Here is a 57671-nt window from a genome sequence, read left to right as displayed (position 1 = left end):
GTATTGATTTTGTTCAAGCTTCTCGTTATTTATCTGGAGGCATTGCGGTTAATACGCCAAAATCAAGAGATTTTGCTATCCGTTGTATTCATGCACCTTTACTAAGTTTAGCCTCAGGATTTAAATGGACTGATACAACACAAGGCTTTAGAGCTTATAGTGCTAAAATGTTATTAGATGAAAAAGTATCACCATTCAGAGATATTTTTGTGTCTTATGAATTATTAGCTTATCTATCTTATATAGTACCTAAGCTAGGCTACAAATGTATAGAACTACCAACATCAAGAATTTATCCTGAGGGTGAAGTACCAACAAAAATCAGCTCATTTAGAGGTAATTTATCTGTGTTGATAGTTCTATTTAAGGCGTGTTTAGGCCTATATAACGTTAAATAGGATGAATAATGGGCTTTTTTGCATTATAAAAACACCAGATTTGTAAAAATAATAGGGTTATTGATAGTAATGCTTTTGCTCATTTTTTCTTTTATTTTAAGAAAAAATGATTTTAACAATGTAGTAGGCTCCGCAAATATAGAGGCAACTTATCATACCCTCTTGACTGTTCAAGCTTTACAAAAAAATACAGCAGATCACCATTATTTTTTACCTACGGTCAGTTTGGGAAAGGAGAGAGATAAGCACATAGCTTGGGGAGCGACTGTTCCTACAGAAAAAGGTGATTATATTTATACTAGTTTTACATCTCCAGGTTTTCTTGCACCGTATGCTATCTTTTCTTTTTTCTCTATTGAACCTACGGAGAAAAACCTTGCCTATTTGAATTTTGCGATTGGTGCATTTGTGTCAGTCGTATTATATTTACTTCTATTTCGTAGTCTAATAGTATTAGGTTATAAAAATAGTCAAGCCATAGGCGGAGCGATTATTGGTTGTATCATCTCTATTTTCAGCAAAGAAGTCTTGCAATCCCATGGGGTTATATATTGGGTTCATAGTTTTTATCAACTTATTTTTATTTTGGGATTGTATTTTCTTTTCTTATATTTAACAGCCTCGGATGATAAAAAGAGTTCTATATATGAAAAGCTCTTAATTGTTTTTGTTGGGATTGGGGCACTTACTGAGTGGACAGGGTATATTTTTAGTCTTGGTTTGATCTTGCTCTTTTGGTTTGGTAAAGCACTAAATTGTGAAAATAGAAAATTGGCAATCAAATTATTAATTACAACGTTGATGGCTGGTTTTTTAACAATTGCTCATTATAGCTTTGCAGTTGGAGTAGAACCTACAATTAAAGCCTTTATTGCTAGCTTTTTTATATAGCTCATTTAATCTCTTGTCTTATAATAAGAATGAAACAAAATCAGCTTATCAAAAAATCTCTTTTTTGTTTTTGGCTGCGCTAATCCCTCTCCTTGAGAATATTATTATGTTGCAGCATGCAACTCAATTTTCATTTGATAGATTAAAAGCCTTGTTTGTATTAGCAATGATATTAGCTATTTCTTTTGCTAGAGCAGAGCATTTTATCAAATTGCTATTTGGTATTCTTGTTTGTGCTGCGAGTATCCAAGGATATTCAAGTTATCGTACGGATTTGAATAGGTATTCAGTATGGAGTGAAATACATTACAAAAATAAATTATTAGTACAGGCTGTGAAACATTCGATAGCTCTAGAATGCTCAGTATTACATTCAAATAGTAAGGTTAGAGGATACCTAAATCTTTTATGGGGTCGAGGGATTATTGAGGGGAGTAGGTTAGACAAGTCATTATCTTTGATGAAAGATTTGAACGCCTGTGGTTCAGTTCATATTCAACAAACTGAACCTTTTATTGATTTACATTATGTTCATAGGGCTATTGTGACAAGATCTGATAATCCTCAAGTTTGGTTTGAACAATTAGTTATCGGAAATACAAATAATAATTTCTTTTTAACAGATATAAATTGGAAGAATGGAGTAGCTAGGGGGAGGGCTGGTTTTTTCGTGCCTAATACAAATTCTCTAAGAACACAATTATTACCAGGAAGGGAATTAGTGTTTAAGGACGGAGATGTAAGAACTATTCTTGAAGCTGTAGATGCGGGGGGATATTTGAATATCTATCTTAATGGTCCACCTCTAGATTCTGATTCAGTAGGGATTCCTACGCATTATATTTTACGTTATACCAAGTAAGTTTTTGCAGTTAATATTGAATATTACTTTACAAGAGGATTTTTCTTTACTATAATTTCGAGCCTTAATTTATGGTATATCCATAAAACTGATGGTGCTTGCCTCATCAAGCCCCGTCGAAGACCGTAGGAGAAAACGCGGTTAAATTTAACTGAGTTTTCTTAATTGCCTACGTAGATGGTGAACAGAAAAAGAATTTTCTGCTTCTGTACACCGAAGTCGTCCTAATATGTTGTTTATATTAGGTAATTTAATTCCGAGTTATCGGAGTGTATTCAGGAGCTAAAAGCCAATGGCATTAAATCTTCAAGATAAACAAGCAATTGTTGCTGAAGTAAATGAAGCAGCCAAAGGTGCCCTTTCAGCTGTTATCGCGGATTCTCGTGGTGTAACAGTTGAGAAAATGACTGAATTACGCAAATCAGCTCGCGAAGCTGGCGTTTCAATGCGTGTTGTTCGTAATACATTATTACGTCGCGCAGTAGAAGGCACAGATTTCGAGTGCTTGAAAGATGCGTTTACAGGTCCAACTCTTATTGCATTCTCTAATGAACACCCAGGTGCAGCAGCACGTTTGTTCAGCGAGTTCGCAAAAGCAAACAAAGAGTTCGAACTTAAAGGTGCAGCCTTTGAAGGTAAAATCCAAGATGTTAACTTCTTGGCAACATTACCAACTTACGAAGAAGCGATTGCACGTTTAATGGGTACAATGAAAGAAGCTGCGGCAGGCAAACTTGTTCGCACTTTTGCAGCATTACGCGACAAATTACAAGAAGCGGCTTAATTTTTATAGCCTTTCTTAAATCGTTTACAAACTTATTTACTTTAGGAATTGATTGTTATGTCATTAACTAACGAACAACTAATCGAAGCGATTGCTTCAAAATCAGTATCAGAAATCGTTGAATTAATCGCAGCGATGGAAGAAAAATTCGGTGTTTCAGCAGCAGCAGTAGCAGCAGCGGCGCCAGCAGCAGGTGCAGCAGCAGCGGCAGAAGAAAAAACTGAATTCGATGTAGTTCTTGCTGAAGCAGGTGCAAACAAAGTTGCTGTAATCAAAGCAGTACGTGGTGCAACTGGTTTAGGCTTAAAAGAAGCTAAAGACTTAGTTGAATCTGCACCAGCAGCATTAAAAGAAGGCATCTCTAAAGCAGAAGCTGAAGCACTTAAGAAAGAATTAGAAGAAGCAGGCGCTAAAGTAGAAATCAAATAATTTTGATTGATACTTTCCCTCTTCGGGTCCAGTGAATTCTGGATAAAGTGGCTGGCGGATCTCCGTCAGCCATTTTGTGCCTAATAATATGCACAAAAAAATTCACCGTTTAATTACCGATAAATTAAGTTAAATCAAGCTGTTAGCTTAATGGTAATCCGCTCATCAGAAGTAAGGTTCAGAGTGCGGTATCTAGTGAACGGGTTCAAAAATATTGCAATGATTCAATAAAAAAGTGTTATTTTTTTCACCGCACTTTTATTCATTGTAAACGGCCACACTAAGAAATTACAGAGGAACCCCAATGGTTTACTCCTATACCGAGAAAAAGCGTATTCGTAAAAACTTCGGCAAACGTCCGCAAGTTTTAAATGTACCTTATTTATTAACTATTCAATTAGACTCCTTTGATAAATTCATTCAAAGAGATCCAGAAGGTCAACAAGGCTTGGAAGCTGCGTTCCGTTCTGTTTTCCCTATCGTAAGCAATAATGGCAGCACTGAATTACAATATGTCAGCTATAAATTAGGCGAGCCTGTATTTGATGTTCGTGAATGTCAAATTCGTGGTACAACTTATGCTGCGCCATTACGTGTAAATTTACGTTTAGTTAGCTACGATAAAGATGCGGCGCCAGGCACAATTAAAGATATTAAAGAACAAGATGTGTATATGGGCGAAATCCCATTAATGACTGAAAATGGTACTTTCGTTATTAATGGTACTGAGCGTGTTATCGTATCCCAATTACACCGCAGTCCAGGCGTGTTCTTTGATAGTGATAAGGGTAAAACTCACTCTTCAGGTAAAGTATTATATAACGCAAGAATTATTCCTTATCGTGGTTCTTGGTTAGATTTTGAATTTGATCCGAAAGATAATTTATTTGCACGTATTGACCGTCGCCGTAAATTACCAGCAACCATTATTTTACGAGCTTTAGGCTATACAACAGAAGAAATTTTAGATTTATTCTTTGAGAAAATCAGCTATGAAGTTCAGGACAATAAGCTATTAATGGAACTTGTTCCTGAACGTTTACGTGGTGAAACTGCGACATTTGATATTGAAGCAAATGGTAAAGTGTATGTTGAACGCGGTCGTCGTATTACAGCTCGCCATATTCGCGCATTAGAAAAAGATAATGTGACTTTAGTTACTGTTCCTACTGAATATATTGTGGGTAAAGTTGTCGCGAAAGATTATGTTGATTTGGAAACTGGCGAGTTAGTTTGTCCTGCGAATACGGAATTAACCTTAGAATTATTAGCAAAATTAGTACAAGCAGGTTACAACAAGATCGAAACGCTATTCACTAACGATTTAGATTTCGGTCCTTATATGTCTGAAACATTACGTGTAGATCCATCTTATGATCGCTTAAGTGCATTAGTTGAAATCTACCGTATGATGCGTCCAGGTGAACCACCAACAAAAGAAGCAGCGGAAGGTTTATTTGATAACTTATTCTTCTCAACTGAACGTTATGATCTTTCTGCAGTTGGTCGCATGAAATTCAATCGTTCCTTAGGCATTGAAGAAGAAGCGGGTAGCGGTGTATTAAGCAAAGAAGACATTGTGAATGTGATGAAAAAACTTATCGACATTCGTAATGGTCGTGGTGAAGTAGACGATATTGACCACTTAGGTAACCGTCGTATCCGTTCTGTTGGTGAAATGGCTGAGAACCAATTCCGTATTGGTTTAGTTCGTGTTGAGCGTGCTGTTCGTGAACGTTTATCTTTAGGCGATTTAGATAATGTTACGCCACAAGATTTAATCAATGCGAAACCAATTTCTGCAGCAGTGAAAGAATTCTTTGGTTCATCTCAATTATCTCAATTTATGGACCAAAATAACCCACTTTCAGAAGTGACACATAAACGTCGTATTTCTGCATTAGGTCCAGGTGGTTTAACGCGTGAACGAGCAGGCTTCGAAGTGCGTGACGTACATACCACTCACTATGGTCGTGTTTGTCCAATCGAAACTCCTGAAGGTCCAAATATCGGTTTGATTAACTCGCTTTCTGTATATGCTCGTACCAACGACTATGGTTTCTTAGAAACACCATACCGTAAAGTAATCAATGGTCAAGTAACAGAAGAAATCGAATATTTGTCAGCAATTGAAGAAGGCAAATATGTGATTGCGCAGGCGAACTCAAACTTAGATGAAGATTTCCGTTTTACTGATGCTTTTGTAACCTGTCGTGGTGAGCATGGTGAGTCTGGTTTATATCGTCCAGATGAAATTCATTATATGGACGTTTCAACACAGCAAGTTGTTTCTGTTGCTGCAGCGTTAATTCCGTTCCTTGAGCATGATGATGCGAACCGTGCCTTAATGGGCGCGAACATGCAACGTCAAGCCGTACCAACATTACGTGCGGATAAACCGTTAGTCGGTACAGGTATGGAAAAACCTATCGCACTTGACTCCGGTGTAGCTGTTGTTGCTAAACGTGGTGGTACAATTCAATATGTAGATGCTTCACGTATTGTTGTGAAAGTCAACGAAGATGAAACTATCCCAGGCGAAGCGGGCATTGATATTTATAATTTAATCAAATATACCCGTTCAAACCAAAATACTTGTATCAACCAAATTCCTTGTGTGAATTTAGGTGAACCAGTGGGGCGTGGCGAAATCTTAGCAGATGGTCCATCAACAGATTTAGGTGAATTAGCATTAGGTCAAAACATTCGCGTGGCGTTCATGCCTTGGAATGGTTATAACTTCGAAGACTCAATGTTAGTGTCTGAGCGTGTTGTACAACAAGATCGTTTCACTACAATTCATATCCAAGAATTATCTTGTGTTGCACGTGATACCAAATTAGGTGCAGAAGAAATTACTGCAGATATTCCAAACGTAGGTGAAGCGGCATTAAGTAAATTAGACGAATCTGGTATTGTTTATGTCGGTGCTGAAGTCAAAGGTGGCGATATTCTTGTGGGTAAAGTGACACCTAAAGGTGAAACACAATTAACTCCAGAAGAAAAATTACTTCGTGCTATCTTTGGTGAAAAAGCGTCTGATGTGAAAGATTCTTCTTTACGTGTACCTAATGGGACTTCTGGTACAGTTATCGATGTTCAAGTCTTTACGCGTGATGGTGTAGAAAAAGACAAACGTGCACTTGAAATCGAAGAAATGCAGCTTAAAGAAGCGAAAAAAGATCTTGTTGAAGAGCTTGAAATTCTTGAAGCCGGTTTATTCTCTCGTGTACGCAACCTCTTAATTGAAGGTGGCATCGGTGAGAAAGAATTAGATAAATTAGACCGCACTCAATGGTTAGAACAAACATTAAGTGATGAAGCTAAACAAAATCAATTAGAGCAACTTGCTGAACAATACGAAGAATTACGCAAAGACTTTGAACTGAAATTAGAAGTTCAACGTGGCAAGATTATCCAAGGGGATGATTTAGCACCAGGCGTATTGAAAGTAGTTAAAGTGTATCTTGCTGTTAAACGCCAAATTCAACCTGGTGATAAAATGGCGGGTCGTCATGGTAACAAAGGGGTTATCTCGAAAATTAACCCAGTTGAAGATATGCCATACGATGAAAATGGTCAACCAGTTGAGATCGTATTGAACCCATTGGGTGTTCCTTCTCGTATGAATATTGGTCAGATCTTAGAAACACACTTAGGTTTAGCGGCACGCGGTATTGGTGATCAAATCAATGCAATGATCAAACAAAAACAAGATGTTGAGAAATTGCGTGGTTATATCCAAAAAGCCTACGATTTAGGTCATGGCTCACAAACTGTGGATCTAAGCACTTTCACTGATGAAGAAGTGATGCGTTTGGCAGAGAACTTGCGTAAAGGTCTACCTGTTGCAACCCCTGTATTTGATGGTGCAGCAGAGAAAGAAATCAAAGAGTTACTTCAATTAGGTGGTTTGCCAACTTCTGGTCAAATTACCCTGTATGATGGTCGTACGGGTGAAAAATTTGAGCGTCCAGTAACTGTAGGTTACATGTATATGCTCAAATTGAACCACTTAGTTGATGATAAAATGCACGCGCGTTCAACAGGTTCTTACAGCTTAGTAACACAACAACCATTAGGTGGTAAAGCACAGTTCGGTGGTCAACGTTTCGGTGAGATGGAGGTGTGGGCACTTGAAGCTTATGGTGCTGCTTATACCTTACAAGAAATGTTAACGGTGAAATCTGATGACGTGAATGGTCGTACGAAGATGTATAAAAACATCGTGAGTGGCAACCAACAAATGGATCCAGGTACACCAGAATCTTTCAATGTAATTATGAAAGAGATTCGTTCACTTGGTCTAAACATTGACTTGGATGAAGAGTAATTCACTGAGCTTGTTTATGATGTGTAATTTGAGCTTAGCGCTTTTGGGTTAGGCTCAAAAACAAAGTTTATCCGTGCAAAGTGCGGTGTAAAAATTGAGATTTTTTCAACCGCACTTTGAATAAGTTTAACTCCGACAGGAGCAAATCTGTGAAAGATTTAGTTAAATTTCTCAAAGCGCAATCAAAAACTGCTGAAGATTTTGATGTGATTAAAATTGGTTTAGCCTCACCAGACATGATTCGTTCATGGTCATTTGGTGAAGTGAAAAAACCGGAAACAATCAACTACCGTACGTTTAAACCAGAACGTGATGGTCTTTTCTGTGCGCGTATTTTTGGACCAGTAAAAGATTACGAATGTTTATGTGGTAAATATAAACGTTTAAAACACCGCGGTGTTATCTGTGAAAAATGTGGCGTTGAAGTGACACAAACCAAAGTGCGTCGTGAACGTATGGGGCATATTGAATTAGCTTCACCAGTTGCGCATATTTGGTTCTTAAAATCACTTCCATCCCGTATCGGCTTATTATTAGATATGCCATTACGTGATATTGAGCGTGTATTATATTTTGAATCTTATATTGTGATTGAGCCGGGTATGACTGATTTAGAAAAAGGTCAGCTATTAACGGAAGAACAATATTTAGATGCAGAAGAGCGTTGGGCAGATGAATTCGATGCAAAAATGGGTGCGGAAGCAATCCAAGCCATTTTACGCAATATGGATTTAGAGCATGAATGTGAAGTGTTACGTGAAGAATTACAAGAAACCAATTCTGAAACGAAACGTAAGAAAATCACTAAACGCTTGAAATTATTAGAAGCATTCATTCAGTCTGGTAATAAACCAGAATGGATGGTAATGACAGTTTTACCTGTATTACCACCAGATTTACGTCCATTAGTGCCACTTGATGGTGGTCGTTTTGCGACTTCAGATTTGAATGATTTATATCGTCGTGTGATTAATCGTAACAACCGTTTAAAACGTCTTTTAGACTTAATTGCGCCAGATATTATTGTGCGTAACGAAAAACGTATGTTACAAGAATCTGTGGATGCGTTATTAGATAATGGTCGTCGTGGTCGTGCGATTACCGGCTCTAACCGTCGTCCATTAAAATCACTTGCGGATATGATCAAAGGTAAACAAGGTCGTTTCCGTCAAAACCTATTAGGTAAACGTGTTGACTATTCAGGTCGTTCTGTAATCACCGTTGGTCCATACTTACATTTACATCAATGTGGTTTACCGAAAAAAATGGCATTGGAATTATTCCGTCCATTTATCTATGCGAAATTAGAAAGTCGTGGTCATGCTTCAACTATTAAAGCGGCGAAGAAAATGGTTGAGCGTGAAGATGCAATCGTATGGGATATTTTGGCAGAAGTGATTCGTGAGCATCCGATTTTATTAAACCGCGCTCCAACACTTCACCGTTTAGGTATTCAAGCATTTGAACCAATTTTGATCGAAGGTAAAGCAATTCAGTTACATCCACTTGTGTGTGCGGCGTTCAACGCGGACTTCGACGGTGACCAAATGGCGGTACACGTACCATTGACATTAGAAGCGCAGCTAGAAGCGCGTGCTTTAATGATGTCAACTAACAACATTTTATCACCTGCAAGTGGTGATCCTATTATCGTTCCATCACAAGACGTTGTATTAGGTCTTTACTATATGACGCGTGATAAAGTGAACGGTAAAGGCGAAGGCATGTTGTTGCAAGATCCACGTGAAGCAGAAAAAGCTTATCGTACAGGTCAAGCTGAGTTACATTCCCGCGTGAAAGTGCGTATCACTGAATATGTGAAGAATGAAGCAGGCGAATTTGAGCCAAAAACTAATTTAGTGGATACTACAATTGGTCGTGCGATTTTATGGATGATCGCACCAAAAGGTATGCCATTTAAGTTGTTTAACCAAACTTTAGGCAAAAAAGCGATTTCAAAATTAATCAATGAAAGCTATCGTCGCCTTGGTATGAAACCAAGCGTTATGTTCGCTGACCAAATTATGTATACAGGTTTTGCTTATGCGGCTCGTTCTGGTTCATCTGTTGGTATTGATGATATGGAAATTCCAGCGAAGAAATATGAAATCATTTCTGCTGCGGAAGAAGAAGTTGCAGAGATCCAAGAGCAATTCCAATCAGGTTTAGTGACTGCGGGTGAACGCTATAATAAAGTAATCGATATTTGGGCAGCTGCGAATGAACGTGTTGCAAAAGTGATGATGGAGAATCTTTCTACGGAAGAAGTAATCAACCGCGAAGGAAATCCAGAAAAACAAGCTTCATTTAACAGCATCTTTATGATGGCGGACTCAGGTGCGCGTGGTTCTGCCGCGCAGATTCGTCAGTTAGCAGGTATGCGTGGTTTGATGGCGCGTCCAGATGGCTCAATCATCGAAACACCAATTACAGCAAACTTCCGCGAAGGCTTGAACGTTCTTCAATACTTTATTTCAACCCATGGTGCGCGTAAAGGTTTGGCGGATACCGCATTAAAAACAGCGAACTCAGGTTACTTAACTCGTCGTTTAGTGGATGTAGCACAGGATTTAGTAATTACAGAAGAAGACTGTGGTACACATGAAGGTATCGTAATGTCACCATTAATTGAAGGTGGTGATGAAAAAGTACCATTACGCGAGCTTGTATTAGGTCGTGTGGCGGCAGAAGATATTTTAAAACCAGGTACGGAAGAAGTATTGATTCCACGCAATACTTTATTAGATGAGAAATTGTGTGATCTAATTGACGAAAATTCTGTTGATAGCATTAAAGTTCGCTCAGTTGTAACCTGTAATACTGATTTCGGTGTTTGTGCGAAATGTTATGGTCGCGATCTTGCTCGTGGTCACTTGATCAACCAAGGTGAAGCAGTAGGTGTTATTGCAGCACAATCTATCGGTGAACCAGGTACACAGTTAACCATGCGTACGTTCCATATCGGTGGTGCGGCGTCTGCGGCAGCGAAAGAGTCAAGTGTACAAGTACGTAATACAGGTACATTGCGTTTAGCTAATGCTAAATTCGTTACTAATAACGAAGGTAAATTAGTATTAACTTCACGTAACACAGAATTAACAGTAATTGATGTATTTGGTCGTACCAAAGAGCATTATAAATTACCTTATGGTGCAATTTTAAATAAAGCTGATGGTGCTGAAGTTGAAGCGGGTGAAACCGTAGCAAATTGGGATCCACATACAATGCCTGTTATTTCTGAAGTAGCTGGTTTTGTTAAATTTGTGGATATCATTGATGGTTTAAGTGTCAGCCGTCAAACCGATGAGCTTACAGGTTTATCTTCAATTTTAGTTCAGGATGTGGGTGAACGTGCAACAGCAGGTAAAGACTTACGTCCTGCAATTAAATTAGTTGATGCACAGGGTAATGATATTCTGATCCCAGGTACTGATGTTGCAGCGCAATACTTCTTACCAGGTAAAGCGATTGTGACATTAGATGATAATGCAGAAGTTCATATTGGTGATCCTTTAGCGCGTATTCCGCAAGAATCTGTGGGTACGAAAGATATTACCGGTGGTCTTCCACGCGTAGCAGACTTATTTGAAGCACGTAAACCGAAAGAGCCTGCAATTTTAGCTGAGATTTCAGGTATCGTATCATTTGGTAAAGAAACCAAAGGTAAACGTCGTCTATTAATCACCCCAACTGATGGTGGTGAAGCATACGAAGAAATGATTCCTAAATGGCGTCAATTGAACGTATTCGAAGGTGAGATGGTAGAACGTGGTGATTTGATTTCTGATGGTGCAGAAACACCACATGATATCTTACGTTTACGTGGAGTTCATGCGGTAACTGAATATATCGTTAATGAAGTACAAGAAGTTTACCGCTTACAAGGGGTAAAAATTAACGATAAACACATCGAAGTTATCGTACGCCAAATGTTACGTAAAGCAGTGATTACCAATGCTTACGATTCAGAGTTCTTAGAAGGCGAGCAAGTTGAAGTTGCACGTATTAAGATTGTGAACCGTAAACGTGAAGCAGAAGGCAAACCGTTAGTTGAATTTGAACGTGAATTGCTTGGTATTACCAAAGCATCACTTGCAACAGAGTCATTCATCTCTGCAGCATCGTTCCAAGAAACGACTCGCGTATTAACTGAAGCAGCGGTAGCGGGTAAACGTGATGAATTACGTGGCTTAAAAGAGAACGTAATCGTTGGTCGTTTAATCCCTGCTGGTACAGGTTTTGCATATCATCAAAACCGTATCAAAAACCGTCAGGCTGGCTTTGTAGCTCCAGAAGTAGAGGAAGTTAAATTCTCTGCGGATGATGAAGCGGAAATTGAAGCAGAATTTAATATTATTGCAGAAGATCCGACAGCAAGCTTAGCGGAAATGTTAAATATGGTGGATGAAGAGTAAATTTTATCCGAAATGAATGAAGCCCTTTACCTTGAGTAAAGGGCTTTTTTATTGCCTGATTTAGTTATTTGCTTTCATTTAAGTGAAATGTTAGAGTAAGCAAAATTTATTGCTAACAGTAGAGCGTACTTTTTGAAATACGACTTAGAATTTGCAAAAAAACAAGTATTGGATCTCGAAAAGTTCCGTATTATCAGAGCATTATCAGGGACTTCAACTGAGTTTCAATACGTATTTAAATTAATTCCTTTATTATTGCATATAAACCACCCAGATTTGCCAGGCTATATAGAAGATAGCCCGACGGGGATCTGTGGCTTCAATTTATCCGATTACCAACAGCAATATCTTGAACAATTTTTTTCTCATCTTTCTTTCCACGAAATTAATGCATTTTCTCACCGCACTTTTGATGCAATTTATGGTGTCTATGTGATGGGGAGTATTGCATCTGTTTCACAAACTTCCGCTTCTGATTTGGATATTTGGGTCTGTCATCGTGAAGATCTTAATTATCACGAAAGAGAAAAACTACAAGAAAAAATGAATGCATTGCAAGAATGGGCGAAGCAATTTGAAGTCGATATGAATCTGTTTTTGATTGAGCAAGATCGCTTCCGTAGTTTCCGTTATTCTGATGTACTTACTGCTGAAAATTGTGGTTCCGCGCAATATATGTTGTTACTAGATGAATTCTATCGTTCAGCAATACGTTTAGCGGGCAAACCATTACTTTGGCTGCATTTGTTAGTGGAAGATGAAAAAGAATATGAATCGGAAGTCGAACGTTTAATTTTAAATAAGGTGATTAATCCTCAAGATTGGGTTGATTTTGGCGGATTAAGTCAGTTTTCGGAAAATGAATATTTTGGTGCGAGTTTGTGGCAGTTGTATAAAGGCATAGATTCGCCTTATAAATCTTTAATCAAAATCTTATTGCTCGAAGCCTATTCTTGGGAATATCCAAACACCTATTTAATCTCGTCTGATTTTAAACAGCATTTATTGACGGATCGTACCGAAGACCAGCATTTTGATCCTTATTTAGCTATGCTTGAGCGGGTAACAGCTTATTTAACTTATCTAAAAGATTTCGAACGTTTAGATTTTGTAAGACGCTGTTTCTATATTAAAGCCACTGAAGATTTGTGGTACAGCAAGACGAAGAGTTGGCGTTTTGATTTATTAGATGATTTAACAAAACAATGGGGTTGGAAAGCGGATGTTGTTGATGAGTTGAACCAGCGACCATTTTGGCAGATTAAACGTGCGAAAAAATCGCATCATATTTTAGTCAACTTATTAATGCAAAGCTATCGCAAGCTTATTGGCTTTGCGCGCCAGCACAATCTTGATGACAATATCATGCCACAAGATATCAGTATATTATCTCGCAAACTATATAGTGCTTTTGAAGAAATTCCGGGCAAAGTGTCTTTATTAAATCCGTTGATTTCGACAAATCTGGCTGAACCGCATTTGACATTTATTGAAGTGAGCAAAACAGGTACAGCAATGAAACCTGGTTGGTATATGCTGAATCATGCTCCTAGCATATCAGCATTATCTTCGGAGCGTTATGTCGAATACAACCCTAATTTGCATAAATTAGTGGCTTGGGCTTACTTTAATGGTTTACTAACCCAACAAACCAAAGTGTATATTTCAAGTGAGCATGTGTCCTTGCAGAAATTAACCTCTTTTATTACGGATTTAGGAGAATTTTTTCCTGTTCATGTGCCTCCTGCAAGCAATGAAGATTTACATCATCCTTGTGAAATTCGTCATTTAGCGATATTAGTCAACTTGGTCACCGATCCAACTCGTGAAATTATCAAGCCGAAAAATCACATTCAGAAAGGGGACTTATTTAGCTTTGGTCCTAATGAAGAAAGCTTAGTAGGCAGTATTGATTTGGTTTACCGTAATTTATGGAATGAAATCAGAACCTTACATTTTGAAGGCCCGAATGCCATTTTATTAGCTTTAAAAGTGCTTTCTAAAAAGATTCACCGCGGTTCTGTGTCACCTCGTTCATTAGAAATATTTTGTTATAGTGAACATTACCAATCAGCTTTGCGTGATTTAGTGGCAAATTTAGTCAAAAAATGCATTAGTATCCAAACAGAGAACTTGCCTCAAACACAGAATTTATTACGAATTGCAGGGCGCAACTGGGAATTCTTCTTTGAAGAAAAAGGCATGAGTTGGCATGAAATGCCTGATATTGCTATTGCGAATGTGGATGAGTTAGCGAATACCGCAGAATTTGAGAAAAAAGCACCGCACTTTCAGCAAAAAGTGACCTCCTATACAAAACAAAAATATCCAGTTGAAATCGATGCTTTTGCTAGCGAGGGTTTCTTACAGTTTTTCTTTAAAGATAACACCAATGGCACTTTCAATGTCTATATTTTAGATGAAGATAACCATATTGAAATTTACCGCCAATGTGATGGTGATAAAGAACAAAAAGTGAAAGAAATTAACCGCATTTATAATCAAGCTGATCGTGAAGGAAATAATCCTTATGGTATAGTGCAGAGCGATTTTAATTATCCTCAGTTTTACCAACTAGCTTATGAGCGTGATGGCAGAAAGATCGTACCTTTTAATTGTGTTTCTCAAATGACATAAATCATCAGATTGATTATAATAGAGCCTAATATTAGGCAGATCGAGGACAGCGTATGATAGATAAAACCAAGATCGTGATTATTGATGATCATCCTTTAATGCGTCGTGGTATCAAACAACTTATTGAATTGGATGCTGGATTAGAAGTTGTAGGCGAGGCGAGTAATGGCAATGAAGGTGTATCTCTTGCATTACAGACAGATCCTGATTTAATTATTTTAGATTTAAATATGAAAGGGCTTTCAGGATTGGATACCTTGAAAGCTTTACGTAATGAAGGTGTTGATGCACGTATCGTTATTTTAACGGTGTCTGATGCCAAGAATGATATTTTTGCCTTAATTGATGCGGGGGCTGATGGTTATTTATTGAAAGATACCGAGCCAGATACCTTATTAGCGCAAATTAAGCAGATTGCACAAGGCGAAATTATTTTAAGTGATAGTATTAAAGATTTACTGTTAGAGCGCCATCCATCACAAGATCCGATTTATTCATTGACTGATCGTGAAATGGATGTATTGCAATTAATTGCCACCGGTTTGTCTAACAAGCAAATTGCGGGGAAATTATTTATTTCTGAAGAAACAGTAAAAGTCCATATTCGTAACTTATTGCGGAAGTTAAATGTTCATTCGCGGGTTGCGGCTACGGTATTATACCTAGAACATAAAGGTGGTTGATAATAAAGAAAATGGGCTGAACAATATTCAGCCCATTTTTTTACTTATTGATAATAATATCATCATTGGATGGCCACGCATTCACGACGGCTTTCACCAATGTCGCCAGTGGAATGGCGAAGAAAACGCCCCAAAATCCCCACAATCCTCCAAAAATGAGTACAGAAATAATAATGGTGAGAGGATGTAAGTTAACCACTTCTGAGAACAGGAAAGGAACCAAAATATTTCCATCCAATAGCTGACTAATCACAAAAGCAACCATGATGTACCAAAAAGTGGAGTGATCGCCAAATTGGAAAATGGCGACTAAAGCAACTGGGATGGTCACAATAACTGCGCCCACATAAGGAATTAAAACGGATATGCCAACCGCAACAGAAAGTAGTAGCGGATAATTTAAGCCAAAGGCGAGGAAAATAATGTAGGTTACCAACGTAACAATAATAATTTCGAGTAATTTACCTCGAATATAATTGGCAATTTGCAGCTGCATTTCTTGCCATACGGTAGTCGCTAAACGACGGTTTTTAGGTAAAAAACGCATAAATGAAATAATCAGTACGCGTTTATCTTTCAACATAAAGAACATCATCAATGGTACTAAAAAAGCATAAATGCCAATAGACACCAAGTTCACGATAGAAGTTAATGAAAATTTGACCGCACTTTCACCAAAAGAAAGGATTTTTTCTCTTGTTGAACTAAATAGACTATCCACCATTTGATAATCAATTAATTCGGGATAAGACTCGGGGAGTTGAGCTAACCATTCATGTAATTTATTAAACATAATTGGAAGGTCGCTTAATAAATTAACGGTTTGATTAATCAAATTAGGTAGTAAACCGAAGGTTAACGCGAGCACGAGAGTAATGAAGCTACCTAAAACCAGAATAATTGAAAGAATACGAGGAACGCGTAGTTTTTTGGAAATAAAGTTAATGGGAATTTCCAGCAAATAGGCTAAAACCACCGCAACAAGAAGAGGTGCAATGAGATCGCTAAAGAAATAAATTGCAATAAAGCCAAACAGCAAAATAGCAGCTAATCCCATGGCTTGTGGATCGCTAAAACGGCGAATATACCAACTTTTTAGCATCTCAATCATAAATTTTCCTTTTCTCATCTATCGTATTTTTGTTGATTATAAGTTAAAATCTTGAGGAATTACATATAATAATCGCCATTTGTAAATAAGTGAGGAAATTATGGCAAACAAAAAAGGCATTTTATCGGATGCAGATAAAATGCAAAGCGCAATCCCTTATCAGCATCATCGAGGGGTTATTCGAGATAATGCAATTCAGGCGTTATTGAGCGATCGATTATTCCGTCAACGGATTGAGAAAAAGTTAAAAGGCAAAGGCAGCTATCAGCGTAAAGCGAAGCATGCGGCAAAATGGTTTGAAAAGCCCGATCATAAAATTTCTGTTAATAGAGGTTTTATGATCGGGTTTTTCTTTAATAACAATAGATTACATTAAAAAGGAAATAAAATATGGCAGTAACAACAGAAGTACTATTTAACAATACATGGAATGTGCGAATTAGCGATCCGGGTGAGGAAGGCGCGAAAAGCCATTTTTTTGAAACCATTTATATTACGTTGGAAGCGCATATTGATAACGACAATGTGGTTTATGAATTTACCCGTAAAATTGAAAATGATGTGAAAATTGACCGCACTTTTTCTGATGTAAATGAATTATTTAAGTTCTTAGCGGAATATTTAGATCCTGTTGCATTGGGCAATCTTGGTGTGAAAATTGGTGCATTAGGCTTAGTAAAACCATAATAAAGTGCGGTGATTTCACCGCACTTTTTGTTATTCACTTTTTTGTGTAAATCTTGGCATTACGCTCGAGATAACCATCGATCCCACAATAATCCAAATCCCCAACCAAGAGAGAGTTGAGACTTGCTCATTAAGCAAAATAATGGCTGCAAATACCCCAAATATTGGTTCGAGAGCGGTTAATAATCCCGCCATATTGGCTTTTGTGTAATGCAATCCTTTATTCCATAACCAAAATGCAATCCAGCTACAAAATATCGCGAGATAGAGAAGAGAAATCACGCCTTCTTTATTCCAGTTAATTTGCCAGTTTTCTGTGAGTAGTAAAGTAAAAGGCAAGCAAGTGATGGTGCCAAGTACAATGGAAATAACGGTATAGCTTTGCGCACCAATTCGGTTAATCATCGCTTGTGTCCAGCGTAAACAAGCGGAGAAGCTAATGCCAGCTAACAAGACCAACGTACAACCTAATAAGGTGATTTCTCCTTCATCACTTCCACCAGCGATTAATACTGCAACGCCAGAAAAGGCGAGAATGCCGAATAACCAATGATACCAGCCGGCTTTATCTTTGAAAAAGAAATGGCCGATAAAGACAATTAATATAGGCTCTAAGCCAATAATGGTAATGGCGCTTGAGGCGGAAGTATATTTCAGTCCAAAAAATTGTAATAAAAAGATCACTGGGTAGTTAATAAACCCAAGCCACCAGAGTTGCGAACGCAGTGATTTATCCACTTTGCGCCAATGACGTAAAAAAAGTGGAAAAATGCATACAGAAATAATAAGCAAGCGCGCTTGAACTGTGAGCACAGGATCAAGCATAGTGAAGGCATATTTACCAGCGACTAAAGAGCTTGCCCAAATAGCAAGTGCAATAATTAAATAAATCATAGGTAGAAAAAGTGCGGTAAATTTCACCGCACTTTTATATCCTTAACGCATAGTTACAAATTCTTCAGAACCTGTTGGGTGAATAGCAACGGTATTATCAAAATCAGCTTTTGTTGCGCCCATTTTGATTGCTACCGCAAATCCTTGGATCATTTCATCGACACCGAAACCAATGCCATGTAAACCGACAATTTTTTCTTCTTTACCCACACAAACCAACTTCATACGACAAGGTTGGCGATGTTGAGTCACAGCGCTATACATTGGGGTGAAAGAAGATTTATAGACTTTCACATTTTCTGCACCATATTGCTCAATAGCTTTAGGTTCTGTTAAACCAACAGTACCAATCGGCGGATGGCTAAAAATAACCGTTGGTACAAGGTTGTAGTCCAAATGTTCGTTCGGTTTGTTGTTAAATAAACGTTCAGATAAACGACGACCCGCAGCAACAGCAACAGGCGTTAATTCAATTCCACCTTCAATAATATCACCAACAGCATAAATGCCTTCCACATTGGTATTTTGGAATTTATCTACTTTGATGAAACCACGTTCATTAGTTGCAACACCTACAGCTTCTAAATTAATCACATCTGTGGCTGGCTCACGACCAATTGCCCAAATGACGCAATCCACTTCTTGAGAGCGGCCATCCGCTAATTTCAAGGTTAAAGAACCATCAGCATTTTTCACGACTTCTTGTGGAATAGCTTGAGTATGTAACTGGATACCATCTTGAGCAAAAACTTCTAACAAGGTGTCAACCACTAATGGATCTTGACTGCGTAGTGGCGCATGTTGGCGAACAAATAAATGGGTTTCAACACCAAAACTATTGAACACTCCTGCAAGTTCAACAGCAATATAGCCTGCACCAACAATAGCAGCACGTTTTGGTAATTGACTGAGTTCAAATACACCGTCAGAGGTAATCCCATATTCAGCACCTTTTACATTAGGCACGCTTGGACGACCACCAGTGGCAATTAAAATATGATCCGCAGTCACTAATTCTTTTTTACCATCGGCATAGCTGACTTCTACGGTATGTTGATCAACAAAGCGCGCAAAACCATTGAGTACATCAACGTTATTTTTGCCTAATACATTGCCATAAGAGGTATGAATACGGCTGATATAAGCTTGACGGCTTTCAACAAGCTTCGCGTAGTCAAAGTTTTTTACGTCTAAATCAAAGCCATAGTCTGGTGCGTAACTATGAATTGCCTCAGCGATTTGTGCGCCATACCACATCACTTTTTTCGGTACACAGCCTGCGTTTACGCAAGTACCACCTAAATATTTCGCTTCTACAATTGCACATTTCTTGCCATAGCTTGCTGCACGATTAATGGACGCAATGCCACCGCTACCACCACCAATCGCTAAATAATCGTAATGTTTTGTCATTATTAGTTTCCTTTCTTCTCTTAAAACAGTGGCAATATTCTGCCTAAAAAGCGATTAAAGTGCAATCAAATGCAGGGATTATTTATGCGTAGGACGATAAAAGCGCGGTGCTTTTTTAGTAAGTTTTATAAGAATTAGTTTAATTCTGTGGTGAAATATTTTATGCTAGCAACCACTTGTTATCACAAGGAAAAAATAATGAAAAATAAAACACTTTATATCGGATTAATCTGGATTGCTTTCCTGACTTTTGTGGTAGATTTACTCGCGCATTCTCAATTTGCTATGCAGATGAAAGTGAGTTCATTAACTATCGCTATTTTATTAGGTATTTTGATCGGTAATACCTTTTATTCTAAAATCTCGGCTTATACCCAACAAGGAGTTTTGTTTGCCAAAGGCACCTTATTACGTTTAGGTATTATTCTTTATGGTTTTCGTTTGACCTTGCAGGATATTAGTAGTGTAGGTGTGAATGCCATTGCAACGGATGCCATTATGTTGACTTCCACATTCTTGCTAGCTATTTGGTTAGGCATTCGTTATCTCAATATGGATAAACAAACTGTCTTTCTAACGGCAGGGGGATGTAGTATTTGTGGTGCAGCAGCGGTAATGGCGATGGAACCTGTGACCAAGGCAGAATCTCATCAAGTGTCTGTTGCAGTTGCAGTGGTGGTCATTTTTGGCACCATTTCCATGTTTCTCTATCCGATAGCTTATCCCTATTTACAAGATTGGTTGACACCACATCAATTTGGCATTTATATTGGTTCAAGTGTGCATGAAGTGGCTCAGGTTTATGCCGCTGGTGGCAATATTAGTCCCGCTGTTGCGGATACTGCAGTGATCTCAAAGATGATCAGAGTGATGATGCTAGCGCCATTTTTACTGATTTTATCTTGGGCATTATCTAAGACGGATAATCAGGCAACACAAGGCAAAATCAATATTCCTTGGTTTGCATTTTTATTTATTTTAACCGCGGTATTAAATTCATTTTCTTTGTTACCACAAAGTGCGGTTAAATTTATTGTAGATTTAGATAGTCTGTTGTTAATTTCGGCAATGACTGCCTTAGGGTTAACGACACATATTAGTGCTATCAAGCAAGCGGGAGCGAAACCTCTTGTGCTTGGGGCAATGATTTATGTATGGCTGACCATTGGTGGATTTGTTGTCAATTTTAGTATGCAGCAACTTTTATAACTGTTATTCCAGTTAGTTATGAGAAATAATTTATAGTTATTGTGAAATTAGCAAAAAATTTTTTACAATCAAATCATATTCACTACGTTATTGGGGGAAAAATGAAATTTATTAAAGCAGCATTATTAGCCGGTTTAGCATTTGGCGTCGCAACACAGGCGAATGCAGGACCAATTGCAGATCGTGTAGAAAGTACAAAAACATTATTAGTGGGTACAGAAGGTACCTATGCACCTTTCACATTCCATGATGAAACAGGTAAATTAACGGGTTTTGATGTGGAAGTGATTGAAGCAGTTGCAAAACATCTTGATTTAAAAATTGAGTTTAAAGAAACACAATGGGACGCAATGTATGCGGGATTGAATGCACAACGTTTTGATTTAATTGCAAATCAAACCAATCCAAGCCCTGAGCGTTTGAAAAAATATATTTATACTGCGCCTTATAACTATTCTAATGCAGTGATTGTGACGCGTGCTGATGATGAAAGCTTAAAGCATTTTGCTGATTTAAAAGGTAAAAAGTCTGGACAATCTTTAACCAGCAACTTCACCAAAATAGCAAAAGCAAATGGTGCTGAATTGGTGACAGTAGATGGCTTAGCGCAAGCATTAGAATTAATCCGCCAAAAACGAGCTGACACAACAGTAAATGATAAATTAGCGGTATTAGATTATTTCCAAAAAATGCCTAAAGCTGGGTTAAAAATTGCAGCAGAAGGCGAGGAAAAAATTCCATCAGGTTTTGCAATCTTAAAAGGTGAAGAAGCACTTGTGGAGAAATTAAATAAAGCGATCGCTGAATTACACGCAGATGGCACATTAAAACAAATTTCAATTAAATGGTTTGGTGATGACATTACTAAATAACCTCTTCGCAAATTTGCCTTTTATGACCGAAGAACGAGCTGATCTAGTGATCAGCTCGTTTTGGCCTATGTTAGAGGCAACTATTCTGAGCACAATTCCACTTTCGGTGATTTCATTTTTCTGTGGGTTATTGATTGCTGTTGGTGTAGCCATTATTCGCACGACGCCTGCTCAATCCTTATTGCATAAATTGCTACACTGGATTTGTCGAGTGTATGTGTCTATTATTCGTGGCACGCCATTGCTTGTGCAAATTTTTATTATTTTCTATGGGTTGCCAGAAGTTGGAATTACCTTAGATCCTTTCCCAACAGCGATTATTGCTTTTTCGATTAATATTGGGGCTTATGCCTCGGAAACAGTGCGAGCGGCGATTTTATCTATTCCGAAAGGACAATGGGAAGCGTCTTATGCCATTGGGATGAATTATCCTCAAGCCTTTATTCGTACTATTATGCCGCAAGCAATGAGAGTATCTGTGCCACCATTAGCTAATACTTTTATTAGTACCATTAAAGATTCATCTTTGGCTTCTTTAGTATTGGTAACAGAATTATTCCGAATTGCTCAGAATGTGGCTGCGTCATCTTATGAATTTATTTTGGTTTATAGTGAAGCCGCATTAATTTATTGGATTGTTTGTTTTGTATTAGCGATTTTCCAACAAGGTTTAGAAAAACGTCTTTCTCAGCACTTATAGAGGTAAGCAATGTTAGAAATTAAAAATATTCATAAGCAATTCAATGGTAATGAAGTACTGAAAGGCGTAGATTTAAGCATTCAAAAAGGGGAAGTAGTGGCTATTTTAGGGCCTTCAGGGTCGGGGAAAACCACTTTTTTACGTTGCCTTAATTTATTGGAAAGAGCTGATGCTGGCACCTTACGTTTTACTGACGGATGCCTTTCCATTGATTTCGCACAAAAAATTCCTAAAGCCACAGAGTTAGCCTTGCGTCGCCATTCATCCATGGTTTTTCAGCAATATAATTTATTCCCTCATCGCACCGCACTTGAGAACGTGATGGAAGGTCCTGTGATTGTGCAAAAAGTACCAGCAGAGCAAGCGAAGCAACAAGCATTAGAATTGTTAGCTAAAGTAGGTCTAGCTGATAAAGTGAACCTTTATCCATCACAGCTTTCAGGTGGTCAGCAACAACGGGTTGGTATTGCTCGCGCTTTAGCTGTTCAACCTGATTTAATTTTATTAGATGAGCCGACCTCCGCTTTGGATCCTGAATTAGTTGGTGAAGTATTGCAAGTTTTACGTTTGCTTGCCAAAGAAGGTTGGACAATGATTATTGTTACTCATGAAATGAAATTTGCTCGTGAAGTGGCAGATAAAATTGTCTTTATGGATGGAGGAAAAGTGGTGGAGCAAAATAATGCACGAGATTTCTTCGCTTCGCCACAGCAAGAACGGACAAAACAATTTTTGTTACAAACAAAAATGAATGATTTTGAGACTGATTATGTGATTTAACCCTTAATAACAATAAACCGCGCTTTAAAAGTGCGGTTTATTTTTTATGAGTTTTATACCTTCAACCATTCAGCCACTAATTTGTCATTAATTTCTTCGTGGCTCCACATACTACTGATGTCTGGCATAGGGAATTTACTGCTGTTGTACCCCACTAAACGACGGAAATCAAAGGAAGCATGCGGATAGCCATTGACCAATAGAAAAGCTTGCATACCATCTTCTGACCAACAGATCTGGAATTGGCGGGGTTCATGTTTACCTTCAATATTATCCACACCATATACATACAAAGCATCCACGATGGGTTGTCCTTGGTTGTTCAAATCCATAGCATAAAAGTAGCCGGTTTCACCATCATCTTCAAACATGACGACCAAGTTCTCATGATGCGTTGAATGAGCACCAAAATGTTTTGCCTGACCAATTAAATGTTTATCTTCTAAAACTAAATTGAGCATTTTCAATCCCTTTCATTTTGTAGAAACTGAATAAAAAAACACCGCACTTTCTAAACTAAAAGTGCGGTGTTATTTTCATGAGTTTTAACTCAAACAGCGTGATTACGCTTGACCTTTAACCGCTTTTAAACCTAAGAACGGTGCTTTGTCGCCTAACGCTTCTTCGATACGGATTAATTGGTTGTATTTCGCAATGCGGTCAGAACGGCTCATAGAACCAGTTTTGATTTGACCTGCTGCTGTACCAACCGCTAAATCAGCGATAGTTGCATCTTCAGTTTCACCAGAACGGTGTGAAATCACAGCGGTGTAACCAGCATCTTTCGCCATTTTGATTGCCGCTAAGGTTTCAGTTAATGAACCAATTTGGTTGAATTTGATTAAGATTGAGTTCGCAATACCTTTTTCGATACCTTCTTTTAAGATTTTGGTGTTGGTTACGAATAAGTCGTCGCCCACTAATTGAACGTTGTTACCTAACACTTTAGTTTGGTATGCGAAACCTTCCCAGTCAGATTCGTCTTGACCATCTTCGATAGACACGATTGGGTATTCTTTGCATAAGCCTTCTAAGTAGTGAGTGAACTCTTGAGAAGTGAATGATTTACCTTCACCTTTCATTTCGTACATACCGTTTTCTTTGTTGTAGAACTCAGAAGATGCACAGTCCATAGCTAAAGTTACGTCTTTACCTAATACATAACCTGCTTTTTCAACTGCTTCTTTGATACAAGCAAGTGCTGCTGCGTTAGATTCTAAGTTAGGTGCGAAACCACCTTCGTCACCAACTGCTGTGCTTAAGCCTTTGCCTTTTAATACTTTAGCAAGGTTGTGGAAGACTTCAGCACCGATACGTAATGCTTCACGTAAAGTTTTTGCACCAACTGGTTGAATCATAAATTCTTGAATATCAACGTTGTTGTCTGCGTGCTCACCACCATTGATGATGTTCATCATTGGTAATGGCATAGAGTATTGACCTTCAGTACCGTTAAGGATTGAGATCCACTCATAAAGTGCTTTGCCTTTTGATGCAGCAGCTGCTTTTGCGTTTGCTAAAGATACTGCTAAGATTGCGTTTGCACCAAATTTAGATTTGTTTTCTGTACCATCTAAATCGATCATGATTTGGTCGATTTCAGCTTGGTTACTTGCATCTTTACCTAAAATTGCTTGAGCAATTGGACCATTTACGGCTTCAACAGCTTTTAATACGCCTTTGCCTAAGAAACGTGATTTGTCACCATCGCGTAATTCTAATGCTTCACGAGAACCAGTTGATGCACCAGATGGCGCAGCAGCTAAACCAACGAAACCGCCTTCTAAGTGAACTTCAGCTTCAACAGTTGGGTTACCACGTGAGTCGATGATTTCACGACCAAGTACTTTAACGATTTTTGCCATTTTGTTTTCCTCTTAAGTTAATAATCTAAATTAGGTATAACAATACTATGTTATCGATCTTTCGTGATTTTGTCTTGTAAAAAATCATATTTTTTTGATTTGGATCCATAAATAAGATATTTTTACTCCTGCTTTATTTGTAATTTTAATAAATTACAATAAAAGGTTGCTATTTGTAATTTTCATGGTTATTATATGTGCACAATGTAATTTTAAAAAGGCACAGTTTATTATGCTTTTGAGTGAGTTGGTGAAAATAAATAGTGGTCAGCCACAATTTCGTATCTCTGAAACAACTGATTTAGAGGCACCAAGTTATACCTATTATACGCAAGCAAATCTTGAACTTGACGCTCAATTTGCTGATATAGCGATCTCCCCTAATAAAGTAATAAGGACCTTTGATCCTATTACTAGCCTATTATCTGCAGGAGATGTTATTTTTAGTTTAATTTCGGGTAAAAGCGTCCGTATTAGTGATATGCATCAAGGGTTTTTATATACTCAGAATTATGTCAAATTAATCCCAACAGAACAAATTGATGCTAATTACTTGATTTATTTGTTGAATGAATCTCCCACGATTCAAAAACAGCTAGCGAACGGGTTACAGGGCACCCAGGTCTTAAAATACACAACGAAACAGCTGAAATCCCTCAAATTGCCAAAACTTCCAACTTTATCAAAGCAGTGTTTGATAGGTGATATTTATTGTAAACAACAAAAATTAGCTTATTTAAAACAGCGTGCTGCAAATTTAGAAAAATCACTTGTATTACATCAATTACAAAAAGCGAGCTCAAAATGACCAATAAAATGCCTGAAGTAGTCTTTGAAAAGAACTTAATTGAATATCTTTGTACTGGTGCTATCACACCAGAAAATAGTATTAATGAATCAAGTGCTGATTATATTGTGCGCACAAAGCTATGGCGTTATGAACCAACAATTAAAACAACAGAAGATTTGTGGGCAAATTTCAAACAGATTTTAGAAAAGCTAAATCAAAAAACGCTAGAACGTCCATTAAGCGCGGTGGAATTTGAGCAAGTTAAGCGCATTATTTCTAATCTTTCCACACCTTATGCCGCTGGTCAATTCCTTTATGGTACCAATGGTATTTCACAAATTGAAATTGATTTAGACGATGATCGCCACGTCTTTTTAACGGTTTTTGATCAAAAACAAATTGGTGCAGGCGACACTACTTACCAAATTGTCAATCAAATTCGACGTCCAGCTGTCATTGCAGGAAAAGAAAACCGCTGTTTTGATACAACCTTATTGATCAATGGATTACCTATTATTCAAATTGAAGAAAAAAAAGAAACACGCGATATTAATGAAGCGTTGAACCAAATGCACCAATATATTGCGGAACATCAGTATAGCGATATTTATTCTACCTTACAGATTTTGGTCGCCATTACGCCAAATAATGTGAAATACATGGCAAATACCACAGCGGATCGTTTTAATAAAGATTTTGCCTTTAACTGGCAACGTCAGTCCGACAACAAACCTATCTATAAATGGAAAGAATTTTCGGATTCTATGTTGAGTATTCCAATGGCACATCAAATGGCAACCAATTATATGATTTTAGACGGCACACCCAACAAACAAGCCTTAAAAGTGATGCGTCCTTATCAAGTGTATGCCACAAGAAATGTAATGAACAAGCTAAAAAAAGCTGATTTTTCGCAAGCGATAAATAAGCTTGGTTATATTTGGCATACAACGGGGTCTGGAAAAACCATTACGAGTTTTAAAACCGCTTGGTTAGCAAGTCGTGCTGCTAATGTGGATAAAGTGGTTTTCTTGGTGGATCGTATTGCATTAACGAAGCAAACTAATGATAACTATCGTGCCTATGATCCAGATACAACGAAAGATAATGTTGGTACCGTACAGGACACCAAAAATACAACTGATCTTAATCGCAAATTACATAGTAAAGGCAGTCAAATCATCGTTACTTCAGTACAGAAACTAGACACCTTGGTCAAACGAGCTTCTTTCAAAGCACCGAATAAAAATATCGTGTTTATTGTTGACGAAGCACATCGCTCGACAGGCGGTGAAAATTTCCAATCCATTCAAAAAGCCTTTAAACATTCTGCTTGGATTGGCTACACTGGCACACCAATGTTTGATGAAACCACCAATGGTTTACGCACAGAAGATATTTTTGGCGAACTTTTACACGCTTATACTATTCGTGAAGCTATTGCAGATCGAAATGTATTAGGTTTTAAAGTGGATTTTGAAACCACCATTAGCGAAGAAAGTATGAAAAAGGATTACTTACCCAAATTCTATCGCCAAAAATACCCGAATTGGACAGAGCAACAAATCACACAAAAAATTGAAAATTTGACTCAGCAAGATATGGACGACAGTATTGAATCAAGTTTCTACGATGAGAATCCTGAACATGTTGAATTGGTAGTTGGAGATATTTTCAAGCATTGGAAGAATCGTTCGAATTGGGATAATAAACTTAATCGTGGTAAATACAATGCACTTTTAACGACCCACGTTGGTGGAGGAAAAGCCAGTACACCAATGGCAATGATGTATTTCCGCGAGTTCCAACGAATGAATAAAGTGCGGTCAGAAAAAGGTGAGTTTTGTTTAAAAGTAGCTGTCACATTTAGCCAAAATAATACTAATAGCGATTCAATGCTTGAAACCAATCAAGGTTTATTTGAGGCGATCCAACATTACAATGCGGAATTTGGAACTAATTTCAGTATGTCAGATGTTTCTGCTTACACAGAAGATGTGACTAGTCGGTTAAATCGAACTGCAACAGACAAACAATTTTTAGATCTCGTTATTGTGGTGGATCAACTGCTTACTGGTTTTGATGCCCCAGAATTAAACACCCTGTATGTTGACCGCACTTTAAAAGGTGCTGGATTAATTCAAGCGTATTCACGCACTAATCGAGTAGCAGATATGCGTGAAAAACCTTGGGGACGAGTGATTAATTACCGCTGGCCTGCACATAATGAAAATTTAATGAATGAGGCATTGTCCATTTACGCCAATAAAGATTCCGCACAATTATCTTCTGAAGAACGCAAAACGAAAAATACACAAGATAATATTACTGCCCCGAAATATCAGGTTTTACTCAATGAAACCAAAGAAATCGTGCAGAATTTACGTGAAATTACTGATGACTTTTCTCAACTTCCGCCCTCTGAAACTAAAAAATGGGAAATGTTTGAGCAGCTTAAAACTTACACTAGCAATATTGCTAAGCTAAAACAATATTCTGGCGAAGACGAAAACGGCGAGCCTGTTGGGTTTGATTATGACAATCCTGATAAATTGATTGAGCAACTCGGCATGAGTGCTGAAGAAGAAAGTATGCTGACAAATACGTTAACAAATGAGCTTAAAAATCATTTAGCGAAAAGCAAGAATATTCCAGTGATACAAATTGAGCTTAAAATGACCCACGTGAAAGATGTAGAAATTAATTACGATTATTTAACAGAATTAATTGAAACCTTATTAAAACAAGTGGAAGCTGGCGAAACCGAAAAAGCGATCGAGACAGAAAAAGAGCTACAAAAATTTGCCAATGGTTTGGAAGATCGCAATTTTGCTGGTCGAATTTTCAGTGCAGCGAAAGCGATTATGAAAGGCTTTTTTGGTCGCAAAGATCTGATTAATAAACCCCAAGACGGTATTACCATTGTAGAACAGGCCAATCTTGCCTCACAAAATCAACGATTGCTGGATTTTCGTTTATATTGGGGATTAACTGAAATCATAACAAACGCAGAACTAACCGCACTTTTCAGTCGTCATCAATATCAACAAAAAGATCTTGATGACAACGACCAGCTTACAGAATTAATTAAAAATGCTGGGGTAACTTACGCCGAAATGGCACAGGATAATGAAATCAAAGCCTTATCTAAAATGAAATACCGCAATCAGTTGCGTAATGCAATTTATCAATTAGCGGATGAATTAATGGGAGAGTGATTTTGTGGAAGAAATGAAGCCCATAAAAGAGTGGAAAGATTATGATGAATTACTGAACGTATTGAAATGTCGAAAAATGTGTATTAGTGATGAAGCACGAGCATTACATTATCTAAAAAATATTGGCTATTACAGATTAAGTGGCTATTGGCATTCTTTTAAGCAAAAAGATGAAGTCAAATCAAACCAACAAAAACGACTTGTGTTATTAAATGTATTTCAATCTGGCACTGATTTTGGAACTATTTTAGATTTATATATTTTTGATAAAAAATTACGATTATTGGCACTAGATGCCTTAGAACGAATTGAGATGGCGGTTAGAAATGATGTGGTGCATTTGCTTGGTAAATTACATCCACTTGCACATATTGAGCCTTATCAAATCGATTTAAAGACAGGTAAAGAAATATGTTGTTTACACCCAAATTTTGTTTCTAAGGGTGATAAATATGTTAAATGGAAAGAAAAGCATAATCAGCTTATTGAACGAGCTAAAAAACGAGATGCAATAAGACATTATAAAGATCAATATGGCGGTGTATTGCCTATTTGGGTTTCCGCTGAAGTATGGGATTTTGGTTTATTATCGCAATTATTTGCAGGAATGCGTTATCACGATAAAAATAGCATTGCGGCAAAGTACGGTGTAAAAAATGGAAAAATGTTTGAACAATGGTTAAGAAGTTTGAATTTTATCCGAAATGTTTGTGCTCACCATAGCCGTTTATGGAATTTAAATATAGTGAATACATCAGCACCATTGAGTGATTCACCAGAAATGAATCAGTACCGTGTGTTTATGTATCTATGTATTATGCAAAAATTGCTTACAACGATCAATCCCAAATCGACTTGGCGTAAACGGCTATATCAGCTATTGAAAACATTTCCTAAACCTAACAATGATGCGGTCTTGATAAATGATATGGGGTTGCCATTAGATTGGGAAAATTTGAAGCTATGGAAATGAGAACTGACGCGTGCAAAAGCAGAGGCGTCAGTCATATTGGCACAGATTTTAACATACATTTTTTATTTTTCAATGTAAAATTTTGTCAAAATCCACCGCACTTTTTAGAAATGTAGAGAAAAACAACAATGAATAACAAAAAATCGTCCGTACCTAAACTTCGTTTTCCTGAATTTACTGACGCTTGGGAACAGAGGAAATTCTCTGAATTAGCTTTTAGACGTTCAAAAACTGAGACGGGTAATCAGTTACCAACAGTTGAATATGAAGATATTATTTCAAGTGAAGGACGATTAAATAAAAATATTTTCATCAAAGGTAATAATAAAAAAGGAATTGAATTTAAAGCAGGGGATGTACTATTCGGTAAATTACGACCTTATTTGGAAAACTGGTTACATCCTGATTTTAATGGTGTCGCAGTAGGTGATTGGTGGGTTTTAAGTTCAAAGATGTTATGTAGCGATTATTTATATTTTCTGATTCAAGGTAAATTATTCCAAACAGTAGCTAATTTATCAGCTGGTTCAAAAATGCCTCGTTCAGATTGGAAAATTGTTTGTAATACAGAATTTTATATACCAATGGAAAAACAAGAACAACAAAAAATCGGCACATTTTTCACCGCACTTGATCGCCTTATCACCACTCATCAGCGTAAGTTAGAAAATGTAAAAAAATTGAAGAAATCTTTGTTACAAAAAATGTTCCCAAAAAATGGGCAAGAATTTCCAGAAATTCGTTTTCCTGAATTTACTGACGCTTGGGAACAGCGGAAGTTGGGGGAGATAACAAAACGAGTTTATGGTAATGACGGCAGAATGGACTTACCGACTCTAACTATGTCGGCAAGTAATGGTTGGTTGGATCAAAGAGAACGCTTTTCCACTAATATTGCTGGAGAAGAACAAAAAAATTACACATTATTAAGAAGAGGGCAACTTTCATATAACCATGGTAATTCTAAATTAGCAAAGTATGGTGTCGTTTTTGAATTAAGAAATTATGAAGAAGCCTTAGTGCCAAGGGTTTATCATAGTTTTGAAACTAATCGGGAAACGCAAGCAACTTTCTTAGAATATCTATTTGCAACAAAATTGCCAGAGTGGGAACTTGGAAAATTAGTTTCTTCTGGGGCAAGAATGGATGGATTGTTAAATATTAGCTATGACGACTTTATGAGTATAAAAGTTGTGATCCCAGAAAACCAAGAACAACAAAAAATCGGATCCTTTTTCACCGCACTTGATCGCCTTATCACCACTCATCAGCGTAAGTTGGAAAATGTGAAAAATTTGAAAAAAGCACTATTGCAACAGATGTTTGTTTAAATAAATAGAGAAAAAGCACGAAAGTGCGGTTAAAAAACAACGAATTTTATAAGGAAAACACATATGAGTAATGTACAAACAATCACTTCAAAACTTTGGGCAATGGCAAATGAATTGCGTGGCACAATGGATGCATCAGAATATAAAAACTATATTCTTGCCTTTATGTTTTATCGTTATTTATCAAAACATCAAGAACAATATTTGGTGGATAACCATTTGCTTGATATTGTGGAAAATCAAAGCGTGAATGCGGCTTATCTTGTGCAGGCAAAAGGCGAAGAATTACAAGATTATTTGGAGGATATTTCTGCCTCGTTAGGCTATGCCATTAATCCTGAGGATACTTGGGATTCCTTGATGGATAAAATTCATAATGCAGCGGTAATGCCAAGCGATTATCAGGCGTTATTTGATAACTTTAACCAAAATGCAAACTTAAATGAAAATGCGGTGGCAGATTTTCGTGGCGTATTTAATGATTTGAATTTAGGTGATTCTCGCTTGGGGAATTCCACTAATGAACGTGCAAAATCTTTAGGGAATATTGTTAAATTGGTTGATGAGATTGAATATAAAGATGATGATGGGCGCGATATTTTAGGGGAAATTTATGAATATTTAATTGGGCAATTTGCGGCAAATGCAGGTAAGAAAGGCGGCGAATTTTATACGCCCCATCAAGTATCGAAAATTCTTGCGAAATTAGTAACGCTTAATGTGGAAGATAATCAGGATAACTTTTTAGTTTATGACCCGACAATGGGTTCTGGCTCGTTATTGTTAACCGTAGGGAATGAATTGCCAACCTCTAAACCAGTAAAATATTATGGTCAAGAGTTAAATACGACGACCTACAACCTAGCGCGTATGAATTTAATGATGCATGGTGTTTCCTATAAGAATATGACCTTATCAAATGCAGATACGTTAGAAACAGACTGGCCAGAGGGATTGGATTCGCAAGGGATTGATCAGCCTTTGTGTCGGTTTGATGCAGTAGTAGCAAATCCCCCATATTCGGCTAATTGGGACAATAATGAACGTAAATTAAAAGATGCTCGTTTTCAACCATTTGGTGCATTAGCCCCTGCTTCTAAAGCAGATTATGCCTTTATTTTACACAGCTTATATCATTTAGGTGAACAAGGCACAATGGCAATTGTGTTGCCTCATGGTGTACTTTTCCGAGGTGCAGCGGAAGGGAAAATTCGTAAAGCCTTAATTGGTGATAATACAACCAACGCAAAAGGGAATTATTTAGATGCGGTGATTGGATTACCTGCTAACTTGTTCTATGGAACCAGTATTCCAACCACAATTTTGGTATTTAAAAAGAATCGTAGCAATAAAGATATTTTATTCATTGACGCTAGCCAACATTTTGAAAAAGGCAAAAATCAGAATCGATTAACCGATGAGCACGTGCAGAAAATTATTGAAACCTATCAACAACGCAAAAATGTGGATAAATATGCTTATGTTGCCAGTTTAGATGAAATCATCGAAAACGAATATAACTTGAATATTCCTCGTTATGTGGATACTTTTGAAGAAGAGGAAGAAATTGACATTGATCTTGTACTAAAACAATTGCAAGAAGATGATGCGGAAATTGCCCAATTGGAGAAAGAAATCCACGAGCAATTAAAACTCTTGGGAATTAATTTGCCCGAATAACAAACAACATAAAAAGTTGTATTCTGTATAACCCATTATGGCAACGTCGTAGTGGGTTTTTTAATGTTTGCACTTTAAAACCCATCCAACAATTACTGACGCTTGGGAACAGCGGAAGATAGAAGATTTATTTAAGATCACTCGTGGCTATGTATTACCTACATCCTCTACAAGTGAAAATATATCAGAGGATAAACAATATCCTGTTTTTTCATCTCAAACTAAAAATGATGGCTTAATGGGATATTACAATGAGTATTTGTATGAAAATGCTATAACTTGGACAACTGATGGTGCAAATGCGGGGACAGTTAACTATAGAGATGGTAAGTTTTATTGTACTAATGTCTGTGGTGTATTGATAGAAGATAAATTTAGACCGAATAAAATGATAGCTGAAGCATTAAATAAAGTTGCAAAGAATTATGTTTCTTATGTTGGGAACCCTAAGTTAATGAACAACGTAATGTCGAAAATTGTAATTTCACTTCCATTATTACAAGAACAACAAAAAATCGGCACATTTTTCACCGCACTTGATCGCCTTATCACCACTCATCAGCGTAAGTTTTTGCTATATAAGGTTAACTTAAATTTGATAATGAACGCATAACGAGATCAATATCACGATTTTCTAATTCTTGAATGATGTGTAGATAAGTTTTTTGCGTTGTTGTCATATTAGAATGCCCCAAACGTCTAGCAACACTTGCAATAGATACGCCTGCAAATAATAGTAGGGAGGCATGCGTATGTCGTAACCCATGTAATGAAATAATGGGAATATTTGCCTTTTTACAACGACGAATCAAAATACCATTAATAGTAGAATTGAAAACTTTTTTGTGAACAAAAATAGGTTTTTCTTCAGGCTTATTTTTTACTAATTCTGAAAATTGAATAATGGTTTGCCAATCAAGGGGGATTTTTCGAATTGATGAGCGATTTTTAGTTGGTTGAAAACCGCCACCCTCTTTATAATTCCAAGTCTTGTTAATTGATAAGGTTTGATGAGAAAAGTCAAAATCCTTTGGCGTTAAGGCTAAAGCCTCAGAAAATCGCATGCCTGTTTTAGCGATTAATAAAATCAACCAATCCCAATTAATATCTTTTGTTAGATTAAGTTGAGTAATTAAGGTATGCAATTCAAATTGGTTAAGGTATTTGGGCTTTTTCATTCTAGGAGGGCGACCTTTAATGATAGCCTTTCTCGTCGGATCTTTTGCTAAAATACCTTCATCAACGGCGTCAAGAATGGCACTTTTGAGCTGATGATGAAAGTCCATTGTTGTTTGTTTTTCATGATAGATCGCGTAGTCATTTAATAATTGCTGATAAGTAATACGATTAAGATCACATAACAATAGATTTGGAATTAATTTTTTGAGCCATTCTAAAGTACTTAGATATTTTGACATAGTGACTTTCCTGATAGCCCCTTCTTTGTAAATATGAATCCAACGAGAATAGTACTGGTAAAATAGCTCTTGAGTTGAATCTGTGTTGTTCATAGGTATCTCCTATCAAATGATTTATTTTACTTACGCTGATGAGTGGTGATAAGGCGATCAAGTGCGGTGAAAAAGGATCCGATTTTTTGTTGTTCTTGTTGGCTTGAGATTACTATTTGAGCATTCTTTATGTCACTAGAATTAATTGACTCAAATGTTGAACCTGTACTTAATGTTTGCCAATACCCATCTATTTTCATTTTGTTTAATAATTGGTAAATAAATTCATCTCCTCTTATTGCACACACTCCACGCCCAAGAACCACCTCATAATCTGTTTTCGCCATATCTCCAACTGGAGCTCGGACACTCATAATTAGGTCATTCTTTTTGCTCATTTTAGTAATTTGAGTTGTCCATACACGTGGAAATACTTTTCCATTTTTAATATCTGCATTTCCTTGAACAAGGATATAATCTTCAGGGTTATCTGTGTAATATTCAGAACTAGGTGACTGTCCCATAATGATTTCAACAATATCCCCCAACTTCCGCTGTTCCCAAGCGTAAGTAAAATCCAAATAAAAAGGCTGCCAAGCGATGCCTGACAGCCTTAGGAATTTATTTAATTTTTAAGCTTTTTCCTGATTATCTCTCGCTGCTTTTACAAAACCAGCGAATAACGGATGTCCATCACGTGGTGTTGATGTAAATTCTGGGTGGAATTGTGCAGCAACAAACCATGGGTGAGTTGGAATTTCAATAATTTCGACTAATTTTTTATCCGCACTTAAACCTGTGACTTTTAGGCCCGCGGCTTCAATTTGTGGTAATAGTTTATTATTGACTTCGTAACGGTGGCGGTGGCGTTCTTCAATTGTCGCTTTACCATATAATTCGTAGGCTTTTGAACCTTCGATAAGATGACATTGTTGTGCGCCAAGACGCATTGTACCGCCTAAATCCGATTGATCTGAACGAGTTTCAACATTACCTTCAGCATCTTGCCATTCTGTAATTAAACCAACCACTGGTTGTGGGCACTCTTTATCAAATTCGGATGAATTCGCTTGAGTTAAACCTGCTACATTACGTGCATATTCAATTAATGCAATTTGCATCCCTAAACAAATGCCTAAATAAGGAATATTGTTTTCACGTGCATATTTAGCTGTCAGAATTTTGCCTTCTACACCGCGATAGCCAAAACCACCTGGTACTAAAATACCGTCCAATCCTTTTAATACATCAACCCCTTTGGTTTCAACATCTTGTGAATCAATGTATTTGATGTTAACGGTTAAGCGGTTGGTTAAGCCAGCGTGTTTTAACGCTTCATTAACAGATTTGTAAGCATCTGGTAATTCAACATATTTTCCGACCATACCAATGGTTACTTCACCAGTTGGATTCGCTTGGCGATAAAGCACTTGTTCCCACTCGGATAAATCGGCAGGTTTGCAATTTAAGAAGTTGAAACGTTTGCAAACCAGATCATCTAAGCCTTGTGATTGCAATAGCGCAGGAATGCGGTAGATTGAGTCCACATCTTTTAATGAAATCACTGCTTTTTCTGGCACATTACAGAATAAAGCAATTTTGGCACGTTCATTTGGTGGAATCATACGATCTGAGCGGCAAATTAACACATCTGGTTGAATACCAATGGATAATAATTCTTTTACTGAATGTTGTGTTGGTTTGGTTTTCACTTCACCAGCAGTTGGAATATATGGCACTAAGGTTAAGTGCATAAATAATGTATGTTCGCGTCCTACCTGTACTGCAAGTTGACGGAGCGATTCAAGGAATGGTAAAGATTCGATATCGCCTACTGTGCCGCCCACTTCAATAATGGCAACGTCATGGCCAGCAGCGCCATCAATGACACGCGCTTTAATTTCATTGGTAATATGTGGGATAACTTGAATGGTAGCGCCTAAATAATCGCCGCGACGTTCTTTACGTAATACTTCAGAATAAATTTTACCTGTGGTGAAGTTGTTACGTTTTGTCATTTTTGTACGGATGAAACGCTCATAATGACCTAAGTCTAAATCGGTTTCTGCGCCATCCTGCGTAACGAACACTTCGCCATGTTGCGTTGGGCTCATTGTACCTGGGTCAACATTAATGTAGGGATCCAATTTCATAATGGTGACGTTTAAACCGCGTGCTTCTAATAATGCAGCTAATGAGGCAGCAGCAATTCCTTTCCCTAACGATGAAACAACACCGCCTGTGACAAAAATATAATTGGTAGACATAGTGAAACCTAAATAAATATAGAACTAAAAAGAGTTGATTAATATATCAAGACGGGAGAATAGTTTACAGGAAATGAGGTTTGATCTCAATAAAACCGCGGTGAAAAAATGGCAAGTTTTCACCGCAGTTTTGTGAACAGGATTAATTATCTAAATGATAAGGCAATGCTTGCAATGTTAAGGCGGTTTCCGTATTCAATAATCTAAATTGATCTTTATCCGAAATTTCATTGCTCAGCACCACTTGGAGCCATAAAACATCGCCAAAATGCACCGCACTTAGAATGGTCCCCGTTTTACGCCAACCATTTTCCAGTTGCATTTCAATTTCGTCGTTCACTTCAGGCAACAGCGTTGAATTGGCGGTGAAAGTAAACATCGCACGCTTATTGGCGCCACGATATTTCGCTCTCGCGACGGTTTCTTGACCAATGTAGCACCCTTTTTGGAAGGAAATTGCTTGCTCAATGCATTGTAAATTTAACGCCTGCGGAATAAATTCGGTTTGTGTTTTTTCACTTAATATCGGATAACCTTGCTGAATATCCGCCACATCCCACTGCGAGAAATCTGCATTAAATGGCACCGCACTTTGAGGATTAATTAAAATAGTTCGATTAGCTAGCTTGAGCACAATCTGTGCCGAAATGTCGACATTTTCGTCGATTATGCCAACAATTTGCAGATCTAATTGGGTAAAGCTTACCTTGGAGAAAACTGCATATTTTTTCAATTGATCTAACGCCAATGGCAATAATGCACTTCTTATTAAGAGATAAAATTGCTCGTTAGAAAGACGAATTAAATGAAAAGCAGAATTGACTTTTCCTTTTGGATCGCAATGTGCGGTGAAGGTGGCTTGTCCGTCTATTAGTTTAGTCACATCACAAGTTAATTGCCCTTGTAAAAATTTCTCTGCATCCGCCCCTGCAATCTCGAACAAACGATATTGTGTTAAATGAATAATTGCCATGATTTACTCCAAATTCTGAATTTGTTCGCGCATTTGCTCAATTAATACTTTCAATTCAACTGCGGAGGCTGTCACTTCAGCATTAATTGATTTTGAAGCTAAGGTGTTACTTTCTCGGTTAAGCTCTTGCATCATAAAGTCTAATTTACGCCCCACTGCGCCACCTTTTTTCAAAATAGATTTAGTTTCTTTTACGTGCATTTGTAAACGATCTAATTCTTCTGCCACATCAATACGTTGCGCCAATAAAATTAATTCTTGCTCTAAACGAGTTGGATCAGGCAGGATTTGTACTTCTTCAAAACGCTGCAATAAACGATCACGTTGCCATTGCAAAATCTCTGGCATTTTTGACCGCACTTTGCTAGTTTCAATGTCAATGCTTTCCAAACGTTGCTGAATAATTTGTTGTAATTTTTCCCCTTCACGCGCACGCATTTCAATAAATTCTTGTAATAACAGATCAAATTCCGCTAATAAATCTTGGCTGATCGCATCAAGATCTTGCTCTGGTGTTTCAACGACGCCGGGATAACGCAATACATCCGTTAAATTAATATCGCCTTCTCCAGCCTGTGTTTGTAACCATTTTAATGATTGAATAACTTGCTCTGCTAAGTCTTTATTTAAATGCAATTCGCTGATAGTTTGTTTTTTATTATCAATCCGCAAGCTACATTCAATTTTTCCTCTTGTGAGATTTTGACGTAATTTTTCACGCAAACTGTTTTCTAAACCACGAAATGCTTCAGGTAAACGGAAAAAATTCTCTAAATAACGCTGGTTCACCGAACGAATTTCCCAAACTGCGTCGCCCCAATCTTTTTTTAGTTCGCGACGCGCAAAAGCTGTCATGCTGTAAATCATATTTCCTTCCTTAATTATCTGTATATTAATTTACCTTGGGTATTTTACTGGGAAATTTTTTATTTTGTAAAATAAAAGCAGTGGTAGATGATGATTTTTAAAAATTTTACTTGGATTTATAACTCAGGTGAATTTAGAGTTTATAAAAGATGAAATAATACTTATATGTTATTGGTAATTTATTTAATAATAATTCTCACAACTAAATTAAGCGATTTCAACTTGAATATTTTTTTGTGTGAGTTCAAGTAATTTGTCTTGTGGAATTTGATTATCAGTAATAACTAAATCTACTTTATGCATTGGCAATACAATATTAAAACCTCTTCGGTTAAATTTTGTAGAATCAACAACACAAACGACTTTAGATGATTTGTCAGCCATCACAGCACTAATTCCATATCCTTCATTAAATGTCGTTAGGCCTATTTGTGGATCTAATCCATCTGCACCAACAAACATGATATCCGCTTTAATTCCTTTTAATGCATTTTCGGTTATGATTCCATGCATTGATCTTGTTTTATGACGAACATAGCCTCCACATACAATCAACGTGATATCTACTGAATCAGAAAGCAATGCCGCTGCTGGTAAATTATTTGTAATAACAGTGATATTTTTGAGGTTTAATAATTCTTCAGCAATCATCATAGTAGTACTACCGCTATCTAAAATGATTGTATCTCCTTCTTTGATTAACGCGAGAGCTAACTTCGCAATATTTTTTTTAGGATTGGAAGAAAGTGAATAACGTTCATCTAATTTTGTTTCTTGAGGATTGTTAATGATTTGTGGTTGATGTGTCGGTAGCCCTGCACCACCATGAAAACGCATTAAAGAGTTTTGTTTTTCTAAAATACGCAAGTCGGAGCGTATAGATACTTCTGAAATATTAAAACGTTTAGCTAAATCTGTCACAACAACACTACCTTGTTCATGTAATAATTCAACTATTTGTTTTCTTCTTTCAAAAGTATTCATACATCGCCCTTTATTATTTATTTTTTAAATGAAAGCGTATGAGTTATCATACGCTTTTATTATGTGCTCTTTTAATTGAATTTCAACATAATTTTTCCATTCATGGGTTTCCCATCTAATTTTTTTACTTCCTCAATATAATTTTCCAAATTATTTATTGAAGCAATGAGAGGTTCAAATTCAATTTTAGATTGAGATATAAGCTCGGCAGCTTGCTGCCATTCTGTTCCAGGCCAAGGAGCAGAATAGTTCATCCAAGAACCTAATATACTTAATTCTTTACGTAGTATTTGTCCAAATACCTGTTGATTTAGATGTAAATCATTATGTAAGGTACCAATCAAACCAACCTGGGCTCTAGGTCCTGCAACTTTTATAGATAATTCAACTGTTTGAGGAACACCTGCCGTTTCTAATATTAATTGATTGAAACGATAACTATCCATTTCTTTATAAATATCTTCAGCGCTTAGTTGTGCGGAATTGAAAGTAAAATCTGCACCTAATTGTTTCGCTAAAGTTAGCTTGTCATCGTTAATATCTATTACAGTGACTGTTTTCGCTCCTAGTGCCTTAGCAGCTTGCGCTGCTAAGAGACCAATAGTACCAGCACCAATAATAATAACATTTTTGTTTTCACATCCATTCGAGAGATTTATTGCATGTAATCCAACTGTAATAGGTTCAATAAATGCGTTATGTAGAGGATTAGAAGTTTCTAATACTTTTACTATATTTGCTTTATTAACGTTAACGTATTCAGCGTTACCGCCATTACGTCGAGAACCTATAAATGAGTAGTTCTTACAAAGCGAATAAAATCCTTTTTCACACTCAGGGCAACTGAAACAGGGAAGTAATGGTGCACAAACAACCATATCTCCTTTATTTAACCCCGTTACATTATTTCCAAAGCTTTCAACAAGACCACAAAATTCATGTCCTAAAACTATAGGGTAGAAATGTGTGCCATGATGAAATACTCTAGGAATATCAGAACCACAGGTACCGGAATACAATACTTTTACTAATACATCATCTGCATTTTCTATTTGAGGGCATTCAATATCAGCTATAACTAGCTCTCTATTGGCTTGAACAACTGCCGCTTTCATGTTTAGCATCCCCTTATTGTTGAGTTTGATTTTGTTCTGCTAAATCTAAGCGTTCCCCATTTTTTGCTCGTTTCCATGTTAAGAAAACACCAAGGAAATAAATAGCACCAATTACGGCTAAGCCTGCGATATTTTCAAAAGTTAGGAATTGAATCAATAAATATGTTACTGGTGAACCACCTTGGTCCATAGATGCTACTTGTTCTCCCGCTTTTAATGCACCTGCATTCGCTGCTAATTGGGTATTCAATGCAATAGTTTGTGTAGCAATCCATAGGGTAATTGACATGATGATTGTTCCAGAAATTAAGGTTCTAAATAGATTACCTTGGTGGACAGCAACAGCCATAGCAACAAAGAAACCGATGGTCGCAAGATCCCCAAATGGAAGTACTTGGTTTGTCGGAAGTAATACGGCAATTAAAATTGTTAATGGGATGAAGATCAAGCTAGCAGATACAACTGAAGTATGACCAAGTAATAATGCTGGGTCTAAACCAATTAGGAATTCTTTACCACCAAATTTTGTTTGTAATTTTTTACGAGCATGTTTAGCAATAGGAGTTAAACCATCCATAATTGGTTTAATTACACGAGGCATTAATAACATGACCGCAGCAGTTTTAATTGATAGCTGTAATGTGTCTTTAATTGAGTAGCCTGCAAGTAAACCGATTGCAATCCCCATAATAAAACCAACTGTAACAGGTTCACCAAGAGTGCCAAAACGTTTTTGTAAATCATCTGCAGAAAAATTAATTTTGTTTAAGCCTGGGATTTTATCAATGATCGTATCAACTAAGACAGCGATAGGGCCTAAGTAAGCAGAGGTACCATGAGGAACTGCAATACCTTCTAATTCAAAGTAATTTCTTGTATCACGACTAAACCAATCACCTAGTTTATAAGCAAAAGCTGCGTGGATAATAACGCCTAATATGCCTAACCAATATGAACCTGTTGCAATATGAACTAATGCACCTGTAAAGGTCATATGCCAGATATTCCAAATATCCACGTTCACAACACGCGTCATTTTTAAAATTAACATAACGATGTTAGTTGCAATCGCAATTGGGATAGCTATTAATGCAATTTGTGATGCCCAAGTAATTGGTGAAGCTCCTGGCCATCCTAAATCTACAACATTTAATTTAATATCAAATGTGTGAGCCATTTCTTTGGCAGCAGGTCCAATACTATCAAGCATTAGACCTATTACTAAACCGATACCCACAAAACCAATACCAATTTGTAATCCTGCTTTAAAAGAATCGCCTAATTTCATTCCTAGAATTAGGGAGAAAATAATAATTACGATTGGTAGCATTACTGCTGGCCCCAAATCTAAAATATATTGCATAATTTCAGTAAACATAATGAATTCCTCCGTATAAAAAGGTCTTTAATTAGTTTTAATTAGCTAAAATATTGAGAATCTTTTCTTGTAATTCTTCAATACCTACACCAGATACAAATGGCATTCCATGTACTAGTGGAATATCACCAAAATCTTGAGTTACTTTAGATGTTGTGCAAATTAAATCTGTACCATCTAAATAAGTACCAATTTCATTAATTCTGCATTGAATGAGTTCTATTGGAATATTATGTTGAGAACATAACTCTTTAATTTCTTCTGCGGCAAGAGTTGATGTAGCAACAGCACCGCCACAGGCAACAATAATTTTCTTTTTCATAAATAACTCCTATAGGTTTTGTTTTATGATTGTAGCTAGTTCGCTATCAGGGGCATTAAGAAGTAATTCAACAAAATCATTCTTTTGTAGAATTTTGAATAATTTCTGTAATATAGTGATTTGTTCTTTCGGATCTGTCACTACTAAGGCGATGATGAGTTCAGCGTCTACAGTTGAATCTTCATCTGGACGATTAAATTCCACAGTTTTATTTGGTCGAATAAAATATATAGCAGGTTGTAGAGCATGATCCGCATCGCAATGAGGAATTGCTATAGAATGCTTTTCTAATTCGATCCCTGTTGGGAACTCCATTTCTCGTTCAAAAATGGCATCTCGATAGCTTTCTTTCACAATGCCTTTTTCTATAAATACATCTGCAAGATGATGAAAAACTTCTGAAAAGCTATCAAAAGAAATATCAGTTTTGATTAATAAATTTTGGCTCATATTGCTTCTCCATTGCATCCATAGGAATAATCTCCAAGCACTTGTTGTATTTTATCCATGATAAGTGCAGTTGGTTTTGCTTCAATTTTTTTCTGGATAACTTTTTTATATTGCTCTGGTAGATATTGACTGAGTAGCCCAAATGGTATTTGTTCATTTGATAAATTGTTTATTAATTTAGTTACTGCATGTTCAATACGTTTGTTAGGCCAATAATAACGTATGCGATCTGATAAACTGAAATGAAGATCAATCATTGCTTTTGAATGAGTTGGTGCGTAGTACTTCTTCCAATATTTCGGATCATCTTGCATAACTTGATCAATCACCTCAAGTAAACGACTACGTTGTTCAGGAGGGATAATTTCTTCCTCAATATTAGCAAGAGCAAAAAGTGCTTCGCGTAGCGCAAAAGTGAGAGCTGGTCCAACTTTTAAGATTGCAAAATGATCATTGACTAAATTTCTATATGATTGAGGTGTTTGATAGTCGGTTGAATGAGCCTCAAATACGTAAGGTGTTGTTTTGATAAATTCAGATAGATTCTGAGCTTGTTCAGGTTGGTATAAAATGACATTAGAATGATCAAATTCAACACCTGGTTGAACGACTATTCCAATAACTCTTTTGAAAGCATTATGTAGTCCCAATTTATCAAATGCGATTCTATGAGTATCAATAGTTTGTTTTGCACTTTCCACACTAGTCACATCAATACTAGAAATAGCATGAGCTTCTCCACCAGGAACAGGGACTTCAGTACCTATAATATAACTGATATTCTCACATTCTTGAGGAGATAATTCATTCTCTATTGCATGGCACAATTCTGCAGCACGATCAGCAACGATTTGAGGATGAAGAGGAATAGGATCATCATTACAAGACATTGATGTATCTAAGTGAATTTTAGTAAAACCAGCCTTAGCATATTCAACCACGAGATTTTTCGCTTTTTCCATTGCTACCGTTGATGGTTCATCTTGCCAACAATTAGGCCCGAGGTGATCTCCTCCTAAAATAATTTGGTGCTTAGGAAAGCCGACTTTTTCAGCGATACTGTAAACAAAATTTTTGAAATCTACAGGTCGCATACCTGTATATCCTCCCAATTGGTTTACCTGATTAGACGTGGCTTCAATAAGCACTTTGTTTGATGTATTCAGGTTGAAATGTAATGTAGCTTCAATAACAAAAGGATGGGCAGAACAAACAGACGTTATTCCTTGTGCATGCCCAGACTTGTTTTTTCGAACTAATTCTTTCATATTTAAAATCCCAAATTATTTTACTGGTGTTGCTGTTCGCATAAGCACTTCATTTAATTCAGTAATATTTTTTAGTCCTTGTTCAAATAACCATTTTTCTGCTTGCTCAGCTCCTTCATTTTTGAAAAACTCCGTACTTCCGCCCCAAGTTGCTCTTCCACAGAGTACACCATTAAAATGAGAGTCTGATGATTTAGCGAATTCTAATGTTGATTGGAATAGTTTAGGTGAAACGCCAGCGCTTAAGAAAATAAATGGTAAATGGGTACTTTCACTTTGTTGTTTAAAATAGTCTTTAGCTGTATCTTGACTATATACTTCCTCATTGCCAAATCCTTGAACAAAATTCATATCAACAGGAACTTCTACTTTGAGTACATCTACATTAAAGCGTGGTTCGGAAAATAATTTCATTGCTTCATTTACTTTTCTTGGTTTTATCTTAGCAAATTCTTTCTTATCCGAAATTTCTGAATCGTAAGTTAATATTTCTAAAAAGAAAGGCATTTCTTCAGCAACACATTCTGAACCAACTCGTTCTACAAACGCTATTTTTTGATCATTAATTGTCGGAGATTCATCAACATCAATATATAGAAGTAACTTAACGGCATCAGCGCCTTTCTCTTTAAGTCTTTTAACCGATACATCATCAATGAGATCTGGTAGACGACCTGGAATATTTTTATCGTAACCTGTTTTCTCATATGCCATAATCAACCCGCATGATTTATCTTTATAATCAGCAGCAGGCCAACCATATTCTGGATCTAATAGAATGGCAGATGCTTGTGAAGTTAGCGTTTTAGAGACTAAACTTTTAAAAGACATTAATTCAGTATCTGTTGCATCTTCTCCTAGCATACGCTTTAACGCTCCACGTTGATCTATTGCTAAGGCGCGGAAAATTTTGTCTTGACCATATAGTTTATTGAGGCGGATTTGTTTCATACTATCCATTTTTGCTCTCCTGTTTGAAGGTATATTATGTTATCTTTCGATATCTTTTGAATTAATAATAATATTTCTTTTTCTTTTGTAAAAGAATAAAAATCGAAAACTGAGAACTGGATCACAAAAAAACGAAAGTTTTAGAAATAAGTATTAATACATTTGAGGAGGTATGTGGATATATAAAGAAAGTTTATTGATGTTAGTTTGCATGTTAGAATAACCGCGTTTTTTAAGCGTGCATGTTGCACATTGTAAGGAATTTATTATGCGTCCAAATAATCGAGCGGCGAATGCTCCCCGTCCAATTAAAATTACTCGTCATTATACAAAACATGCGGAAGGTTCAGTTTTGGTAGAATTTGGTGAAACCAAAGTGATTTGTACTGCAACAGTGGAAGAAACTGTACCGCGCTTTTTGAAAGGTCAAGGGCAGGGCTGGGTCACTGCTGAATATGGTATGTTGCCTCGTTCAACACATAGCCGTATGCAACGTGAAGCCGCGAAAGGTAAACAAGGCGGACGCACGATGGAAATTCAACGTCTTATTGCACGTTCATTGCGTGCAATGGTGGATTTGGAAGCCTTAGGTGAACGTTCTATTACCTTAGATTGTGATGTGATTCAAGCTGATGGCGGTACGCGTACTGCTTCGATTACTGGTGCTTGTGTTGCCTTAATTGATGCGATTAATGGCTTATTAGAAAAAGGCATCTTAAAAACCAACCCAATCAAAGGCTTAGTTGCCGCTATTTCAGTTGGTATTGTTGATAGCGAAGCAGTTTGTGATTTGGAATATGTGGAAGACAGTGCGGCTGAAACGGATATGAACGTTGTGATGATGGAAGATGGCAGAATGATTGAGGTGCAAGGCACTGCTGAAGGCGAGCCATTTAGCCATGCCGAATTATTAACCTTGTTAGATTTAGCAAAACAGGGCTGTGAACAAATTTTTGTGGCTCAACGAGCAGCATTAGCAAACTAAAAGTGCGGTGGAAATTATGCAAGATTATAAAATTGAATTTATTAAATTTGCCTTAAGTCGCAATGTATTACGTTTTGGTGAATTTACCTTAAAGTCAGGTCGTAAAAGTCCTTACTTTTTCAATGCTGGTTTATTTAACACAGGGGCTGACTTAGCACGTTTAGGTGAGTTTTATGCAGCAGCAATTCAAGCAAGCCAATTGAATTACGACGTAATTTTTGGACCTGCTTATAAAGGTATTCCTATTGGTACAACGGTATCGGTTGCATTATTTAACAAATTTGGTTTAGATAAACCTGTTTGTTTTAATCGCAAAGAGGCGAAAGATCATGGTGAGGGCGGCAACTTAATTGGTTCACCACTGCAAGGAAAAGTGTTATTAGTTGATGATGTAATCACTGCTGGCACTGCAATTCGTGAAGCGATGGACATTATCGCAGCAAATGGTGCGAGCTTAAGTGCAGTGGTTATTGCATTAAATCGTAAAGAGCGAGGCAAAGGCGAATTATCAGCAATTCAAGAAGTCGAGCGTGATTATCAATGCGACGTGCTTTCGATTGTTGATTTAGATGATTTAATGCAGTTTATTGAGCAAGATGAACAATATCGTGAATACTTGCCAGCAATGAAAGCATATCGTGAACAATACGGTGTAGCCTAGTGTAATTAAGGAATAACCATGCCAATATTGATATTTCTTTTTGGGATTTTCTTCTATATTTACTGTGAAATTTCACTATTAGTAAATATTGGAGCTAGTATTGGAGTTATTCCGTTAATTTTATTAATGATCGCCATATCCGTCGTGGGATTATGGCTGATTAAATTGCGTGGGGTTGTGGCAGTCTGGGAAATTAGAAAACAACTCAGTGAAGGAAAAATACCAACTCAAGCCGTAATATCATCGGTTTTCTTTGTGATTGCAGGCGTGTTACTGCTTATCCCCGGCTTTTTAAGCGATATTCTCGCGATTTTATTATTACTACCCATAACTCGAACTTTATTTCAAAGCGTGTTATTGAAATACCTTTCCAAAAAGTTCCAATTTGTTTCATTTGGCAGAACGTTTTCTTCTTCTACAAAAGAAGAAACAATTTTTGATGCGGAATTTGAAACTAAGCAAGATAAAGATAAATGGATTAATAAATAAAACTTTTTATTTTTTCACCGCACTTTTGGGGATTAATATTCCCACTCATCAGGATTAACACCTAACTCACGCATAATTTTCTTCGCATCTTCAGGGATTTCATCATGGCGTTCTTTTAACAAATCTTCATCTGTTGGTAGCGGTTGACCCGTAAAGGCGTGTAAAAATGCTTCACAGAGTAGCTCACTATTTGTAGCATGACGTAAATTCTTGATTTGGCGACGTGTACGTTCATTAGTGAGAATTTCCAGTACTTTAATTGGGATGGATACCGTAATTTTCTTCACTTGCTCGCTTTTTTTGCCATGTTCTGCATAGGGGCTGATATATTTTCCATCCCAATTCGCCATAAGATCCTCTGATATAACGATAAATTTTCTAGGGGTATTTTAATCAAAAAAGGAAGGAATAACAATCTGCAAAAGAAGTTAAAAACTTTACATAAACTTTACAAAAAGCGTTGAATTTTTCTGATTTATTACTGACTAACTGAACGGTGCGATAAGCAATCGCCATTTTTATTTTTTATGAGGTTTATTTTATGAAAAAATTATTTGCTGAATTTTTTGGTACATTCTGGTTAGTGTTTGGCGGCTGTGGCTCTGCAGTATTAGCGGCAGCATTTCCTGAATTAGGAATTGGTTTTACAGGCGTTTCATTAGCTTTTGGTTTAACCGTATTAACCATGGCTTACGCTGTAGGTCATATTTCTGGTGGTCATTTTAACCCAGCAGTAACTTTAGGTTTAGTTGCCGGTGGCCGTTTCTCTGCGAAAGAGGCTTTACCATACATTGCATCTCAAGTAATCGGTGGTATCGCAGGTGCCGCAGTACTTTATGCTATTGCTTCAGGTAAAGTAGGTTTTGATGCAGTTGCAAGTGGCTTTGCTTCAAATGGTTTTGGCGAACATTCACCAAATGGTTATTCATTTGCAGCAGTAGTTATTGCTGAAATTGTATTAACTGCATTTTTCTTAATCGTTATTCATGGTGCAACAGATAAAAAAGCACCAGCAGGTTTTGCGCCAATCGCAATTGGTTTAGCGTTAACCTTAATTCACTTAATTAGTATTCCTGTGTCAAATACATCAGTGAACCCTGCGCGTAGTACAGCTGTTGCTGTCTTCCAAGGTGGTTGGGCATTAGAACAATTATGGATTTTCTGGGTTGCTCCAATTGTTGGTGGTATCTTAGGCGGTATTATTTATCGTTCATTATTAGAAACACGTGATTAATCACTTAAAGGAACCCGCTGAAAAGCGGGTTTTTTATTTATTCATTTTGACAATTCGGGCAATAGAAACTGTTTCGTTGCCCGATTATTAAACTTTTAATTTTTTCACCGCAGTTTATGCAAGGTTGATCTACTTTGCCGTAGATTTGCAGCTCTTGTGCAAAATAACCGGGTTTACCATCAGGTTGTACAAAATCTTTCAATGTTGTTCCGCCTTGATGAATAGCACGTTGCAATTCTTTTTTTATCGTTGTTACCAATAATTCTGCTTCAATAGTATTGATACTTCCAGCTTTCTTTAATGGATGTAATTTACATTGAAACAGCACTTCATTGGCGTAAATATTGCCAACGCCAACTACCACAGCATTATCCATTAAGAAGGTTTTAAGTGCGGTGCTTTTTTTGCGAGATTTTTTAAATAGGTAATCAGTATTAAAATCTTCTGATAGCGGTTCAGGCCCAAGTTTAGCGAATAGAGGGAAGTGTGCAATGTCGTCAGTCCATAACCATGCACCAAAACGGCGAGGATCGTTATATCGCATGATTTTTCCATTACTCATCACAATATCTAAGTGATCGTGTTTCTCAATGGGATCTTGTGCTGTGACAATACGAACAGAACCAGACATACCCAGATGTCCAATGATTGCGCCTTTTTCTGTATGAAGGATTAAATATTTTGCGCGGCGAGAAAGTGCGGTGATTTTTTCATGAGAAATTTTGCTCAGTTCTGGGCTAACAGGCCAACGCAGCTGAGGTTGACGTACAATAATCTGTTCAATATAGAAACCTTGAAGGTGGGGGTATATCCCATTTTTCGTCGTTTCCACTTCTGGTAATTCAGGCATAATCAATTCCTATAAAAAAACCCGACTAAAGTCGGGTTTCTTAATGTGATTCTAAAATTATTTAATTTTAGCTTCTTTATAAACAACGTGTTTACGCACTACTGGATCAAATTTTTTGATTTCCATTTTTTCAGGCATATTACGTTTGTTTTTTGTTGTTGTGTAAAAATGACCTGTTTCAGCAGTTGAAACTAATCTAATTTTCTCACGAGTACCTTTAGCTGCCATCTTTTAGCTCCTTAGATTTTCTCGCCACGAGCACGAATGTCAGCTAATACTGCATCAATGCCTTTTTTATCAATAATACGCATACCTTTCGCTGTTAAGCGTAAAGTTACGAAACGTTTTTCGCTCTCAACCCAGAAACGGTGAGTGTGAAGGTTTGGTAAAAAACGACGTTTAGTCGCATTCATTGCGTGTGAGCGGTTGTTACCCACTGCTGGACGCTTGCCTGTTACTTGACAGACTCTAGACATAATAAACTCCAATAATTAAATATAAGCTCGAGCTTATGGTTCGGATACAAAATCAAGACAAAAGCTTGATAGCTACCTCGTCAGGTCGCCATAACCGACCCACTTACTATATTAAAGGTCGCAAATTATACTTGCTTTATCTTCTTTTCTCAAGCAAAAATTTTGCTTATAACGTGAAAATAGTCGATTAGCTTGAAATTTATGAGATCGTTACCATTGTATTCAAAGCCAACCATTTTCGGCAAATGAAAAATAACATCCTTTTCCAATTACAAAATGATCTAATAATTTGATCTCAATAAGATCCGTTGCCTGTTTGATTTTTTGTGTGATTTGGCGATCCGCATTGCTAGGCTCTGAAATTCCAGAAGGATGGTTATGGGCGAGTATTAAGGCGGCTGCGTTACAATATAAAGCGGCTTTAATAATTTCTCTGGGGTGAATGGTGGCAGAATTAATGGTGCCGAGAAACATTTCTTCTTGTTTAATCAGGCGATGTTGATTATCCAAAAATAATACAAGGAAAACTTCACGTTCGTGGTCCTCTAATTCCGTTTGTAAGTACATTCGTACAGTTTCTGTGCTATTAAATATGTGATTCACTTTTAATTCTTCTAATAAATAGCGCCTCGTCATTTCCGTACAGGCTTGCAATTGGATGAATTGAGTAATGCCAATTCCTTTGAAGGCACAAAATTGTTTTTGATTGGCGGATAGTAATCCTCGTAACGATCCAAAATGTGTAAGTACTGCTTGAGAAAGTTGCATAACGGGAAGATTTTTAATGCCCGTACGCAAGAAAATAGCTAATAATTCTTGATTACTTAATGCTTCGGCGCCAAATTGAAGCAATTTTTCTCTAGGCATAAGTGGTTGAGATGACATGATTTTTCCTAAATTTTTTATTTTATTTTGTATTTATCAGTTATAAAAAACGAGGAAGAGATGATCTTTTTGGAACGGAGATCAAAAAATAAAATGTTTTATTGCTGAGTTTGAAGTAGAATGAGCAAAAATGATGTGAAGAAGGACTAACAATGATAAATTTGCACAATAAGCGCGTTGTTGTGGGCATTACGGGGGGCATTGCTGCTTATAAAGCGATTGAACTTATTCGTTTATTACGTAAAGCGCAAGCGGAAGTACGTGTTGTATTAACGCCGGCTGCCGCTGAGTTTGTTACGCCTTTAACGTTGCAAGCAATTTCAGGTAATGCGGTTGCACAATCTTTATTAGATCCACAAGCTGAATTAGCTATGGGGCATATTGAATTAGCTAAATGGGCAGATCTTATTGTTATTGCTCCTGCTTCTGCTGATTTTTTGGCTCGTTTGACAGTTGGTATGGCGAATGATTTGTTGTCCACAATATGTCTTGCAACTCCAGCTCCGATTTTACTGGCACCTGCGATGAATCAACAAATGTTTGCGCAGAAAATAACGCAACAAAATTTAACCGCACTTTTAGCGCGAGGATTGCATACAGTTGGGCCTAATTCAGGTGAGCAAGCTTGTGGTGATGTTGGTTTTGGGCGGATGTCGGAACCCGCTGAAATTTTTACCGCACTTTGTGCGTTGTTAGAGAAAAAGCAAGATTTACAACATTTGTCTGTAGCGATTACTGCAGGACCTACGCGTGAAGCAATTGATCCAGTACGCTATATTAGTAACCACAGTTCTGGCAAAATGGGTTTTGCGATTGCGGAAGCCTTTGCTAAAAGAGGGGCGAAAGTGACTTTGATAGCGGGACCAGTTAATTTGCCAACGCCTGTTAATGTAGCAAGAGTTAATGTGATTTCTGCTCAACAAATGTACGAAAAATCATTAGAAAGTGCGGTGAAGAATCAGATATTTATTGGTTGTGCTGCAGTGGCGGATTACCGCATGGCAGAGGTTGCAGAACACAAAATGAAAAAAACAGCAGGACAAGATGAATTAGTGCTGAAACTAGTTAAAAACCCAGACATTATTGCAACGGTGGCAGCGTTAACGAAAGATCGCCCATTTACAGTGGGTTTTGCTGCTGAAACGCAGGATGTGGAGCAATATGCCAAAGATAAGTTACAACGCAAAAATTTGGATTTAATTTGTGCAAATGATGTGTCAAATGGACAAGCGTTTAACGCAGATCAAAATAGCTTGCATTTATTTTGGCAAGATGGTGATAAACTATTGCCTTTTGCGGATAAAAGTAAGTTAGCAGAACATTTAGCAAATGAAATTGTTGCGCGTTACCAAGATAAATAAAATCATCATAGGATATAACAATGAAAAAAATTGATGTAAAAATTTTAGATGCCCGTATTGGCAACGAATTTCCTTTACCTACTTATGCAACTTCTGGTTCAGCTGGATTGGATTTGCGAGCATTAGTGGATGAAGAATTTGAAATTCAACCCGGAGAAACTAAACTGATCCCAACGGGATTATCAATTTATATTGCGGATCCAAATTTAGCTGCAGTTATTTTACCGCGTTCTGGCTTAGGTCATAAAAATGGTATTGTGTTAGGCAATTTAGTCGGATTAATCGACAGTGATTATCAAGGTCCTTTGATGGTTTCCATGTGGAATAGAGGAAAAGAACCATTCAAAATTGCTGTGGGTGATCGCATCGCACAACTTGTTTTTGTACCTGTGGTGCAGGCAGAATTCAATATTGTTGATACCTTTGAATCGACAGATCGTGGTGAAGGTGGTTTTGGTCATTCAGGTAAGAAATAATGATTGAACAACTTGAAATTGCAGAAGTTGAACCTATGCCAGAAGAAAAAACGGCACCTAAAATAGAAAAACGCAGTGTTCAAGCACGTCGCCAGCAAGTACTTGCAGTGCTATCAAGCATGCTGCATTCTGAACGGGGCATGGAACGAATGACAACTGCAAAACTTGCGGAAGCAGTTGGTGTTTCTGAAGCTGCGCTTTATCGTTATTTCCCAAGCAAAACGAAAATTTTTGAAGCGCTGATTGAGAATATTGAACAAAACTTATTTATTCGTATTTCTCAGTCAATTAAGATGGAAACTAACACAGTGAACCGAATTCATGGTATCCTACAGATGATTCTTGATTTTGCGCGAAAAAATCCAGGTATGACGAGAGTATTAACTGGACATGCTCTCATGTTTGAAGATGCGCAATTACAATTAAGAGTTGCACAGTTTTTTGATCGCTTAGAATTACAATTTGTGAATATTTTACAAATGAGTAAATTACGCGAAGGAAAAAGCTTTGCTACCGATGATCGTACTATAGCGAGTTATTTAGTTACTTTTTGTGAAGGACAGTTTATGCGTTATGTCCGCACTAATTTCCGTCGTTCAGTCAACCAAAGTTTCGAGCAGCAATGGAAATTGTTAGAACAGTTATTTGTGTAATTTCCTATGATTATTCCATGGCAAGAACTTGAAAAACAAACCTTAATTAATCTGGTAGAAAGCTTCATTTTACGTGAAGGTACAGATTATGGTGAAGAAGAGCTATCCCTTGCTCAAAAAACACAAAATTTGCTTGATCAAATTTATCAAGAAAAAGTGGTGATTGTTTGGTCAGAATTGCATGAAACTATTGATATTAAAAACAAAAGGGATTTTTTCCGTTAGAATTCTTTAATGTTATTATGTATGAATTCTTGACTTATTTTTAGGCAAGTAGAGGTTTATTTATGCCAGAACAACTTCAACATCTTGATGTATATCAACCACATAGACCCGCTAATGCAGCGGATCCAACATTAGAGTGGTTTATATCGCATTGCCATATTCACAAATATCCTGTGAAAACAACGATTATTCATGCAGGAGAAAAAGCGGAAACCCTTTATTATTTAATCAAAGGGTCGGCTTCTGTGTCGACAAAAGATGAAGACGATAAAGAAATGTTGCTCACTTATTTAGGGGCAGGAGATTTTTTTGGTGAAGCAGGTTTATTCAATGAAGATGAAGTTCGCTCTGCTTGGGTTAGAGTGAGAACTCCTTGCGAAGTAGCAGAAATTTCATACAAAAAATTCCGTCAGTTAGTTCAAGTGAACCCAGATATTTTAATGATTTTATCTGGTCAACTTGCTAAACGTTTACGTACTACTTCTCAACAAGTGCGTAATTTAGCCTTCTTGGATGTAACAGGTCGCATTGCACAAACTTTATTAAACTTGGCTAAAATGCCAGAAGCAATGACTCATCCTGAAGGGATGCAAATTAAAATTACACGTCAAGAAATAGGGCAAATGGTAGGATGTTCCAGAGAAACGGTGGGACGCATTTTGAAAATGCTAGAAGATGAGCATTTGATTTCCGCTCATGGAAAAACCATTGTCGTATATGGTACGCGTGACTAAAGGAATTAATGAACAAAAAGTGCGGTGAAATTCACCGCACTTTTTTTATGTATTGATTAATTGAATATGACCATTGTGCAATTGAAAGATTTTGGCTTGCTTAGGCTGCATTTGTTTGAGTTGTTCTTTTGTAATTGCAGTGACAAAAACTTGAGATTGGCTATGTTGGAGCCGCTCCGCTAACAAACCTCGTTTAATTTCATCAAGCTCTGAGGCGAAATCGTCAATAAGAAAAATACAGTGGCGATTTTTTTGTTTCATTAAGTGCTCGCCCTGTGCAAGTCGTAAGGCACACATCAGTAATTTTAATTGTCCGCGAGATAGCACATCTTCTGCTGGTAAGCCATTGGCTTTAAAACGAAAATCGGCTTTTTGCGGACCTGAAACCGTATAACCAATTTGCCTATCTCGTTCGAAATTTTCTTTTAATAAACTTGCGTAGTCTGTATCTTTTTCCCAACCTTGATGAAAACTCACTTGAATTTCTAATTCAGGTAAAAATAGCTGGCAGGTTTTTTCTATTTCAGGGCGGAGTTCTTCCGCATAATGTTGCCGCCATTGGCTAACTTGATGTGCTAAAACAGCGAGTTCTTTATCCCAAATGCTGAGTATGTCGTAACGATAGTTCTGTTGCAGAGCGGCATTACGTTGGCGTAGTAAACGGTTTAAATTTGACCAAGCGGAATAAAAAGCGGTTTGGTGGTGGAATAACCCCCAATCTAAGAATGCTCGACGGAAACTGGGACCGCCATTAAGTAAGTTTAGTCCCTCAGGCGTGATGAGCTGCATGGGAAGCAAATGGGCAAGATCGGAAATTTTACTGCCATCTTCACCGTTGATTTTGACAATGGTGTTACCTTCTTTACGTAATTTTTGTAAGCCTACGGACCATTGATGTTGCTGCTCTTGAATACGTCCATGTAATGTGAAGTGGGGTTGTTCGTAACGAATAATTCTAGTCGTAACGTTACTCTTAAAGGAGCGTCCATGACCTAAGTAATAAATAGCTTCAAGTAGGCTAGTCTTTCCGCTGCCATTATTGCCTATTAAAAAGTTAAAGCCGCAATCTAATTCAAGATCAACGGCTGTTAAATTTCTAAAGTTTTCGACAATTAAGCGAGAAATAGCCATAAAGTGCGGTTAAAAAATCAGTAGTTTTATAAACGCATTGGCATGATGACATATTCAGCGCTGCTATCTTCACAATCTTCAATTAAGCAACTTGATGACGCATCAGTGAGACGCATACGCACACGATTACATTTTAGTGCGTTGAGTACATCTAAAATGTAGCTAGCGTTAAAGCCAACTTCCATTTCTTCGCTTTCATAGAATACATCTAAAATTTCTTCTGCTTCTTCATGCTCTGGATTGCTTGCTAAAATTTTCAATTGATTTTGGCTAAGTTGCAAACGCACTGTACGTACTTTTTCCGTTGAAAGAATAGAAGCGCGAACAAAAGATTGTTTTAATGCCTCCCAATCGCTTTCTAAAATACGATCTGCATTGCGAGGTACAACGCGGCGATAATCAGGAAAACGTCCGTCAATTAATTTGGTAGTAAAGACGATAGTGCCAAGCTCTACACGCAAATTATTTGTTCCAATTTTTAAACGAGCAGGCTGTTCGCTGTTTGCATCAAGGAGGCGGGCTAATTCTAAGACACCTTTGCGAGGTACGATAACGGAATGATCTTGTAAAGCCTGTTCCAGAGCAATGGTGCAAACGGCAAGGCGGTGACCGTCAGTTGATACAGTCCGTAATAAGTTGCCTTCGGTTTCTAATTTCATCCCGTTCAATGAATAACGAGCGTCATTGTTCGCCATAGAAAACTGTGTTGCATCAATAAGACGGCGAATGATATTTTGCGTTACTTCAAAATCCACTTCTGATTGCCAGTTCGCAAGATTTGGATATTCTTCTGCAGGGAAGGTGGATAAGTTAAATTTCGTTCTGCCTGAACGAACAATTGCGCGATCTTGTTCAAAATCTACGGTAATGCTTGATTGTTCTGGTAAGCTGCGGCAAATATCAAGGAATTTTTTGGCAGGAATTGTGAAATTGCCTTCACCGCTATTTTGTAGCAACGCTTGAGTTGATAGCTCAACTTCCAAATCCGTTCCAGTAATGGTTAACACATTGCCATTTACTTGTAGCAATACATTGTTTAATACAGGAATATTTGGGCGGTTGCTAAGTACACCACATACTTGTTGTAATGGTTTTAATAAATCTTCTCTTGAAATAATCAGTTGCATATTGATTTTCCTTTCATTGATATTGACCACAATTATGCGGATAAAGTGCGGTTTAAATTTAACCAATCTTCTTGAATATTCGTATCTGTTTCCCGTAATAATTGGATCTGGCGACAAGCGTGTAATACCGTTGTATGATCACGATCGCCGAATGCTTTACCAATTTCTGGTAAACTGCGGTTTGTTAATTCTTTCGCTAACGCCATCGCTAATTGACGTGGTCGAGCAATAGAACGTGAACGATTTTTAGATTTTAAATCAGATACTTTGATACGGTAATATTCTGCCACGATTTTTTGGATATTTTCAATTGTAATCAGTTTTTCTTGTAAAGCCAAAATATCTTTTAAGGTTTCTTGCGCAAACTCAATGGTGATAGGTTTTCCAGTGAATTCTGCATAAGCTTGCACGCGATTTAAAGCACCTTCTAATTCTCGCACATTGGTGCGTAACTTTTTGGCAATAAAGAAAGCAACTTCATCAGGTAAGTGTAATCCTTTTTCCTCTGCTTTCTTCAGTAAAATAGCAATACGGGTTTCTAATTCAGGCGGTTCAATTTGTAGCGTCAATCCCACGCCAAAACGAGATGTTAAGCGCTCAGTGAAATCTTCAATAGCTTTTGGTAAGCGATCTGAAGTAAGAATAATTTGGCGACCGCCTTCAAATAAGGAATTAAACGTATGGAAAAATTCCTCTTGTGTGCCATCTTTTCCTGCAAAAAATTGAATGTCATCGATGAGCAATACATCTAAAGAACGATAGAATTTCTTAAATTGTTCAATACGTTCTGTTCGCAATGCTTTCACCATTTCTTGCACATAGCGTTCTGAATGAATATACACAATTTTAGCTTGAGGATTGTCCGCTAAAATACTGTTACCAATGGCGTGTAATAAATGGGTTTTGCCTAAGCCTGTACTACCATATAAAAATAGTGGATTGGTTAATTTGTCGCCTGGTTGTTTAGACACTTTGAGTGCTGCAGAACGCGCTAACTGGTTGGATTTACCTCCCACGAAATTTTCGAAAACATATTGAGGATCTAAATTCGTGCGAAATACGGGGTTATTTTCCGTATTAACTGGTGTTGAGGATGTTGTAGTTTCAACGACAACTTGAGCTGGTTCTTGTTGTTTCGTCGGTGCGGGCTTGACCCCTTCTTTAATTTTAATAACAAGATTTGGGTTTTGGCTAAGTTGGTACATCATTTTACTGATTTTTTCAAGATAGTGATTTTCAACCCAACTTTTAATAAACACATTGGACGCGTACAAAGTGATTGAATTTTCTTTGTTAGCATCTACTTGCAAGGGACGTAACCACATATTGAAGTCATTTGCAGACATCTGATCTTGTAGTTGTAAGAGGCATTCTTGCCATAATGTTGAGGGATTGAAGCTCAT

General features: G+C 37.2%; 55 protein-coding genes (1 of these 55 running past the window's edge). 30 read left to right on the top strand and 25 right to left on the bottom strand.

Going from position 1 to position 57671, the window contains the following annotated elements:
* From ACUXZ4_RS00275 to narL, 9 genes are all read left to right on the top strand, one after another.
* Positions 1-398: the 3' portion of a glycosyltransferase family 2 protein gene (locus ACUXZ4_RS00275; RefSeq protein WP_464973092.1), read on the top strand. 394 nt of this gene lie to the left of the window's left edge; only the last 398 of its 792 coding nucleotides appear in the window; the start codon falls outside the window, past its left edge; its stop codon occupies positions 396-398.
* Positions 399-416: 18 nt separating this feature from the next.
* Positions 417-1289, top strand: a complete 873-nt coding sequence (locus tag ACUXZ4_RS00270; protein WP_464973091.1) for a hypothetical protein — start codon at positions 417-419, stop codon at positions 1287-1289.
* Between the two features lie 106 nt (positions 1290-1395).
* Positions 1396-2151, top strand: a complete 756-nt coding sequence (locus ACUXZ4_RS00265) for a hypothetical protein (RefSeq protein ID WP_464973090.1) — start codon at positions 1396-1398, stop codon at positions 2149-2151.
* Positions 2152-2443: 292 nt separating this feature from the next.
* Entirely contained in the window at positions 2444-2935 is a 492-nt protein-coding gene (gene rplJ / locus ACUXZ4_RS00260; protein ID WP_464973089.1) for a 50S ribosomal protein L10, read from the top strand.
* A gap of 57 nt (positions 2936-2992) precedes the next feature.
* Entirely contained in the window at positions 2993-3364 is a 372-nt protein-coding gene (rplL, locus tag ACUXZ4_RS00255; RefSeq protein ID WP_464973088.1) for a 50S ribosomal protein L7/L12, read from the top strand.
* A gap of 304 nt (positions 3365-3668) precedes the next feature.
* Positions 3669-7697 carry a DNA-directed RNA polymerase subunit beta gene (rpoB, locus tag ACUXZ4_RS00250; protein WP_464973087.1) on the top strand — a complete coding sequence of 1343 codons (4029 nt, stop codon included), beginning with the start codon at positions 3669-3671 and terminating at the stop codon, positions 7695-7697.
* A 149-nt stretch (positions 7698-7846) separates the two neighbouring features.
* Positions 7847-12112 (top strand): DNA-directed RNA polymerase subunit beta', encoded by a 4266-nt coding sequence (gene rpoC, locus ACUXZ4_RS00245; protein WP_464973086.1) that lies wholly within the window; start codon positions 7847-7849, stop codon positions 12110-12112.
* Positions 12113-12244: 132 nt separating this feature from the next.
* Positions 12245-14749, top strand: a complete 2505-nt coding sequence (locus tag ACUXZ4_RS00240; RefSeq protein WP_464973085.1) for a class I adenylate cyclase — start codon at positions 12245-12247, stop codon at positions 14747-14749.
* A 53-nt stretch (positions 14750-14802) separates the two neighbouring features.
* The gene (gene narL, locus ACUXZ4_RS00235; RefSeq protein WP_464973084.1) at positions 14803-15432 is read left to right on the top strand and encodes a two-component system response regulator NarL; all 630 of its coding nucleotides are present in this window, start codon (positions 14803-14805) and stop codon (positions 15430-15432) included.
* Positions 15433-15472: 40 nt separating this feature from the next.
* Here the strand turns inward: narL and ACUXZ4_RS00230 are convergent, their stop codons facing one another.
* Positions 15473-16543: an AI-2E family transporter gene (locus ACUXZ4_RS00230; RefSeq protein WP_464973083.1), complete on the bottom strand. Its 1071-nt coding sequence runs from the start codon at positions 16541-16543 to the stop codon at positions 15473-15475.
* Positions 16544-16643: 100 nt separating this feature from the next.
* On the opposite strand from ACUXZ4_RS00230, the gene ACUXZ4_RS00225 reads away from it, so the two are divergent.
* Together ACUXZ4_RS00225 and ACUXZ4_RS00220 are read left to right on the top strand one after the other, a co-directional pair.
* Positions 16644-16919 (top strand): alternative ribosome-rescue factor A, encoded by a 276-nt coding sequence (locus tag ACUXZ4_RS00225; protein ID WP_464973082.1) that lies wholly within the window; start codon positions 16644-16646, stop codon positions 16917-16919.
* A 14-nt stretch (positions 16920-16933) separates the two neighbouring features.
* Positions 16934-17230 (top strand): DUF5377 family protein, encoded by a 297-nt coding sequence (locus ACUXZ4_RS00220; protein ID WP_464973081.1) that lies wholly within the window; start codon positions 16934-16936, stop codon positions 17228-17230.
* Between the two features lie 30 nt (positions 17231-17260).
* Here ACUXZ4_RS00220 and ACUXZ4_RS00215 read toward each other — a convergent pair whose 3' ends face one another.
* A complete protein-coding gene (locus ACUXZ4_RS00215; RefSeq protein WP_464974035.1) occupies positions 17261-18124 on the bottom strand; it encodes a DMT family transporter in 864 nt (287 codons plus the stop codon).
* 42 nt (positions 18125-18166) lie between these two features.
* Entirely contained in the window at positions 18167-19537 is a 1371-nt protein-coding gene (gorA, locus tag ACUXZ4_RS00210; RefSeq protein ID WP_464973080.1) for a glutathione-disulfide reductase, read from the bottom strand.
* A 198-nt stretch (positions 19538-19735) separates the two neighbouring features.
* Between gorA and ACUXZ4_RS00205 the strand changes: the two genes are divergently transcribed.
* The 4 genes from ACUXZ4_RS00205 (at position 19736) to ACUXZ4_RS00190 (ending at position 23098) form a co-directional block, all read left to right on the top strand.
* Positions 19736-20746 carry a YeiH family putative sulfate export transporter gene (locus ACUXZ4_RS00205; protein WP_464973079.1) on the top strand — a complete coding sequence of 337 codons (1011 nt, stop codon included), beginning with the start codon at positions 19736-19738 and terminating at the stop codon, positions 20744-20746.
* 101 nt (positions 20747-20847) lie between these two features.
* The gene (locus ACUXZ4_RS00200; RefSeq protein ID WP_464973078.1) at positions 20848-21618 is read left to right on the top strand and encodes an amino acid ABC transporter substrate-binding protein; all 771 of its coding nucleotides are present in this window, start codon (positions 20848-20850) and stop codon (positions 21616-21618) included.
* Positions 21602-22318, top strand: coding sequence for an amino acid ABC transporter permease (locus tag ACUXZ4_RS00195; RefSeq protein ID WP_464973077.1), 717 nt, complete (start codon positions 21602-21604; stop codon positions 22316-22318). The genes ACUXZ4_RS00200 and ACUXZ4_RS00195 overlap by 17 nt, the downstream gene beginning before the upstream one ends.
* A gap of 9 nt (positions 22319-22327) precedes the next feature.
* Positions 22328-23098 carry an amino acid ABC transporter ATP-binding protein gene (locus tag ACUXZ4_RS00190; protein ID WP_464973076.1) on the top strand — a complete coding sequence of 257 codons (771 nt, stop codon included), beginning with the start codon at positions 22328-22330 and terminating at the stop codon, positions 23096-23098.
* 53 nt (positions 23099-23151) lie between these two features.
* Here ACUXZ4_RS00190 and ACUXZ4_RS00185 read toward each other — a convergent pair whose 3' ends face one another.
* Positions 23152-23559 carry a DUF2251 domain-containing protein gene (locus ACUXZ4_RS00185; RefSeq protein ID WP_464973075.1) on the bottom strand — a complete coding sequence of 136 codons (408 nt, stop codon included), beginning with the start codon at positions 23557-23559 and terminating at the stop codon, positions 23152-23154.
* A gap of 102 nt (positions 23560-23661) precedes the next feature.
* Complete coding sequence (gene eno, locus ACUXZ4_RS00180; RefSeq protein ID WP_464973074.1) at positions 23662-24963, bottom strand: phosphopyruvate hydratase; 1302 nt, start codon at positions 24961-24963, stop codon at positions 23662-23664.
* A gap of 184 nt (positions 24964-25147) precedes the next feature.
* Here eno and ACUXZ4_RS00175 point away from each other — a divergent pair, with 184 nt between their 5' ends.
* The 6 genes from ACUXZ4_RS00175 (at position 25148) to ACUXZ4_RS00150 (ending at position 33568) form a co-directional block, all read left to right on the top strand.
* Positions 25148-25771, top strand: coding sequence for a restriction endonuclease subunit S domain-containing protein (locus ACUXZ4_RS00175; protein ID WP_464973073.1), 624 nt, complete (start codon positions 25148-25150; stop codon positions 25769-25771).
* Positions 25768-28971: a type I restriction endonuclease subunit R gene (locus tag ACUXZ4_RS00170; protein ID WP_464973072.1), complete on the top strand. Its 3204-nt coding sequence runs from the start codon at positions 25768-25770 to the stop codon at positions 28969-28971. The genes ACUXZ4_RS00175 and ACUXZ4_RS00170 overlap by 4 nt, the downstream gene beginning before the upstream one ends.
* 13 nt (positions 28972-28984) lie before the next feature.
* Positions 28985-29944: an Abi family protein gene (locus ACUXZ4_RS00165; protein ID WP_464974034.1), complete on the top strand. Its 960-nt coding sequence runs from the start codon at positions 28985-28987 to the stop codon at positions 29942-29944.
* Positions 29945-30072: 128 nt separating this feature from the next.
* Positions 30073-31275 carry a restriction endonuclease subunit S gene (locus ACUXZ4_RS00160; protein WP_464973071.1) on the top strand — a complete coding sequence of 401 codons (1203 nt, stop codon included), beginning with the start codon at positions 30073-30075 and terminating at the stop codon, positions 31273-31275.
* 63 nt (positions 31276-31338) lie between these two features.
* Complete coding sequence (locus tag ACUXZ4_RS00155; RefSeq protein ID WP_464973070.1) at positions 31339-32955, top strand: type I restriction-modification system subunit M; 1617 nt, start codon at positions 31339-31341, stop codon at positions 32953-32955.
* A gap of 67 nt (positions 32956-33022) precedes the next feature.
* On the top strand, positions 33023-33568 hold the full coding sequence (locus ACUXZ4_RS00150; RefSeq protein ID WP_464973069.1) for a restriction endonuclease subunit S: 546 nt from the start codon (positions 33023-33025) through the stop codon (positions 33566-33568).
* Here ACUXZ4_RS00150 and ACUXZ4_RS00145 read toward each other — a convergent pair.
* The 12 genes from ACUXZ4_RS00145 to ACUXZ4_RS00090 form a co-directional block, all read right to left on the bottom strand.
* A complete protein-coding gene (locus tag ACUXZ4_RS00145; protein ID WP_464973068.1) occupies positions 33540-34466 on the bottom strand; it encodes a site-specific integrase in 927 nt (308 codons plus the stop codon). The two genes, ACUXZ4_RS00150 and ACUXZ4_RS00145, sit on opposite strands and share 29 nt — an antisense overlap.
* A 26-nt stretch (positions 34467-34492) precedes the next feature.
* Entirely contained in the window at positions 34493-34987 is a 495-nt protein-coding gene (locus ACUXZ4_RS00140) for a restriction endonuclease subunit S (protein WP_464973067.1), read from the bottom strand.
* Positions 34988-35038: 51 nt separating this feature from the next.
* Positions 35039-36673, bottom strand: coding sequence for a glutamine hydrolyzing CTP synthase (gene pyrG / locus ACUXZ4_RS00135; protein WP_464973066.1), 1635 nt, complete (start codon positions 36671-36673; stop codon positions 35039-35041).
* 142 nt (positions 36674-36815) lie between these two features.
* Positions 36816-37646 carry a CAF17-like 4Fe-4S cluster assembly/insertion protein YgfZ gene (gene ygfZ / locus ACUXZ4_RS00130; RefSeq protein ID WP_464973065.1) on the bottom strand — a complete coding sequence of 277 codons (831 nt, stop codon included), beginning with the start codon at positions 37644-37646 and terminating at the stop codon, positions 36816-36818.
* A gap of 3 nt (positions 37647-37649) precedes the next feature.
* Positions 37650-38513 carry a YicC/YloC family endoribonuclease gene (locus ACUXZ4_RS00125; protein ID WP_464973064.1) on the bottom strand — a complete coding sequence of 288 codons (864 nt, stop codon included), beginning with the start codon at positions 38511-38513 and terminating at the stop codon, positions 37650-37652.
* Positions 38514-38720: 207 nt separating this feature from the next.
* Positions 38721-39497, bottom strand: a complete 777-nt coding sequence (locus tag ACUXZ4_RS00120; RefSeq protein ID WP_464973063.1) for a DeoR/GlpR family DNA-binding transcription regulator — start codon at positions 39495-39497, stop codon at positions 38721-38723.
* Positions 39498-39568: 71 nt separating this feature from the next.
* A complete protein-coding gene (gene gatD, locus ACUXZ4_RS00115) occupies positions 39569-40612 on the bottom strand; it encodes a galactitol-1-phosphate 5-dehydrogenase (RefSeq protein ID WP_464973062.1) in 1044 nt (347 codons plus the stop codon).
* A gap of 13 nt (positions 40613-40625) precedes the next feature.
* Positions 40626-41990 (bottom strand): PTS galactitol transporter subunit IIC, encoded by a 1365-nt coding sequence (locus tag ACUXZ4_RS00110; protein WP_464973061.1) that lies wholly within the window; start codon positions 41988-41990, stop codon positions 40626-40628.
* Positions 41991-42027: 37 nt separating this feature from the next.
* Positions 42028-42312, bottom strand: a complete 285-nt coding sequence (gene gatB / locus ACUXZ4_RS00105; protein WP_464973060.1) for a PTS galactitol transporter subunit IIB — start codon at positions 42310-42312, stop codon at positions 42028-42030.
* 9 nt (positions 42313-42321) lie between these two features.
* A complete protein-coding gene (gatA, locus tag ACUXZ4_RS00100) occupies positions 42322-42762 on the bottom strand; it encodes a PTS galactitol transporter subunit IIA (RefSeq protein ID WP_464973059.1) in 441 nt (146 codons plus the stop codon).
* The gene (gene gatZ, locus ACUXZ4_RS00095) at positions 42759-44030 is read right to left on the bottom strand and encodes a tagatose-bisphosphate aldolase subunit GatZ (protein ID WP_464973058.1); all 1272 of its coding nucleotides are present in this window, start codon (positions 44028-44030) and stop codon (positions 42759-42761) included. Before gatZ ends, gatA begins: the two co-directional genes overlap by 4 nt.
* A 15-nt stretch (positions 44031-44045) precedes the next feature.
* Positions 44046-44990, bottom strand: coding sequence for a tagatose 1,6-diphosphate aldolase (locus ACUXZ4_RS00090; RefSeq protein ID WP_464973057.1), 945 nt, complete (start codon positions 44988-44990; stop codon positions 44046-44048).
* A gap of 259 nt (positions 44991-45249) precedes the next feature.
* On the opposite strand from ACUXZ4_RS00090, the gene rph reads away from it, so the two are divergent.
* The 3 genes from rph to ACUXZ4_RS00075 are packed head-to-tail and all read left to right on the top strand — an operon-like array spanning position 45250 to position 47116.
* A complete protein-coding gene (gene rph, locus ACUXZ4_RS00085; RefSeq protein WP_464973056.1) occupies positions 45250-45966 on the top strand; it encodes a ribonuclease PH in 717 nt (238 codons plus the stop codon).
* Between the two features lie 16 nt (positions 45967-45982).
* Positions 45983-46627: an orotate phosphoribosyltransferase gene (pyrE, locus tag ACUXZ4_RS00080; protein ID WP_464973055.1), complete on the top strand. Its 645-nt coding sequence runs from the start codon at positions 45983-45985 to the stop codon at positions 46625-46627.
* A gap of 18 nt (positions 46628-46645) precedes the next feature.
* Positions 46646-47116, top strand: a complete 471-nt coding sequence (locus ACUXZ4_RS00075) for an FxsA family protein (RefSeq protein WP_464973054.1) — start codon at positions 46646-46648, stop codon at positions 47114-47116.
* Between the two features lie 32 nt (positions 47117-47148).
* On the opposite strand, the gene metJ is transcribed toward ACUXZ4_RS00075, so the two are convergent.
* On the bottom strand, positions 47149-47466 hold the full coding sequence (gene metJ / locus ACUXZ4_RS00070; RefSeq protein WP_464973053.1) for a met regulon transcriptional regulator MetJ: 318 nt from the start codon (positions 47464-47466) through the stop codon (positions 47149-47151).
* Positions 47467-47657: 191 nt separating this feature from the next.
* Here metJ and aqpZ point away from each other — a divergent pair, with 191 nt between their 5' ends.
* Positions 47658-48350: an aquaporin Z gene (aqpZ, locus tag ACUXZ4_RS00065; protein ID WP_464973052.1), complete on the top strand. Its 693-nt coding sequence runs from the start codon at positions 47658-47660 to the stop codon at positions 48348-48350.
* A 37-nt stretch (positions 48351-48387) separates the two neighbouring features.
* On the opposite strand, the gene mutM is transcribed toward aqpZ, so the two are convergent.
* The 4 genes from mutM to radC form a co-directional block, all read right to left on the bottom strand.
* Positions 48388-49200 (bottom strand): bifunctional DNA-formamidopyrimidine glycosylase/DNA-(apurinic or apyrimidinic site) lyase, encoded by an 813-nt coding sequence (gene mutM, locus ACUXZ4_RS00060; protein WP_464973051.1) that lies wholly within the window; start codon positions 49198-49200, stop codon positions 48388-48390.
* A 57-nt stretch (positions 49201-49257) separates the two neighbouring features.
* A complete protein-coding gene (gene rpmG / locus ACUXZ4_RS00055) occupies positions 49258-49428 on the bottom strand; it encodes a 50S ribosomal protein L33 (protein WP_464973050.1) in 171 nt (56 codons plus the stop codon).
* Positions 49429-49439: 11 nt separating this feature from the next.
* Positions 49440-49676 carry a 50S ribosomal protein L28 gene (rpmB, locus tag ACUXZ4_RS00050; protein ID WP_005717521.1) on the bottom strand — a complete coding sequence of 79 codons (237 nt, stop codon included), beginning with the start codon at positions 49674-49676 and terminating at the stop codon, positions 49440-49442.
* A gap of 222 nt (positions 49677-49898) precedes the next feature.
* Positions 49899-50561, bottom strand: a complete 663-nt coding sequence (gene radC / locus ACUXZ4_RS00045; RefSeq protein ID WP_464973049.1) for a RadC family protein — start codon at positions 50559-50561, stop codon at positions 49899-49901.
* A 152-nt stretch (positions 50562-50713) separates the two neighbouring features.
* On the opposite strand from radC, the gene coaBC reads away from it, so the two are divergent.
* The 5 genes from coaBC (at position 50714) to crp (ending at position 54010) form a co-directional block, all read left to right on the top strand.
* The gene (gene coaBC, locus ACUXZ4_RS00040) at positions 50714-51922 is read left to right on the top strand and encodes a bifunctional phosphopantothenoylcysteine decarboxylase/phosphopantothenate--cysteine ligase CoaBC (RefSeq protein ID WP_464973048.1); all 1209 of its coding nucleotides are present in this window, start codon (positions 50714-50716) and stop codon (positions 51920-51922) included.
* A 20-nt stretch (positions 51923-51942) separates the two neighbouring features.
* Complete coding sequence (gene dut, locus ACUXZ4_RS00035; RefSeq protein WP_464973047.1) at positions 51943-52398, top strand: dUTP diphosphatase; 456 nt, start codon at positions 51943-51945, stop codon at positions 52396-52398.
* Complete coding sequence (slmA, locus tag ACUXZ4_RS00030; protein WP_464974033.1) at positions 52395-53051, top strand: nucleoid occlusion factor SlmA; 657 nt, start codon at positions 52395-52397, stop codon at positions 53049-53051. Before dut ends, slmA begins: the two co-directional genes overlap by 4 nt.
* Positions 53052-53057: 6 nt before the next feature.
* Positions 53058-53276: a YheU family protein gene (locus ACUXZ4_RS00025; protein ID WP_464973046.1), complete on the top strand. Its 219-nt coding sequence runs from the start codon at positions 53058-53060 to the stop codon at positions 53274-53276.
* Between the two features lie 62 nt (positions 53277-53338).
* Positions 53339-54010 (top strand): cAMP-activated global transcriptional regulator CRP, encoded by a 672-nt coding sequence (gene crp / locus ACUXZ4_RS00020; RefSeq protein WP_464973045.1) that lies wholly within the window; start codon positions 53339-53341, stop codon positions 54008-54010.
* A gap of 45 nt (positions 54011-54055) precedes the next feature.
* Here crp and recF read toward each other — a convergent pair whose 3' ends face one another.
* The 3 genes from recF to dnaA are packed head-to-tail and all read right to left on the bottom strand — an operon-like array spanning position 54056 to position 57671.
* A complete protein-coding gene (gene recF / locus ACUXZ4_RS00015) occupies positions 54056-55141 on the bottom strand; it encodes a DNA replication/repair protein RecF (RefSeq protein ID WP_464973044.1) in 1086 nt (361 codons plus the stop codon).
* Between the two features lie 26 nt (positions 55142-55167).
* Positions 55168-56268 (bottom strand): DNA polymerase III subunit beta, encoded by a 1101-nt coding sequence (gene dnaN / locus ACUXZ4_RS00010; RefSeq protein WP_464973043.1) that lies wholly within the window; start codon positions 56266-56268, stop codon positions 55168-55170.
* Between the two features lie 32 nt (positions 56269-56300).
* Positions 56301-57671 (bottom strand): chromosomal replication initiator protein DnaA, encoded by a 1371-nt coding sequence (gene dnaA, locus ACUXZ4_RS00005; protein ID WP_464973042.1) that lies wholly within the window; start codon positions 57669-57671, stop codon positions 56301-56303.

The organism is Reella acinonychis (assembly GCF_052828705.1).
This window is presented reverse-complemented; position numbering and strand designations above follow the sequence as displayed.

Coding starts and splice junctions, on each gene's coding strand:
- rpmG (WP_464973050.1), bottom strand. CDS start 49,428: ATGGCAGCTAAAGGTACTCGTGAGAAAATTAGATTAGTTTCAACTGCT.
- ACUXZ4_RS00265 (WP_464973090.1), top strand. CDS start 1,396: ATGTTGCAGCATGCAACTCAATTTTCATTTGATAGATTAAAAGCCTTG.
- crp (WP_464973045.1), top strand. CDS start 53,339: ATGCCAGAACAACTTCAACATCTTGATGTATATCAACCACATAGACCC.
- ACUXZ4_RS00200 (WP_464973078.1), top strand. CDS start 20,848: ATGAAATTTATTAAAGCAGCATTATTAGCCGGTTTAGCATTTGGCGTC.
- ACUXZ4_RS00220 (WP_464973081.1), top strand. CDS start 16,934: ATGGCAGTAACAACAGAAGTACTATTTAACAATACATGGAATGTGCGA.
- ACUXZ4_RS00075 (WP_464973054.1), top strand. CDS start 46,646: ATGCCAATATTGATATTTCTTTTTGGGATTTTCTTCTATATTTACTGT.
- metJ (WP_464973053.1), bottom strand. CDS start 47,466: ATGGCGAATTGGGATGGAAAATATATCAGCCCCTATGCAGAACATGGC.
- radC (WP_464973049.1), bottom strand. CDS start 50,561: ATGTCATCTCAACCACTTATGCCTAGAGAAAAATTGCTTCAATTTGGC.
- narL (WP_464973084.1), top strand. CDS start 14,803: ATGATAGATAAAACCAAGATCGTGATTATTGATGATCATCCTTTAATG.
- ACUXZ4_RS00145 (WP_464973068.1), bottom strand. CDS start 34,466: ATGAACAACACAGATTCAACTCAAGAGCTATTTTACCAGTACTATTCT.
- pyrE (WP_464973055.1), top strand. CDS start 45,983: ATGCAAGATTATAAAATTGAATTTATTAAATTTGCCTTAAGTCGCAAT.
- ACUXZ4_RS00205 (WP_464973079.1), top strand. CDS start 19,736: ATGAAAAATAAAACACTTTATATCGGATTAATCTGGATTGCTTTCCTG.
- rplL (WP_464973088.1), top strand. CDS start 2,993: ATGTCATTAACTAACGAACAACTAATCGAAGCGATTGCTTCAAAATCA.
- ygfZ (WP_464973065.1), bottom strand. CDS start 37,646: ATGGCAATTATTCATTTAACACAATATCGTTTGTTCGAGATTGCAGGG.
- ACUXZ4_RS00125 (WP_464973064.1), bottom strand. CDS start 38,513: ATGATTTACAGCATGACAGCTTTTGCGCGTCGCGAACTAAAAAAAGAT.
- rpmB (WP_005717521.1), bottom strand. CDS start 49,676: ATGTCTAGAGTCTGTCAAGTAACAGGCAAGCGTCCAGCAGTGGGTAAC.
- ACUXZ4_RS00155 (WP_464973070.1), top strand. CDS start 31,339: ATGAGTAATGTACAAACAATCACTTCAAAACTTTGGGCAATGGCAAAT.
- ACUXZ4_RS00090 (WP_464973057.1), bottom strand. CDS start 44,990: ATGGATAGTATGAAACAAATCCGCCTCAATAAACTATATGGTCAAGAC.
- ACUXZ4_RS00025 (WP_464973046.1), top strand. CDS start 53,058: ATGATTATTCCATGGCAAGAACTTGAAAAACAAACCTTAATTAATCTG.
- eno (WP_464973074.1), bottom strand. CDS start 24,963: ATGGCAAAAATCGTTAAAGTACTTGGTCGTGAAATCATCGACTCACGT.
- ACUXZ4_RS00165 (WP_464974034.1), top strand. CDS start 28,985: ATGAAGCCCATAAAAGAGTGGAAAGATTATGATGAATTACTGAACGTA.
- pyrG (WP_464973066.1), bottom strand. CDS start 36,673: ATGTCTACCAATTATATTTTTGTCACAGGCGGTGTTGTTTCATCGTTA.
- gatA (WP_464973059.1), bottom strand. CDS start 42,762: ATGAGCCAAAATTTATTAATCAAAACTGATATTTCTTTTGATAGCTTT.
- dut (WP_464973047.1), top strand. CDS start 51,943: ATGAAAAAAATTGATGTAAAAATTTTAGATGCCCGTATTGGCAACGAA.
- dnaA (WP_464973042.1), bottom strand. CDS start 57,671: ATGAGCTTCAATCCCTCAACATTATGGCAAGAATGCCTCTTACAACTA.
- ACUXZ4_RS00160 (WP_464973071.1), top strand. CDS start 30,073: ATGAATAACAAAAAATCGTCCGTACCTAAACTTCGTTTTCCTGAATTT.
- ACUXZ4_RS00110 (WP_464973061.1), bottom strand. CDS start 41,990: ATGTTTACTGAAATTATGCAATATATTTTAGATTTGGGGCCAGCAGTA.
- aqpZ (WP_464973052.1), top strand. CDS start 47,658: ATGAAAAAATTATTTGCTGAATTTTTTGGTACATTCTGGTTAGTGTTT.
- gatD (WP_464973062.1), bottom strand. CDS start 40,612: ATGAAAGCGGCAGTTGTTCAAGCCAATAGAGAGCTAGTTATAGCTGAT.
- gatB (WP_464973060.1), bottom strand. CDS start 42,312: ATGAAAAAGAAAATTATTGTTGCCTGTGGCGGTGCTGTTGCTACATCA.
- gatZ (WP_464973058.1), bottom strand. CDS start 44,030: ATGAAAGAATTAGTTCGAAAAAACAAGTCTGGGCATGCACAAGGAATA.
- gorA (WP_464973080.1), bottom strand. CDS start 19,537: ATGACAAAACATTACGATTATTTAGCGATTGGTGGTGGTAGCGGTGGC.
- ACUXZ4_RS00225 (WP_464973082.1), top strand. CDS start 16,644: ATGGCAAACAAAAAAGGCATTTTATCGGATGCAGATAAAATGCAAAGC.
- coaBC (WP_464973048.1), top strand. CDS start 50,714: ATGATAAATTTGCACAATAAGCGCGTTGTTGTGGGCATTACGGGGGGC.
- recF (WP_464973044.1), bottom strand. CDS start 55,141: ATGGCTATTTCTCGCTTAATTGTCGAAAACTTTAGAAATTTAACAGCC.
- ACUXZ4_RS00195 (WP_464973077.1), top strand. CDS start 21,602: ATGACATTACTAAATAACCTCTTCGCAAATTTGCCTTTTATGACCGAA.
- ACUXZ4_RS00230 (WP_464973083.1), bottom strand. CDS start 16,543: ATGATTGAGATGCTAAAAAGTTGGTATATTCGCCGTTTTAGCGATCCA.
- mutM (WP_464973051.1), bottom strand. CDS start 49,200: ATGCCTGAATTACCAGAAGTGGAAACGACGAAAAATGGGATATACCCC.
- ACUXZ4_RS00190 (WP_464973076.1), top strand. CDS start 22,328: ATGTTAGAAATTAAAAATATTCATAAGCAATTCAATGGTAATGAAGTA.
- ACUXZ4_RS00215 (WP_464974035.1), bottom strand. CDS start 18,124: ATGATTTATTTAATTATTGCACTTGCTATTTGGGCAAGCTCTTTAGTC.
- ACUXZ4_RS00120 (WP_464973063.1), bottom strand. CDS start 39,497: ATGAATACTTTTGAAAGAAGAAAACAAATAGTTGAATTATTACATGAA.
- dnaN (WP_464973043.1), bottom strand. CDS start 56,268: ATGCAACTGATTATTTCAAGAGAAGATTTATTAAAACCATTACAACAA.
- rpoB (WP_464973087.1), top strand. CDS start 3,669: ATGGTTTACTCCTATACCGAGAAAAAGCGTATTCGTAAAAACTTCGGC.
- rph (WP_464973056.1), top strand. CDS start 45,250: ATGCGTCCAAATAATCGAGCGGCGAATGCTCCCCGTCCAATTAAAATT.
- ACUXZ4_RS00175 (WP_464973073.1), top strand. CDS start 25,148: ATGGTTATTATATGTGCACAATGTAATTTTAAAAAGGCACAGTTTATT.
- ACUXZ4_RS00170 (WP_464973072.1), top strand. CDS start 25,768: ATGACCAATAAAATGCCTGAAGTAGTCTTTGAAAAGAACTTAATTGAA.
- ACUXZ4_RS00185 (WP_464973075.1), bottom strand. CDS start 23,559: ATGCTCAATTTAGTTTTAGAAGATAAACATTTAATTGGTCAGGCAAAA.
- rplJ (WP_464973089.1), top strand. CDS start 2,444: ATGGCATTAAATCTTCAAGATAAACAAGCAATTGTTGCTGAAGTAAAT.